Source organism: Melioribacter sulfuriphilus, from assembly GCF_052656625.1.
The window spans coordinates 247122-304792 of sequence record NZ_JBQXXK010000001.1 but is presented as its reverse complement, the minus strand read 5'-3'; the positions used below and the strand labels follow the sequence as shown (position 1 = coordinate 304792).

Annotated in this window: 33 protein-coding genes, 1 other RNA gene and 2 pseudogenes (2 of these 36 cut by a window edge); 1 reads left to right on the top strand and 35 read right to left on the bottom strand. The window is 37.8% G+C overall.

Annotation, left to right across the window (positions count from 1 at the left end):
- Nucleotides 1–2092: the 3' portion of a sensor histidine kinase gene (locus ACUN8G_RS01355; RefSeq protein WP_445480890.1), read on the top strand. Its footprint begins 1241 nt before the window's first position; 2092 of the gene's 3333 nt are visible here — the last part of the coding sequence; its start codon lies off the left edge, out of view; the stop codon is at nt 2090–2092.
- A 1-nt stretch (nt 2093) separates the two neighbouring features.
- On the opposite strand, the gene ACUN8G_RS01350 is transcribed toward ACUN8G_RS01355, so the two are convergent.
- The 35 genes and pseudogenes from ACUN8G_RS01350 to ACUN8G_RS01180 form a co-directional block, all read right to left on the bottom strand.
- Nucleotides 2094–3395 (bottom strand): alpha-L-fucosidase, encoded by a 1302-nt coding sequence (locus tag ACUN8G_RS01350; protein ID WP_437347000.1) that lies wholly within the window; start codon nt 3393–3395, stop codon nt 2094–2096.
- Nucleotides 3396–3770: 375 nt separating this feature from the next.
- Nucleotides 3771–4790 carry a uroporphyrinogen decarboxylase family protein gene (locus tag ACUN8G_RS01345; RefSeq protein ID WP_437346999.1) on the bottom strand — a complete coding sequence of 340 codons (1020 nt, stop codon included), beginning with the start codon at nt 4788–4790 and terminating at the stop codon, nt 3771–3773.
- A gap of 26 nt (nt 4791–4816) precedes the next feature.
- Nucleotides 4817–6124: a polysaccharide deacetylase family protein gene (locus ACUN8G_RS01340; protein WP_437346998.1), complete on the bottom strand. Its 1308-nt coding sequence runs from the start codon at nt 6122–6124 to the stop codon at nt 4817–4819.
- An 82-nt stretch (nt 6125–6206) separates the two neighbouring features.
- A complete protein-coding gene (locus ACUN8G_RS01335) occupies nt 6207–7241 on the bottom strand; it encodes a uroporphyrinogen decarboxylase family protein (protein WP_437346997.1) in 1035 nt (344 codons plus the stop codon).
- A gap of 7 nt (nt 7242–7248) precedes the next feature.
- Entirely contained in the window at nt 7249–7971 is a 723-nt protein-coding gene (locus ACUN8G_RS01330; protein ID WP_445480889.1) for a vitamin B12 dependent-methionine synthase activation domain-containing protein, read from the bottom strand.
- Between the two features lie 5 nt (nt 7972–7976).
- Complete coding sequence (locus tag ACUN8G_RS01325) at nt 7977–8858, bottom strand: homocysteine S-methyltransferase family protein (RefSeq protein ID WP_437346995.1); 882 nt, start codon at nt 8856–8858, stop codon at nt 7977–7979.
- Nucleotide 8859: 1 nt separating this feature from the next.
- A complete protein-coding gene (locus ACUN8G_RS01320; RefSeq protein ID WP_437346994.1) occupies nt 8860–9528 on the bottom strand; it encodes a cobalamin B12-binding domain-containing protein in 669 nt (222 codons plus the stop codon).
- 60 nt (nt 9529–9588) lie between these two features.
- Nucleotides 9589–11265 (bottom strand): glycoside hydrolase family 43 protein, encoded by a 1677-nt coding sequence (locus ACUN8G_RS01315; protein WP_437346993.1) that lies wholly within the window; start codon nt 11263–11265, stop codon nt 9589–9591.
- Between the two features lie 148 nt (nt 11266–11413).
- Nucleotides 11414–14269 carry a glycosyl hydrolase 115 family protein gene (locus ACUN8G_RS01310; protein ID WP_437346992.1) on the bottom strand — a complete coding sequence of 952 codons (2856 nt, stop codon included), beginning with the start codon at nt 14267–14269 and terminating at the stop codon, nt 11414–11416.
- 91 nt (nt 14270–14360) lie between these two features.
- Nucleotides 14361–14654, bottom strand: a complete 294-nt coding sequence (locus ACUN8G_RS01305; protein ID WP_437347127.1) for a T9SS type A sorting domain-containing protein — start codon at nt 14652–14654, stop codon at nt 14361–14363.
- A 12-nt stretch (nt 14655–14666) separates the two neighbouring features.
- Nucleotides 14667–15539 (bottom strand): annotated as a pseudogene (locus ACUN8G_RS01300) (endo-1,4-beta-xylanase); the annotation flags it as partial.
- A gap of 705 nt (nt 15540–16244) precedes the next feature.
- A pseudogene (locus ACUN8G_RS01295) lies at nt 16245–16655 on the bottom strand (carbohydrate binding domain-containing protein); the annotation flags it as partial.
- Between the two features lie 91 nt (nt 16656–16746).
- Nucleotides 16747–18648: a T9SS type A sorting domain-containing protein gene (locus tag ACUN8G_RS01290; protein WP_437346991.1), complete on the bottom strand. Its 1902-nt coding sequence runs from the start codon at nt 18646–18648 to the stop codon at nt 16747–16749.
- 382 nt (nt 18649–19030) lie between these two features.
- Nucleotides 19031–20287: an alpha/beta hydrolase family protein gene (locus ACUN8G_RS01285; RefSeq protein ID WP_437346990.1), complete on the bottom strand. Its 1257-nt coding sequence runs from the start codon at nt 20285–20287 to the stop codon at nt 19031–19033.
- Nucleotides 20288–20311: 24 nt separating this feature from the next.
- Nucleotides 20312–22579: a family 43 glycosylhydrolase gene (locus tag ACUN8G_RS01280; RefSeq protein ID WP_437346989.1), complete on the bottom strand. Its 2268-nt coding sequence runs from the start codon at nt 22577–22579 to the stop codon at nt 20312–20314.
- A gap of 23 nt (nt 22580–22602) precedes the next feature.
- Complete coding sequence (locus ACUN8G_RS01275) at nt 22603–24723, bottom strand: family 43 glycosylhydrolase (protein WP_437346988.1); 2121 nt, start codon at nt 24721–24723, stop codon at nt 22603–22605.
- Nucleotides 24724–24757: 34 nt separating this feature from the next.
- On the bottom strand, nt 24758–26689 hold the full coding sequence (locus ACUN8G_RS01270) for a glycoside hydrolase family 127 protein (protein WP_437346987.1): 1932 nt from the start codon (nt 26687–26689) through the stop codon (nt 24758–24760).
- A gap of 23 nt (nt 26690–26712) precedes the next feature.
- Entirely contained in the window at nt 26713–28707 is a 1995-nt protein-coding gene (locus ACUN8G_RS01265) for a GDSL-type esterase/lipase family protein (protein WP_437346986.1), read from the bottom strand.
- 63 nt (nt 28708–28770) lie between these two features.
- Nucleotides 28771–31539: a beta-glucosidase gene (locus ACUN8G_RS01260; protein ID WP_437346985.1), complete on the bottom strand. Its 2769-nt coding sequence runs from the start codon at nt 31537–31539 to the stop codon at nt 28771–28773.
- A gap of 44 nt (nt 31540–31583) precedes the next feature.
- The gene (locus ACUN8G_RS01255; protein WP_437346984.1) at nt 31584–32774 is read right to left on the bottom strand and encodes an SMP-30/gluconolactonase/LRE family protein; all 1191 of its coding nucleotides are present in this window, start codon (nt 32772–32774) and stop codon (nt 31584–31586) included.
- 19 nt (nt 32775–32793) lie between these two features.
- Entirely contained in the window at nt 32794–34239 is a 1446-nt protein-coding gene (locus ACUN8G_RS01250) for a DUF362 domain-containing protein (RefSeq protein WP_437346983.1), read from the bottom strand.
- Between the two features lie 94 nt (nt 34240–34333).
- Nucleotides 34334–37069 (bottom strand): beta-galactosidase GalB, encoded by a 2736-nt coding sequence (gene galB, locus ACUN8G_RS01245; protein WP_437346982.1) that lies wholly within the window; start codon nt 37067–37069, stop codon nt 34334–34336.
- 153 nt (nt 37070–37222) lie between these two features.
- A complete protein-coding gene (locus ACUN8G_RS01240) occupies nt 37223–41038 on the bottom strand; it encodes a T9SS type A sorting domain-containing protein (RefSeq protein WP_437346981.1) in 3816 nt (1271 codons plus the stop codon).
- A 108-nt stretch (nt 41039–41146) separates the two neighbouring features.
- Nucleotides 41147–42952 carry a T9SS type A sorting domain-containing protein gene (locus ACUN8G_RS01235; RefSeq protein ID WP_437346980.1) on the bottom strand — a complete coding sequence of 602 codons (1806 nt, stop codon included), beginning with the start codon at nt 42950–42952 and terminating at the stop codon, nt 41147–41149.
- Nucleotides 42953–42983: 31 nt separating this feature from the next.
- Entirely contained in the window at nt 42984–46067 is a 3084-nt protein-coding gene (locus tag ACUN8G_RS01230) for a TonB-dependent receptor (protein ID WP_437346979.1), read from the bottom strand.
- Nucleotides 46068–46090: 23 nt separating this feature from the next.
- Nucleotides 46091–47497: an MFS transporter gene (locus tag ACUN8G_RS01225; RefSeq protein WP_437346978.1), complete on the bottom strand. Its 1407-nt coding sequence runs from the start codon at nt 47495–47497 to the stop codon at nt 46091–46093.
- A 223-nt stretch (nt 47498–47720) separates the two neighbouring features.
- Complete coding sequence (locus tag ACUN8G_RS01220) at nt 47721–50030, bottom strand: glycoside hydrolase family 3 N-terminal domain-containing protein (protein WP_437346977.1); 2310 nt, start codon at nt 50028–50030, stop codon at nt 47721–47723.
- Nucleotides 50031–50237: 207 nt separating this feature from the next.
- Nucleotides 50238–50334, bottom strand: an RNA gene (gene ffs, locus ACUN8G_RS01215) — signal recognition particle sRNA small type.
- Nucleotides 50335–50358: 24 nt separating this feature from the next.
- On the bottom strand, nt 50359–51372 hold the full coding sequence (locus tag ACUN8G_RS01210; protein WP_437346976.1) for a glycosyltransferase family 9 protein: 1014 nt from the start codon (nt 51370–51372) through the stop codon (nt 50359–50361).
- Nucleotides 51359–52477, bottom strand: coding sequence for a glycosyltransferase (locus ACUN8G_RS01205; protein ID WP_437346975.1), 1119 nt, complete (start codon nt 52475–52477; stop codon nt 51359–51361). Before ACUN8G_RS01205 ends, ACUN8G_RS01210 begins: the two co-directional genes overlap by 14 nt.
- Before the next feature lie 5 nt (nt 52478–52482).
- Nucleotides 52483–53442, bottom strand: coding sequence for a GNAT family N-acetyltransferase (locus tag ACUN8G_RS01200; RefSeq protein WP_437346974.1), 960 nt, complete (start codon nt 53440–53442; stop codon nt 52483–52485).
- Between the two features lie 14 nt (nt 53443–53456).
- A complete protein-coding gene (locus ACUN8G_RS01195) occupies nt 53457–54347 on the bottom strand; it encodes a PorV/PorQ family protein (protein ID WP_437346973.1) in 891 nt (296 codons plus the stop codon).
- A gap of 1 nt (nt 54348) precedes the next feature.
- Nucleotides 54349–55347 (bottom strand): PorV/PorQ family protein, encoded by a 999-nt coding sequence (locus ACUN8G_RS01190; RefSeq protein WP_437346972.1) that lies wholly within the window; start codon nt 55345–55347, stop codon nt 54349–54351.
- A gap of 17 nt (nt 55348–55364) precedes the next feature.
- Nucleotides 55365–56921 (bottom strand): FlgD immunoglobulin-like domain containing protein, encoded by a 1557-nt coding sequence (locus tag ACUN8G_RS01185; RefSeq protein WP_437346971.1) that lies wholly within the window; start codon nt 56919–56921, stop codon nt 55365–55367.
- Nucleotides 56922–56968: 47 nt separating this feature from the next.
- On the bottom strand, nt 56969–57671 hold the 3' portion of the coding sequence (locus tag ACUN8G_RS01180) for a hypothetical protein (RefSeq protein ID WP_437346970.1). 140 nt of this gene lie beyond the right edge of the window; the window shows 703 of its 843 coding nt (coding positions 141–843); its start codon lies beyond the right edge, outside the window; its stop codon occupies nt 56969–56971.

The window sequence follows — 57671 nt, the reverse complement described above, 5'->3', positions numbered from 1 at the left end:
CTCTCACTCGTTGATCGATAACAGAATAAGGACTATTTATCAGGATCGAGATGGAGAAATATGGATTTCAACAGATCAGGGAGTTTCGAGATACGATCCCTTAAGAAACAATTTCATCAATTACACCACTCCACAATTGAGCAGCTATCTTATGTTCTCTATTACTCAGATAAATACGGGCGAAATTCTTTTTGCTTCATACGGTGGCGGTTTGAATATTTATGATAAAAGGAGAAAATCATTCATATACTTAAAACACAATCCTCGCGATACTAATAGCATTGCAAGCGACAATTTGTGGGTCGCATTCCAGGATAGCAAAGGAAGAATATGGATTGGTACTGATGAAAGCGGACTCGACTTATTCGATTACAAGAATAAGACTTTCAAACATTTTAAACATATACCCAATAATTCCAATAGCATAAGCGACAATAAAGTATTGAGTTTATTTGAGGACAGTAGAGGCAACCTCTGGGTTGCAACTGTACAGGGTATAAACAGAGTTATTACAGATGAAAAAGGAAATATTTCGTTCAAGAGTTATACAAAGAAGGACGGTTTGCCTGACAATAATATTCAGAGCATTCTGGAAGATTTCGAAGGAAATTTGTGGATCGGTACAAATAAAGGAATTTCCAAATTCAATCCATCAAATAACTCATTTATCAATTTCGACAAAAGCAACGGACTGCCGAGCAATGAATACTACGTCCGTTCTGCCGTAAAACTTAAAACTACAGGCGAGTTTATTTTCGGAGGCAATAAAGGAATGGTTATGTTTAAACCTGACGAAATAATAATCGATACAATTCCTCCGAAAGTTGTATTGACCGATTTTGAATTGTTTAACTCACCTGTCAAGATTGGAGATGAAATAGACGGTAATGTTATTTTACCAAAACACATTTCATATCTTAATGAGATACATCTCACATACAAGCAAAATGTATTTACAATCAAATTTGCAGCTATGAATTTCTCGGCGCCCGATAAAAATTCTTATGCGTATAAAATGGAAGGTCTGGATAATAACTGGTATTATATCGGTAATCTGAACTATGCCGTTTTTTCAAGAATACCGCCGGGTAAATATACGCTCTATATCAAAGCTGCTAATTCCTTTGGATACTGGAACGAAAAGGGTGTTAAGATTAATATTATCATTCATCCACCATTTTATCAGACGTGGTGGTTCAGGTTACTTGCAGCGTCTGTTATTCTGCTTGCTATTTTTACGAGCTACAGACTTAAAATAAATTCCGTACGTAAAAGACAAAGCGAACTTGAATCTCTCATCAGAGAAAAAACTACATTGAATGAAAAATTAATCCGTGAAATTAACGAACGAAAAGAAATAGAACAAGAATTACTTAAAGCAAAAGAGAAAGCGGAAAGTTCAGAAAAGTTAAAAAGTGAATTTTTAGCTCAGATGTCGCATGAAATTCGCTCGCCCATAAATACAATTTTGAATTTTGTTGACTTAATCCGGGAATCAGTAGACTCAGAAAAAGACCAGTTGCTCAAAGAAAGTTTTGAATCAATCGATAAAGCCGGCGATAGAATAGTAAGAACAATCGACCTTATTCTTAATATGTCTGAGTTGCAAACTGGAAGTTACGAAACGCACTTTAAAGATATTAATCTTGGAAATCTACTCGATGAATTATTCCTTGAATTTGAACATAAAGCCAGAAAGAAAAACCTCGATTTAGTCTTGAATGTAAAAGACGTTAATTTGACCGTTTACGCGGATGAATATTCTTTAACGCAGATAATTATTAATTTAACAGACAATGCAATTAAATATACCTTCAAGGGTAAAATAGAAATTGCAGCCTACCGTGACGATAAAATGAACGTAACTATCAAAATCTCCGACACTGGAATTGGAATTTCAAAAGAATATTTGCCTTACCTTTTCTCTGCCTTTTCTCAGGAACAAAGGGGTTACACCAGACAATTCGAAGGCAATGGACTGGGTCTCGCTTTAGTTAAAAGATATTGTGAAATAAATAATGCCGATATATCTGTGGAAAGTGAGAAAGGAGTCGGCACAACGTTTACAATCATCTTTAAAAACAAGCACTAAGTCAATCGTTCGTTTCAATCACAAGGATTGTGTCGTAAGGCTGAAAATCATCTTTCGCAATTTTTATTAAAACTCCCAATTTATTTTGAATGTAATCGAGTGACCTGTTTGAATCAAACAACTTTATATGTTTTATATCCCTTCCGCTATATGGCAGAAAGATAACTTCGTCTTCTGGTGCGAGTAGATGAATAAAAATTCTGTTCCCTTTTTGAGTGCTGACTCCCCACGAGTGGGGTTCAATTGGGCCTTTTCTTGTGTCATAGATAGTTTCGCCATATTTCTGGAGCCACTTGCCTACACTGCGCAATGTATCGACAAATTCTTTTTGAATTCTACCATTCGGCATTGGACCGACATTCAATAACAAGTTAGCGTCGTTACCAGCAGCTTTGACAAGATAATCCACAATGGTTTTCACGGATTTATAATTTTTATCCCGCAAATTGAAACCCCAGGAATTATTAATTGTTTCGCATGTTTCGAGAGGAAGTTTGCTTATTTCTGTATCTTTACTGAAGCCCGATTTATTTTGTCCTGGCAAATCTTTTTCGAACATCTGGAAATCCTCTCCTTCATTTGGGGCATGATGATGATTGTTGCCAATCATGCACTGTGGTTGCAGTCTGTGAATCAATTCATAAATTTCGTCGATTTTCCAGTCAGCATCCTCTTTGTCCCATAATCCATCAAACCAGATACCTGCAATTTCACCATAGTTAGTCAGCAATTCGGTTAACTGTGCTTTCATGAATTCGATATACTTATTCCAGTCACCTTTATCGCCTCTGCCACTGTAATGTCCCGTTGCACCCCTCGGATAATAATCTTCATGATACCAGTCGACGAGGGAATAATAAAAGAATATTTTAATTCCTTCTTTATGGCATTCATCAGTAATCATTTTTATGATATCTTTTTTATATGGAGTTTTATCGATGATATTCCAATCGCTCTCTTTTGTATGGAACATCGAGAATCCGTCGTGATGGCGAGTTGTAATAGTGATGTATTTCATACCTGCATCTTTAATCATTTGTACCCATTCTTTCGGGTCGAATTCAACAGGATTGAAAAACGACGCAACTTTTTCGTACGTATGCTTATCAATTCTCTGTTGTTCCATAACCCATTCACCATCTCCGAGCACACTATAAATTCCCCAGTGCACAAACAGGCCAAACTTTGCATTTCTGAACCACTCGCGGTTTTCAAGATTTTCCTCCGTCGGCTTGTAACCTTTCTGCGCCATGACATTAATTGAAATTAATGCCAACAGAACAATTACTAAAATTCTTTTCATTTCTCCTCCACGATCTGAGTATATTTTAATTATTTGATGACAATTGACTATTAAACTTCTGTATAAAAAATTTCGCTCACTATTATACTTACTATATACAAAGCAAAAGATTATTAAATTTAACCAGATTGCCAAATCTACTTAAGAAATCTAAATGTAATGATCTACTTTTGCCATATAAAATAAATGGGAGCTTTTTATACAAATCCAGTCGAAGGTGAACTTGCATTGTTTAAGCTTATTAAGGAAGGATTCAATTTATTTTGCTTCAGCGGATAGAACTATTCAACTTGCGTTCATAAGGAGAAATTTGATTGATAATAATGAAAAAAGTTCTAAGGCTTTTTAATGAACGAGTATATAACTTTGCAACTTTCAAGGCAATTTATAATTTCTTCCTGCATCCATAAATGCCTTTATATTCTCGATAGGTACTGCCTGAGGCAAATCGCAGCCTGTACTCAATACAAAGTTTGGGAATTCTTCCGTTTCTTTTAAGAGCGTTTCTGTTTCTTTGTATACTTCTTCGTATGTTCCGTTTAATATTTTACCTGCAGGATTAATATTGCCAATTACGAGGATATTTTCTCCAGCCAATTTACACACTGTCTTAATGTTCATACCCGCTTCAGGCGAATCGATACTTAATCCATTTACTCCTGACTGACACATCGCTTCAATCAGATGCATTGAATTTCCACATATATGGTATATAATTGCGATGTCAGAATTATCATAAAACTCAGTTATCTTTTTAATATATGTGGCAGAGAATCGAATAAATTGTTCGGGTCCCAACATAACAGCGCTTGGCTCGAGAACACATACCACTTTTGCACCCGAATCAGTTAACATTCTGGAATAAACTTTAATTTTTTCGTAAGCTATCTGGCAAAGGTTATCTAACAGTTCAGGATTTGTTATTGTCATTTCGGCTGCTCTGCTCGCTCCCAATATTAAACCTGCTAAAGTATATGGACCCGTCACATAAGCACAGGTTATCGATTTTTCAAAGCTCTCCGACATTTTTTTTACCGTAGCACAATAACTCAAAACCCTTGAATCTCCTTGAATTTCAATTTTCTTCATAAATTCAAGAGTAGACTCATCAAAATCGGTATGTAAAACTGTTGCAGATTCGTACGGGGGAAAGTGAGTATAACAACCCAAAGCGTTTGCTTCAAGCGATAAATCCATTAACGGAAACATTCCATCAGGATGAAATTGATTGTATAGTGCATACAAAACTTTGAAATGCTCAATGTAATTTTGTTGAGCCACCTTAATTGTTGATTTAACTAAGTTAATTCCCGGAAAACCGAGCAACGGCATAACAAGCCGTCTTCGTTCCGAATTTGCTATCGATACAGCATTCAATAATAATTTACGAGACATGCCATCTCCGGATTAATTGGCAGTTACTATTTCAATAGCGACATTTTACGAACGCCAAGTCTGCCTCTGCTCGTATCCAGTGTGTAGAAGTAGATACCACCTGTTAATTTACTGGCATTATAAACTAAACGATGAAACCCTGAAGAATAATTTTTTGATACAGAATCTACCTGTCTTCCTAAAATATCATAAACTGTAAGTTTTACAATATCGGGTTCACTTAAAGAAAATGAAATGTTTGTTGTAAGATTAAATGGATTCGGATAGTTAGTATTCAACCTACCGGATTTAAATTTATCGTCAATAAGTTCGTCATTAATATTTGTGGTTTCATTTTTAATGAGTAATATTTCTAAACTATCCGGCACTGTATTAAAGACTATATAATTCTGTCCATTTTCATTAATTATTTTTGAAGCGAGTTCATTATTATTTTTCATCAGTGAATATGATTGCCATCCCGCTGGAATTTTACGGCGTATCGTCACCGGGAAATCGTAAATGCTATCGTTCAAAGTATCGGTTACGATAAAGCTAATCGTATCGTTATTATTGTAATTTTCTTTAATCGTAAGACAGTTCCTTTCTCTGATATATTTAACAACATTAATAAAGTTATCGACCCAGAATCTGTCATCATTATTTTTCAGATAATCGAGACTTTTTCTTAAAGTATCAGAGGGCAAAGGCGAATAACCGCCGTCGTTATCTATACCGTGCAAAAGGTAGACACACCATCCTTTCAGTCTTGCTGCTTCTTCAGCTCTGTCATTAAAATCCTTAACAGTTTTAACAGGCCCTTCTGAGCCACATATTATAGAACTTATATTATAGAAATCCAACGGCGTCTTATTTTCGATGTAACCCTGACATCCTCTTGCAGCTACATAATATTTTTTTACTACTGATAATTTGCCCTCGCGGCAATATGGATATGCAATTGTAAGAGGCTCTCCTTTTCTGATATTGGCACCTATTAACTCAGCGGAATTTTTCAATTCGCTTTCGAGTTCATTTTCTGGCATCTGATCGAGAAAAGGATGGCTTACGGTATGACTGGCAATCTCATGTCCATTTGCTGCGGCTTTTCTTAAACCTTCCCAGTCAGGATTCCAATTGGTAACAATAAAAAGAGTTAATTTGTAATTATACTGATCAAACATCGGGACAACTTCTTTAAGTTGATTAGCACAATTGTCGTCAAACGTATATGTTATTGCAGCATCTTTAAAATTGAACCAGTCAGCTACTTTATAATCATTTATTTCTGACTGAGGGAAAATTTTATACGATGATATAAAAATGGATAAGAACAAAATAAGATATTTTTTCATGGCAATAATTCCGTAACAATAATTTACAAAACTCGAGTTGTTGAAGTAATTTTAACGTAAGAGCTTTTTGATTCTTTGTTTGTCATATTTTATAGTTTTTAACGGTGTTGATGAACGCATTGATATTCTCTGTTTTTACACCAGGAGGCATCCCTCCGCCACATGATGCGAACAATCTTGATTTATCTTTCAAATCGTCGAGCATTTTTTTCGTAGCTGCTGCAACTTCTTCTGGAGTAGCGGCGGCAAGTACGTCGCGCGGCGGTAAATTGCCAACAAGTGTAACTTTATTTTGTGTTAATTCTTTCAATTCAGTAAGCGAAACATCAATTCCCATATTAAATAAATTAACTCCCATTTCATTCAAAAAAGGCGCAGAAACTTTACACGGTGCGTCATTATGCAGAAATTTTATCGACACATCCGTATTGAATAATTCTTTATAATATGGCAGAGCAAATTCTTTAAATTCAGGTTCGCCAATAAATCCTATAATATCATCCAGCAAAAATATTCCGTCGATAGATGGGAAAGTTTTTCTCTGTAAATCAAGCCAATCTTTAAGAAAGTCTGTAATTTTTCTCAATAAAACGTGTGCTTTACCTGGCATCATCATCATTGTGGTAAGAAATTCAGTAGTACCCATCAAGTAACTGGCAATATTCAAAGGACCTCGTGCTACAGCAAATCTAATTTTATGGCCATTTTCTTCAATCCTGCTTTGCAATAATTTGAGTCGATTTAACATCAACGGCAGGAGTCCATCTGTTACGGGATTTGGTTGATGCAAAGATTCGATTTCATCTGCTGAATTAATCAATTTATGAGCGTGCGGAAATTCATTTGGCGGAAAAGACGAACGAGCACCAAATGCCGATGGCTCTGTACACATTCCATACTCGGACCAAAAACCTGGCAAAAATATTACGTCAGGAAATTGATTGATTGCTTTTAAATTTGCCGCGAACCAGAGCTCTTCACTTGCAAAGTATTCTACTATCTTAATTCCATACCAATTAGGTAGCCAGGGACTGTCAATTATAAATCCAACTGGCAAGGGTTCTACTTTTTCACCTTTGATTACTTTTTTCAATATTTCCCATTGATTGTCTGTCATAACTTCCTCAACTATTACTTTTTTGTTTATTTTTAATTCTGTAAGTACAGTCTTTTACGTTACACGTATCACATAAATAATCCTTCCACTTGACCTTATTTCCCGCTGCTATAATTCCACTTATCGATTTAATGGGCACCATTAGAGCAGATTCTTTGAGTGTTACACCGCAAAAATTTTTCGGGAATAAAGAAAAAAGCTTATGCTGCTCGCTAACATGCCAAGTGCAATAACCGGGACTATATCTGTTGGAAACTCCCATATTATTTTTTTCCATTTCTCTTGTAATATAATCGTGAATGAAATCGGCAGTTTTTTCGGCAGCGGCAGAAGCAATTATATCGGCAATATAACTATAAGCCAGCTCCCCTTCTTTACGTAATTCTTCTATCCATTTTTCTATTTTATCGCCGATGGTAGCAAGAAAAACGAACATCAATTCGGCATTTTTCAATTGACTGGTAACAATTGGTCCTGTTTGAAAAATCGTATCGTTCAACTGGATACTTTTTTTATCGGGGAAATTAATATTATCAATAATTACATACCCTGCACGGGGATTAATTTTATCAGTTAACAATGAAAGAATTTCATTTACAATATTCGAAAAATGGTGTTCTGCATTTTTATATCCGATTACAGAATCGATTTCTTCTTTTTGAATTGTAATCTGCTGTGGCTCGAGGTCCAATATTATACTTTTGCTCACGTTGTTTTTAATCGTAAACATGCGTACTACTTTTTAATTTTTTTAACAAAGGCTTCTATATGACGAGGAGTAGTACCGCAACATCCGCCGATAATATTGGCACCGCTTTCAATAAGAAGATTTAACTTTTGAGCCATCGATTCGGGGGTCTCAAGATATACAGTCTTTCCATCCTGGAAGATAGGTTTCCCGGCATTTGCATGGACAAGAAGAGGTAATTCTTTTTCCACGGCTCTTATTTCTTTAACGATTTCAATCATCTGGTCGAAGCCGTTGCCGCAGTTAGTGCCAATTACCGAAGCGCCAGCATTTTTCAATTCGACAGCCATTTGTGCAGGAGTTACCCCCATCATTGTTCTGTATTCGTTGTGGACGGTTTTTTCGAAAGTAAAAGTGCAAACTACCGGTAATTCGCACACCGACCTGGCAGCTTTAATTGCAATGAGTGCTTCGTTGATGTCGGACATGGTTTCAATACATACGGCATCGACACCACCATCTACCAATCCTTTAATTTGAAGTCTAAATCCCTCAAAGAGTTCAGCTTCCGTAATATCGCCCATCATTAAAATTGCGCCTGTTGGTCCAACCGAACCGAGAACGTAATGCTCATAGCCGGCAGCTTCTCTGGAAATTTCGGCAGCCGCTTTATTGATTTCGTATGTCCTATCGTCCAGACCATACCTTTTTAATTTATAGGGACTACCGCCAAAGCTGTTAGTAAGAATCATATCTGAACCAGCTTCGATGTAACTTTTGGCAATTTCAAATACTTTCTGGCGGTGAGTTAAATTCCAGAGTTCAGGGCATTCATCCGAAGCAAGTCCTTTTTCGTATAGAAATGTTCCCCAGGCTCCGTCGGATATAAGTATTTTCCCGCTTTTTACAGCTTCAATAAAAGAGTGCATTTTACCCTGCCAAAAATTGTTCGAGAACTTCAACGGCCTGTTGTGGATTGTCGCCGTATGCATCGGCGCCCATTTTAATTGCAGCTTCCTTAGTTACTGGAGCGCCGCCTACAATTACCTTAATATCTGGAAAATTTTTTTTGATTTCTGCAACTGTGGAGGACATGTTTGCCATTGTTGTAGTAAGCAATGCACTCAGCCCAACAGTGCAGTCTCTGTTATTATTTATCACTTCCAGAAATTTATTCGTTTTAACATCAACACCAAGATCTATTACTTCCCAACCATTACCTTCAACAACCATGCTTACCAAATTTTTTCCAATATCGTGCAAATCGCCGGCAACAGTACCGATAACAAATTTACCTTTCTTTTTCACTTCACCCGTTTGAAAATACGGTTTGAGATGATTCATCACTGCTTGCATTGCCCTGGCTGCCATAAGAAGTTCGGGTACAAATACTTCGTTCCTGCTGAATTTTTCACCTATAATTTTCATACCGACATTGCATGCGTCCAGAATTTCAAACGGTTTTATTCCTGAGTCCAGGGCTTTAATAGTAAGTTCGTCGGCGCCTTCTTGATCCTTCAAATCAGGAGGGTATGGAGCAGCCTTGTTTACTTTACCTCGTTCAATACAATAACTGATTTTTTTGATTAAATCATCCATTTTGCTACCGCCATTATTTTATGAAATTTATTTAAAGCAAAAATAAGGAAACCGGAATCACTATTCATTCGAATAATAGACGTCGTCATTTCCCTTATAGATGAAATAATCGTAGAAAGCTTTATTATTCGATTCTTTCCCTGACGAAGTTGCATAAAGTCCGAATACTGCTCCAACAAATCCACCAGCAACTTTGGTACTCAAAAATGAGGCATCCAATTTATTTTTGAAAGAATGCCATTGACCTTCATTCCAGGCATAGTGAAACGAATATTCTTTTCCTTCGGATACAATTTTTAAGAATAGATCATCACTTTGAATTTCTTCGGGAATAATTTTTTCCTCAATCAATTCGATATCATTGTTGCTCGTTGATTTAAATAGTTGTATCGTGCTTCCGACGTCATTTTGAGATTTACACAGATAATAAAAATGCTTCTCGTTCTGAAAAACTACGATACCGGCTTTTTCAAATTTAGATTCTGGACGAAAATTAATTTTAGTTTCTACACTACATTTAATATGCTGTTGTCTGTGACCCACAAAAGATGGATTTCCGGTACCCGAACATGTTTCGGGTCTTAGTTTTATTCTAAGATATCCTGCTTTACCGATCAAACTGTACCATTTTTCTACTGGCGTTCTTAAAAAAATCCAGTCGCCCGACAATAGAGTATCATTAAAATCGTCAACAAACCTGAAGTTGCCGCTATATTTTCGGGTAGCAAAATTTGTTACAGGTTTAATCGGTAAGTGATAGAAATATTGTACTTCTTCATAATCGGGATTAATAACAGGCCAGCCGTCAATCCATTTAACAGGTGCAAGAAAAGTTTCTCTGCCAGTATTATAATAGCCATCATCATAAGGTCTGCACCCCAGAAATACAGCCCACCAGTTGCCTTCATCTGTCATTACAAAATCTGCGTGCCCAGTCGAAGTTATCGGATTATTCCGCTTCGGGTTTAAGTGTCTTTGTGTTAGTATCGGGTTGTTTTTGTACGATTCGTAAGGACCGAATAAACTTTTACTTCTAAAAACAACCTCCGAATGATTATCTCCCGTTCCACCTTCAGCTGCAATTAAATAATAATATCCATCTTTCTTAAAAATATGAGGACCTTCGATCCAGATCGGTTTTTTCGATAAATCGGTTCCCCCATTAATAAGAATTTTTTCTTTCCCCTTTACTTTAAGATTCTTGAGGTCAAACTCAATTATTCTAATTGTTCTGTGACCGTCGTATAATGGTTTATCATCAGGAGCTACACTATTATAAACGATATAAGCTTTGCCGTCGTCGTCAAAGAAAGGAGAGGGATCGATACCATTTATTTCGGGAATCCAAACCGGATTGGACCATGGCCCTGAAGGATCTTTTGCAGTTATAATAAAATTACCGCCCGCATCAACGAGAGTACATGTAATATAAAAAATACCTTTGTGATATCTTATGGAAGGAGCAAAAATACCTCTTGATACACCGAGTCCGTTTGTATTCATTTGCTCCTGCCGATCGAGAGCATGGCCTATTAATTTCCAATTGACCAAATCTTTACTTTGGAAAATTGGGATTCCTGGAAAATATGCAAAAGACGAATTTATTAGGTAATAGTTGTCCTCCACTTTACATATGCTCGGGTCGGGATAAAAACCCATCAAAATTGGATTTGTAAATTTTTCCTGAGCATTAGACATGCATACCATCAAAAGCATTAATGTTAGAATTTTTTTCATTTTTCAACCGACAATTTATAATCGCTTTTATTTACTCTGGTCTTTTTTAAAAAAAATCGATTTAACACAAACCTCAAACTTACCTCTCCTCTACCCCTCCTAATCCCTTATCCCTATTCCCTATTAACTAATCCCTAATCCCTAATCTCTAATCCCTCCTCCCCATTTCTGGAGGCCCCAAATACGAATAGCCAATTTTACCAGTCTCTAAAACAATTTTTTGAATTACAACGCCCGGATCAATTGCCCATATTTTCAAAACATGTTTTCCGGGTTTATCAACAACGTGTGTAGTTGTTTGTATGTTAATGTTTTCTGCGACCCATTTTTCCCACATTTTAAGATTAATGCCTTTATGCATGTTAATAATAACTGGTGAATTATTGTCTATTGATACTGCTAAACGTAGACCAATACTGTCTTCGGCGTGATGGTCGTTAAAATCGAGTGTCGGTGATAAATAGACATGGACATTAACATTTCCTTTACTGAAGAGATAAATGTCATATTCTAAGTGTGGACTATTTTTTGAGATATTGATGCTCTCAGTAACGGGGAAAAATGTTACAGCTGACGATGTTCTTCCGAGATTTGGAATTGTCACCCATTTAATATTTCCCGATTCAATTTTACGTGAATAATCATGAGCTTTAATTGAAATATAATTATTGGTTTCGATAAAATTATTGTCGCAATCAAATGATTCAGGATTTTTAACCACTACTTTCAATGAACAAACTTCATTACCAGGTCCTAAAACTTTAATAAAATATGTATTAATTCCCTTTTTTACTTTTTGCCAGTCTACTGAAATCCATAACCGATTTTCTGTTTCGATAGTAGCTGTTTTGTTTTCGATGATAAAAATATCGTCGGCTATAATTTCATAATCAAACGGTTTATTACCTCTGTTAAAAATTTCAAAATAATGTTTCTGTTTGTAGAACGATTCGAAAGGTGGTAATTCGAGTGTTTTTGAGTTCGGATAAAAATCTTCGGAACCTTCAACAGCGACACCCATTTCAGAGATATGAGGATTATCGATTATTTCATATTTAGGAATAACATTTTTTTCTGGTTGCTGCCAGTAAGTATATCCAATGTGTGTCTGCGACATCATGTGGTTCCACTTTCCATCTGCAATTTGAGTATGATAGTATTCTGTTATTAATGAATCTCTTTCGAAAAGTTCTCTAACTTTTTGAGCCATTTGATTTGTCAATATTCTCTTTTGTTTTGCATACAAACGATTCTTTGCTGCAAAGTAGTAAAGTTCATAAAGATTTGAAGAAGCTTCAACTGGGTGAAGCACAAGTTGATAATATGCGTCGTGATATTCGGCAGGTAATTTTTCATAAATTAATTTAGCGTTTTCATAAAGGATTTTATAGTCGTCGACAACGGTTTCAAATTCTCTGAAATTAACGAGGCTATACGTTTCAGGTGATAATAATTCGGGTTTTCTGCGTGAATTGTACTTTGTATATTTATTCAGAATGTCGGCAATGTCGCCTGCGAATTCTTCGCCGAACTTTTCTTTAGCCCACTGGTAAGAATAAAGGCCGAGTTTTTCAAGTGGAATAAAATCGGGGTTCCATGCGTAATCGAGGAAAAATTCAATCGGGAATTCCATCGGTTTAATATCGCCGACGTTTACTACCCAGATTTTTCTTGCGCCGTATTCAAATGCCAGATGCATCTGTTCCCAAACGCGTTCTATCTGGTTGGTGTTAATCCATTTATAGTTTCTTGGACCACCAACGTAATCGTAGTGATAATAGATTCCGTAGCCTCCTTTCCGCTGTTTTTCATTCAGGTCAGGCAATTTTCTAATATTTCCCCAGTTGTCGTCGCAAAGCAATAAAGTTACATCATCGGGTACACGCATTCCTTTATCGTAGTAGTCTTGCACTTCTTTATATAGAGCCCATACCTGCGGAACTTCTTCAGCTTTTTTACCTGTAACCTCTTCAATAATATTTCTCTGGTCTTTGACAATTCTTTCAAGTAAGGCAATATTAGCTTCCTGGCTCATCGGTTCATCGCCGTCGCCGCGCATTCCAATTGTGATAATGCTTTCATATCCGTTCATTCTTTTAATTCCTTCACGCCAGAATTCTCTCAACACACTATCGTTCTTAGTATAGTTCCACGGACCTTTACCATAACGTGCCCATTCGACGTGAGCTCTCATCATCGGTTCATGATGCGAAGTACTGATTACAATACCATATTCATCTGCCAACTTGTGGTTTAACGAGTCGTCATCAAAAAATGATTTACCCCACATTGCAGGCCACAAAAAATTTCCTTTTAATCGGAGGATCAATTCAAAAACGTGTTGATAAAATTGATGGTTGAAACCTCCAAATTTTTCATAAGCCCAGCCAGTTAAAGCAGGAGCTTCATCGTTTATGAAAATTCCCCGGTATTGAACTGCAGGTTCTCCCATTGTGTATTTAACAGGCTTGACGTATAGGGCTTGTTTTTTCTTGACAGGTACGTCTGCCCACCAATACCACGGCGATACCCCAATTTTCTCTGATAAATCGTAAATTCCAAATATCGTTCCCCTTTTATCGCTTCCAATTATAAGCAAAGCTTTTTTAACACCCGGAAGTATCTCTTCAGCTGTCTGTATATAAAACTGCTCCCATTTCCCTTCGAGATCCTTTAGGTCAATTTTATTGTGCTCAATTAACTTTTTAATCAAGCTGCTTTTATTAAGAGTTCCAACGATGATGGCAAAATCTGTTGGAGGATATTTACTATCATAGATTTCTGGTTTAGTGTTAGTAACAGATTTTATATCAATACTAAGTTGCTTGATAACTCTTATTACGCCTGGATAATCTTCGTTGCTGTAGAAAATTGGTGCGGCTTTCCCGTTTTCTGCAATAGTAAAAGCAGTTCCTTCTTTTTCCGTTGTTATAAAATTCTGGCTATAAATAATACCATTTTGAAAGAGCAGAAAACTTATAACCAAAGCAATTATTTTTTTCATGTTAGACCTATCACTATTCAGGCGTAATCAGTTATTTCAAAAAAAAGGGTTGGTTCACAGATCCACTGCAAACCAACCCCGCGTAATAATTTTATTTCATTAACAACATCTGTTTTGTTTCTGAATAATTCCCGGCTTCAAGACGATAGAAATAGACACCGCTCGAAAGATCAGAGGCATCGAAAGTAACAGTGTAAGAACCTGGATTTTGGATTCCATGTACCAGAGTCTTTACTTCGCGCCCCAGTACATCATAAACTTTCAAGGATACATTTACGGTTTTCGAGAGTGAATAATTAATTTTCGTCGTGGGATTGAATGGATTAGGATAATTGTTCGATAAGTAAAAATCTTTTGGCAAATCGTCCGTCTTTTCAACCGACACTACGACGGTATCAAGATAATTCCGCAACCAGGTCAGAGCGGGTCTTTCATAACCATTGGCATCTACAAGATAAGCCTTTTGATCATTACGCCATAGACCGGGTCGCCAACCCCAGAGAGTGATACCTTCAACTGCCGGATGTTCCCAGAAAACAGGAAAGATTCTTTGATAGTCCTGCAATTGTTTTTCGTCAGTTAATCCGTCAATGTCAAGTTCCGTTACTTGAATTTTCAATCCAGTAGACGCAAGCGAGTCGAGGTTCTTTTTAATAACAGAAACTGCAGTATTCAAGGAGAATGCGTGTCCCTGAACACCGATAACGTCGATCAAATTTTCTGCCTGCAGTAATCGGATCAATTTGAGATATGCGCTTGTGTTTGTAGAACTGTTCACAATATTATAATCGTTAATCATCAGTTTTGTTTTGGCCGGGAATATTTCGCGAGCCATCTTAAAAGCATTGATTACCCAGTCCCATCCAGTTGAGCCTCCACCTCCCAGAGCATCTCTGTATTGTGCTGGAGCATGTCCTGGTAAAGGTTCGTTTACAACCTGTAAATAGTCGATATCAGGATATCTGTCAGCAACTGCCTGGAACCATTCGCGAATTTCTTCGAGTTGTTCGGCTGGTTGAAGATTATTAATCCATGACGGCTGTTGATTGCCCCAAATCAAAACGTGATAAATAAATACAAAGCCATTATCTTTTGCCAGTTTGTAAGCGGCATCAAGTTCGTTCCAATTCATTTGGTCGCGTGATGATTCTACACTACCCCATTTGCCTCCGTTTTCAGGAATGACAGAATTCCAGTAAGCTTCAAAATTCGGGGCCTGAGCAGCACTGTACGCCGAGCCCAAAAATTTTGGTTGCTTGGAAGCAATTGGAGGACCAGCCCACACCTCGCCAGGCAATTTATCCGAGCCAGGCGTTTTGTTTTCGAGGTTATCTACTGTGAAATAAAGATACGACTTTCCAAATGCAATTTTATCGATATCAAGACCATCCTCGCGTGCTGCTATTTGAAATATACGGGTAAGTGTATCTCCTTCAACTTTAAAGACTACAGGCGCTTCACCAAAATTATTATGCGATAAATTTACCCATTTCCACACTCCGTCGCCCAATCCACCTGGATCTTTTACGATATTATCAGGTTCATTAAAACCTGCTACCTGTAACCCATTACCCAGTACCCAATCGTCGTCATTAAGTGTATCTTTAATTCCGAATCCGTTTCCATAAAAAAAGCTATCGTCGTTATATTGATTTGCACCGACACGTACTTTTGCAAATAAATCATACGATCCGGTATCAACAAATGTAACTTCGAATGTAATAACTTTTGATGCACTACCAGGATTGGTGCTGTTAATGAAAGTAGTTTTTGGCGTAACATATGTAATATCGCCATCTTGATGAATTTCCAGGTCGCTGCCTAACTGAGCATTTTCAACTTCAAGCACAATCGGCTTTAACGGTGATGGTAAATCATTCTTATTAATAATTGTTAAATTGTCGATGTAAATTGTATTACCTGTATTTCCAGCTTTGTTAAAATGGATCGGAGCACGGATTATAGTTTGATTGTCCGTTATAGTAAATTCCATTGTGAATTCCTGCCATTCAGTAGTTAATCGGGCAGGTCTGATAGCACCATATTCACTATACGAGTAATTGCCAACGGTAAAATTCGCTTCGGCTCCACTCGTTTCTGCTTTTGCCCAGATTGAATAGATATATGTTTCTCCCGGTTCAACAGGGATGCTATCTGCTACAAGTTGAATGTCCCAGTCATTTTGTCCGAGACTATTAATTACTACCTTAAAAGCATGATTCCCATGCTTGACAGGATTATCAACTATTGCAAAATCGGGAGGTGTTGTAACCGAAGTTCCAACACTCAACACCCAGCCTTCGATATTTCCGGTAATTGGTCCGACCGGGGTATTTTCGAAACTTCCATTAGTTACCAATTGACCTTTTATGATTGACGGGCTCATTACAAAAACTGCAACGATTAACCACGTCATAATACTATAGATTTTCACCTTCATACATTGCCTCCTTAATTTATTAATAAATATTGATCAATTAGTTTGATATAAATGTTGTTATACTTTTCGGCTCCATCTTAAAAATAAATCGCCCATTTAATACTTCTATTGTATTACCTGCCTTACAATTTATAGTTTCTGAAGTAGTGTATGGTATAAATGAGGTTACAGAAATAGGTACTCTAAACACATTTTCTTTATATTCATCGGCATTATTAATTGCCACAATAATTAGCTTTTGAGTATCAGGGTCAATATATGCAGTTGCATATGTACTACTAACTATAGGTGCTATATCGCTCTGAATTCTGTAATAACCTGGACGAATAAAACGAGCGTACTGAGACATAATAAATCCTTTTTTAGTAACGTCTCCTTTTCTTCCGCTACTATATTCACCATCACTTATGAAACTATAAAAACGCACTAAATACCAGTAGATATAAGCGCTCATACCGCTCTTCATTACGTCGTTAATTTCTTTTGCAAGGGGAAAAGCCAGCTTCCAGGAGGTTGGATTTACTGTGCTATCGCTATAAGTTAAATGTTCTGTCATCCAGATTTCTTTCTGTTTTTCTTCTGCCAGAGGATAAGGTGCAAGACCTCCGCCGTAGATATGTCCTGCAACAATATCGAGGTTAGCACATGCAAGCGAATCCATCAGAATTGGATCAGATAGTACATGTCTGAATTGATACGATTCCGGCGCCATTACTTTTGTTCCAATTGCCGGTGCATTTTCTCTAAGGAATTTAATCATTTGCTCTGCATTCCAATCACACGACTCGTAATTTACAGTTATATCCGGTTCATTCTGTACAGAAACAGCATAAATTGGCACTCCCTGTAAAGCCATGTATCCAACAAAGGATTTTAAATGTTGAGCATAATCATCGTATGAATCTTCTCTTAATTCGCCACCGACAAGGTTATTGTTTGTTTTCATTGATGCTGGAGGACTCCAGGGCGAGGCGACAATTTTAACACCCATTTCGTGTGCTTTTTTTGCAGTAGGTACATTAGTACCCCACATATTTTCTTGAGGTTGAATACGTATTCTTAAGATTGACAATCCAAGTTGACCATCTTCTGTACCAAATGCAGTTTTTATTTCTGAATCGGTCATATCGGGTCGCCACTGCACAATATTGGCAGCTCCGAAGCCTCTGATTATCTGATGTTTAATTTCTGGATTAATTGAAACCGTAGGGAGATATGAGACATAAAAATTAATTGTAGTATCATTACTTAAGGCAACTATGCCATACTCATTTTCAATTACATAAGGCATTGTATTGAAATCGTTACTTATACGGACGAAATATTCATTACTCATAAGCGAAGCCGAATTCTTATTCAGTTTCTCGAAAGAAAAATTGCCCTGCAACGGTACCAGTGTACTTCCGTTTTGATTAAAGATCATCTTTTTAACCTGCGATTCGCCGCCTGCCTCCAATTTATAGAAATAGATACCGCTGGCGACTTTCTGACCGATTCCGTTTGTGCCATCCCAGATGATACTGTGTGTACCGACGGTTTGACGCCCAACATTAAATTTTCGCACCACTCTACCGAGCACATCATAGATGGTAACTGTTACATCGTTTTCATTATGCAATCCATAAGGGATAGCAGTACTTGACGAAAACGGATTTGGATAACTCTGTCCCAGTGTAAAACTTGAAGGAATAGTAAAATCATCCTGAACTGATGTTAAAATATCAATTCTGTAATTACCATTATCATCCGATAGAGTTGAAAACTGAATGGTTGTATCGGACTTATTGATAAAAGTAATTTTTGCTTGTTTTACGGGAAAACGTGAGGCTGTTATTTTGCCATTTACCGTTATTGATTGAGCAAAAGAAGTAGAAAAGAATAAAGTTAAGAAAAATATAAACAGATATAATTTGTACGAAGAAAAACAAGTCCTTATCATGAAACTACCTTCTAATGATTATGAATGATTTTTATTTCTCTTAAATGTTTTAACTATAATTGAATCGTTTCAATATTCTTAAGTAAGTTACATAATTTGGATAAATATTTAAAACAAAATCGTACATTTTTTATTATCTGATGAATGGTAGTTTGGTAACTTTCAAACAATCATCTGATCTTAAATCACAAAAGTAATCATCCGATGAAAGCTCGGCATTAGTGGATACTAATTCGTATTTCCCATGATATTGTATACAGACAAAAGAGTCTTAACTTCCTCATCTATTATATTTTAAAGCTAATAAAGCCTCCTGCGTACACTTATTATTCATTTTTCAGGATTAAATAGCTCTGGATAATTTCTATAGTTCACAATATTGTCAATTATTTTTTTCATTGCCATCAGAAGCAGGAACATATTTTAATTGAGGCGTACTCCATGTAATCCATTTTGAAAGGTCTATATTATACGGCGTTGTTTGAATATTCGTATTTACAGTAGAATCACCCAGAAGAAATTTATCGATGAAAGCTTCTATTTCAGGTATTTGAGAAGATGGGACAGTACAATGCTGATGCCCGCTTACAATAGAAAATCCAAATCTATCGGGGACACCAAGCGCTTTCCAGACCTCGCGCGCAGCCAGAGAAGCTACATGCCCCGATTCATCAGCGAGCCATTCGTAATCAGGATTTCCCGTTACGAAAAGAGCATGCGGAGCAATCATAGCCACCAGTTCGTGGTGGTCGTAAGGAAGTTTTGTTACACAATAATTAAATTGATTCAAACTCTGCAAATACCAGGGAGCTCCCTGTGCATTTCTCAAAGTTTCTCTTGAACCTGAAAGAGTTTCGGTAACACGCCAGGCAGTATAGCCACCCCCACCTGATTCCTGAGATATTGTCAATGCTATTCGCTCGTCGAACGCTGCAGAAAAGAGAGCAATTTTACCTGCAAAAGAGCAGCCTGTAATTGCCAGTCGCGACAGGTCAATTTTCAAATCAGGAATCTTTTCCAGACCGTCAATTATACGACTAACTCCCCATGCCCATGCAGTAAAAAATCCAACTTCTGGGTCAGGAAATAATTTATAAAATCCACCTGTGCCACGTTTAACATCAAAACCCCACGGTGCTATTTCACTGAAATTATATTGTACCGTTGCAATATTTCGACTTGTAAAAATAGACGGAGGCAGACTCCCTGTACCGCCCCAAAATCCTACACCTATTACTGCAGGGAAAGGACCTTCACCTTCTGGTATTGTAATTCGTGAAGTTAGAACAAGTGTATCACCATTTTCGATTATTGTTACTGTTAACAAACTATCCTCATATTTTGCATACAAAGAATCTGGTGGTGGTGGCTTAATTCCAGTTTCGTAATACTGGATTTCTCTCCCTATTTCACAACGCCTACATTTCCAGTCCTGTATAGTTTTAATTCGGCCTAGCGTTGTATCCGACCACATAAATGGATCGGGTAAAGATTTTATTACAGGCAATTCATTAATTGAAGGTAATTGTGGGACAGGACAATCAAGGCAGCTATTTTCAACTTTATATGAAATTGGTAATTGTTGAGCACGACTGATACCAAAAAGACTAATTAGAAAAACAAGAATGTACTTTTTCATTTTTCCTGCCCCTGCAATTATTACTTATTTCGATAATATTAATTTTATTGCCCTGCTTCCAAGGTTGTTGGTTACCTGACAGAAATATATACCTGAGGCAACTTCGTTGTTATTTTTATCCTTTCCATTCCACTCAATTGTATGTGTTCCTGCCTGATGGTACTTATTATTTGCAAGTACTGCTATCTCTTTACCCATTAAATCAAATATCTTTATCGTCACTTCACTATTTACTGGTATAGTGTATTTAATAGTTGTAGATGGATTAAAAGGATTCGGATAATTTTGATATAGTTCAAATGTAGCTGGTTTACTTCTATTTGATTTATCATTCATTGATGTGGGAGTTGAGTTTGTAATAAACCGTAGAGATTTTAATCTGAAGAGTTCTTGATTTTCATTTCCTTTAAAAATCAAAAAAAGATCGTGCATTCCACTAAATTCTTCAAGAACATTTGTTTTGAATTCCTTATATGAAGACCAGCTACCAGTATTCACAATTTCACATTCTGCTATTTTAGTGCCGTTAAGTGAATCGATAACAACTTCAATTTTACCACCCGACGTGTTTGAAGAAGCCACTATTATTAGTGAATCCGGTTTTTTAGGATAATCGTTATTTCCAAATTCTACGCCAGCATACATTGCCCAATCATTATTATGAATACTATTGAGTGTATTGCTTACGGTAGAAGGGGTTGTGCCGTATTGGTCTGCGGGATTTAAAGCCGATATTTCAGTATAAGCATCTCTATAAATATAGAGATCAAAAAAGGCTGGGCTACCAATTGTATAGAGACCCTGATAATTGCCTGTAAAGTTATTGAACTGCGTTACCTCTTTATCAATTTCTGACGCATCAATTTCATTACCTACCTGAAACCAGTAAAAGCCATCACTGCTGTAGTAACCCGACATTTTGTGTTCATTTCTAACTAATTTAAGCCAGAGAGTAGAGCCTATTGTATTTTCAACCTGATAAATTGTGTTCTTAAAGCTAAATGAAATAACTTTATTACCATTTTGATCTAATGTCGAACATAGTTTTACTTGATGAGTTTCGGGACCATTAATTATCCACAAGCCTGCTTCGTCTGAAGTGGATTCGGGTTCAAAATCGACGCGTGTAATTAATGAATAACTATGTTCACCGTCATTTTTAATTACAGTATTTCTTCCACCTTTATTAATGTTTACGAGTTTCAGCCAGCCTGGTCTTTCTGTGAGTGAATAAGTATTATCCGGTGTATAGCCAAGAAACGACCATTCAGGATGAAGCTTAACTGAATTGAAATTATCTGAATGAGGGACTGCCCAGGGGATGCCATTGCTTGGCAGGTTAGGAGCCACAGCTGCACTGCTGGATGGTCTTAGAATTTTTGGAAAATCATTTTCGTCGTAAACTACCTGGCATAACAAACCCTGACGACCCTGTGCATACCAATTACTACTATGATAGCTATGAGCAATAACCCAGCTTGTACCATCATCTAATTTTACTGCAGGAGAAATATGATTTGGCGTAGTAAAAAGTGTACTGCTACCTGTAAATATGTTTGTTCCAATTATTGTCCATTTTGATTTATCGTCTGTTAAGGTATCACTTCGCATTACATATTGACTGCCGACTAAATGTTGTGCAAAGCTATAATAATAATAACCATTATGTTTCCACATCACGGGCCCTTCAGCCCAACCATAAGGATATGATGGAGCTGGATTAAGCCATGTCAGGTTATATACTTTCCCTGTCGGTTGTCCATCGTCACCAAGTTCGACAATATGATTATTAGGCTGACCTGCTTTTGTTAGTAAGTACCATTTACCGGTATCTTCATCGATAAAAATTGAATTGTCAACGCCCAGTCCTGCTGGCATACTTGATGGTACTCTCATTCGAGTAGGTGTGCTCCAGGGTCCTTCCGGTTTATCTGCTGTTACAAAATACATACTACCCCCGCCACGTCCAAAGAAATGCCAGTATTTTCCTTTGTAATAGACCATATGTCCGCCCCAGATTCCACCGCCGGGGCTATTTCCATATTCTGTCCATGATGGGGAGACGGGTTGTGCAATTACTTCCCAATGCACTAAGTCAGTTGAATGGTATATCTTCGGTGTTGGATTAAATGACGACCCTGAGGTATAAAAGTCTTTTCCGACTTTTGTTAATGTAGGATCTGGGTGGTCACCAGGGATAACAGGATTCATGTAAGTCTTTTGTTGAGTTATCTGGGCGAAACTGAAACTGCAAAAAAGAAAAACAAAAAGAATTATAGTTATTTTTTTCATTTCCCCCTCCAATTATTGAAAATTTATTTCACTTCAATCCAGGTGAAACATTCGCCTCCTTTACGATCAGGTCTCGCTCCTTTTGAATTTGCAGAGCAAAGACTTCCGGCATACGGTGCAGCGTACAAATACTTATGAGTATATAAAGACATAAGCATTATATCTCCTTTTAACATATCGACCCATTGGAAAACAGAGGCTAAGCCCTGCTCTTCTTTTTCAATACGCACCTCTGCCATATCTCCATAATTTTTTACAGTAACAAATCCACCCGATTCAACTGATTGCAAAGCAATACGACCATTGCCTCTGTCGAGTAGGCGAAATAATGCTTTGTTGCCCTGGCTCAACTTACTATCAAAAGGTACAGGTCTTAAAAAATTTTTCCAGTTAACCAGGACAGTGCTATCAGCTATGGAAATCAATTTAATAATTTTGTTGTATGGAATTGGTTTGGTCAAACCTTTACAACGAGGTTCAATTATTTCAAAGCTATCAAAATCTGCGTAGCCCCCTTCTTTACCCTCAATATTAAAATTGAATAGAGCATACCTTACTCCCTGGAAAGTTTTTAATTGATATGGTAAAATTATTTTATCCTCAATGGTTATGTAGTCCCTGCCATTTAAGCTATAACTTAGATAAGCAAAATCATCGTCAAAGTTACAGTAAGCCCTCAACCATACTGTATTAGAATCTAACGGTAGCGACCACTTTTCGTTCTTTTGCTGATTATAATACTGAAGTAAATTTCCTTCTTTTGTTTTAACAACTCCAATCCATGCATACGGTAAGTTAAGCAGAGCAAGGCCAGCATTATCACCAATTTCAAGATTAGTAAATTCCATCTTTGTAATTGCATACGATTCAGGACCAATTGCTCGCTGTGTTAAAGAATTTCGAGCATGCCAGAATGACTCCGCTGGTAAAGAGTGTAGGCGTAAGAATCCTTTTCTTTCATTTAAAGACCATTTGCTATTATTCGGTAGATGATTCCATTGCCATACATTTTTTAATTGAGGACCGCTAAAATCGTCATCCCTTTCAAATGGCGAAGTTGGAACTGAAGAAGATACGGTTTTGGGTTTAATCCAGACTCGGGGTGAGCGTTTCAAGTTTCCCGGCAGTCCCATATAAGGCCAGCCATCTTTCCATGTTACAGGACTTAGCACAGTAACTCGTCCTAAAGAATTATAATCCATCATCGAGAAGCCCCACCATTCGCCTTTATCAGTTTCAACAATGCCACCTTGATGCATTGGAATGCAACCGATGTAATTTTCATCATACTTCACAAGATTAAAAGGCGGTCCATTCTGTGTGTCCCACAAACGCCAGGTTGTCCCGACACCCATATTTTCTTCCGAACTAATTACATTGATTTCGTATGGACCATAAGGATTGTCAGCTCTTGCACATACATGATAGCAAGTTGGATCCCAGTTTGTAATTGTTATATAATATTTCCCATTAATTTTATAAAAGTGGCTTCCTTCGCCGGCTCCGCTTCCAGCAGGAATAATTACTTTTTCTGTACCTGGAACTAAATCGGTCAAATCCTCATTCAATTCGGCCAATTTAATTTCATCATAACCCCATACTACATAGACTTTACCGTCATCATCGAATAAAACAGATAAATCATGCAGCGACACGTTCATTTGAAAATGTTCCCACGGACCGGCAGGATTGACTGCCTTAAATACTTGTGTATTATAACGATTTACATTGCTAAAAATATAAAACACACCATTGTTATATCTTAAACACGGCGCCCAGAAGCCCTGACCGTATATCTCTTTTCCGTTTTCCATTCTAAATTCTGGACCCAAATCGAGTTGTTCGCATGCGTAACTTAAAAGCTCCCAGTTAATTAAATCTTTCGAATGAAGTACGGGTAAACCTGGCATTGCATGCATTGTTGTACCTGTCATATAATAATCACTCCCTACACGAATTAAGTCGGGGTCCGAAAATTCTTCGTAAAAAATTGGATTTGTAAATGTTCCATTTCCATTATCGGCATGCCAGGTACAACTCGTCGAGTCGTTCTGCCGTGGAATAACTACCTGTGAATTCAATATACTATTAACTGTGAAAAATAGTATAAGTGTCGATAGATTTATTAAATTGATTGTTCTCAAGTTCTGCCTCGAAAAAATTCTCTTATTGATTTTATTATTGCAGTGGCAACCATACCTTCATTTTTCCGACCCCCCTGTTAGACCAGAGATAGTATGGAATCATCTTAATTTGAATGTCCCCTTTTTCTATTATAACGATCGGCACTCTTTCCGATAATACATTATCTTCCTTAATAGTAATCTTTGCATCTCTACTAATAAAAATATCATTTATATTTTCATTGTCGATTTCTTCGGCGCAATAAACAAAAGGACCCAGCTCAAGAGCTACTTTATTTTGGTCTTCCTTTACATTTTCGTTAGCCAAAACCTTTTTTACTTCTTCTGGCAGTATTAATTCTACAGTGTCACCTTTCTGCCAAAGTCTATTAACAACAGCGTATCCTCTGTCTAATATCAAATTTTGTTTTTTGCCGTTTACAAGTAAAGTGATTGATGAATTCTGATTATCGAGATAACGATACAAATTGCCAGGTAAAGGTGTGTTTTTCGACCATCCGGGTATTCTAATTTTTAAAGTAAATTGTGTGGCATTGTGCGGTTCAATATTGATTGTAATTTTATAATCTAAAGGGTAAGAAGTCTTTTGCACTAAATTAACATCAGCGTTTTTCAATTTTATTTCTGCCCTGCTATCGACAAACAGATTTACAAATAAAGTGTCGTTATCATAAGAATAGACCAAACCAGGCAATGAAGGGATAAAGCGAATTAGATTTGTGGGACAACACGAACAATCGAACCACGGTTGGCGGGTACAGGCGCCCATATTAAATTTAAATTCTCCGTCTGATTCCAGAGGATTTGGATAGAAAAAATTTTTACCGTCGAGAGAAATTCCGGAAATCAATCCATTGTAAAGCGTTCGTTCAATGACGTCAAAAAATTTTGTATCACCTGTCATTCTGAATAATCTGTAATTCCAGTAAACGCTTCCAATCGAAGCGCAGGTTTCGCAGTAAGCTGTCAGATTGGGTAATTCATAATCTTCACCGAAAGATTCTCCTTCATGACGCGAACCAAGCCCACCTGTTAGATAAGTCTTTTTATTAACTACGTTATCCCATAATGTAAATACAGCATTTTTATAGGCTTCGTCATTAAGTAAGGCTGCAATATCAGTCATTGCAGCATACATATAAAGAGCACGCACTGCATGACCTACTGCCTCTTTTTGCTCGTAAACAGGTTTGTGGTCCTGAGCATATTCTCCGTAAAGTTTATGCGTGGAAGAATCTCCTCGGACATCCAGAAAAAACTTTGCTAATTTCATATATTCTTCGTTACCGGTAATCTGATAGAGCTTGATCAACCCGGTTTCCACAATTTGATGACCTGGTGGTGTTCTTAGTTTATTTGGTCCAAAATTCTCAACGAGCAGGTTGGCATTTTTAATTGCTATATCGAGGAAATTTCTTTTGCCGGTTGCATAGTAGTGAGCAGCAGCTGCCTCGAATAGATGACCGCTGTTGTAAAGTTCATGGCTGCTTTCGAGATGTTCCCACCTTCGACTGGATGGTTTGACCCACCATGCCGGTGGCTTTTGAGGATTAATTGTAAACCAGGTGGTTATATAGCCGTCTTCTTCCTGACCCGTTTTGATAATTGCAATTACTGAATCGATGTACGCCTCTAACTCACTATTCGGATTACTAACCAATGAATAAGCGGCACCTTCAATAATTTTGTATAAGTCGGTGTCGTCAAACGGCATTTTACCACGATATTCACCTTTCTTTTTCCCTCCAGCAACGAGGAAATTATCCATTCGACCTTCTTCCTCGCATTTTTTGAAAGCATATTTGATTGTGGTTTCCTGAATTGTTTTGATTTTTGGCAACCAGAAGTTATCCGTCAATCTAACGTTGCGGATATCGACTGGATTAATCCTGTAAGCATTCCGCTCAATTTTATTTTGCGGAAATATCATTGCGGTGAAAAGTAAAATGTTAATAATTAGTTTCATTAATTACTCCCCTGAAGTAATTGCTATTTCATCAAAACAATTTTTTTAGAGTCGGTATTTTTTCCGACGTGTAATTTACAAATATAGATTCCGCTCGATAACTTATTTGCGTCGAAGTCAACTGCATATTCTCCCGCTTGCTTATAACCTTCAACAAGGGTAACAATTTCTTTTCCTAACAAATCATAAATTTTTAACGATACCTCGTTGGCTTTATTAATCTTAAAAGTTATCCTTGTTCGTGGATTAAAGGGATTTGGATAGTTTTGTTGAAGAATAAATCCCACATTTTTTTCGAATGAATCTTTTATATCAGTAGTGCTGCATAAATTGATGGCAGAATCGCCTTTGCCTATTGGGAAGAACTCCACGTTCGATAAGACCAACTTATCCAAGGCTGCACCGTCTTCTCTATATGAAATTTTGATAAAATGTTCTCCTTTCTGCAATTGATAATTATCCAGTAATTTCCATTCCCACCCGCTTGAAGTAAGTCCATTGTACATTCGAAAATCAGTGTCGTCAATTCCTATCCAGAACGAATCGTCGTTATATGTGGCGCAATTGACACGTGCCATCAGATAATATAGACCTGTCGAATCGATAGTAAAAGCAAGAGTAATAACATCATCTTCTCCAGATGGTGCCTGATTTAAACTCTGGAGTCCGTTTTTAATCGTAACATATTTATTATTTGATGCTTCATTGTCAGTAATAATTTGCCAGTTACTTCCTCCTGTTCCACATTCGGGCTCAAGAAAAATCGAATGTAATTCTGTATCTATAGTAACAGGTTCTGTTCTGGTAAAGAGAGATAAATCGACAGCTTCTGCCATCATCCTGTGACCGGTTTCATTAGGATGAAGATGATCGCCCGTATCGGCTTCGGGTAAAAGGCTTAATGTATCCTCTGGATTTCTCAGTGCTTTGTCCATGTCGATGACTGCGTCGAAGTATCCACTATTTCGGATCCAGTCGTTAACTTTTTGTCTTGCTGATTCGCGCAATTCAGAATAGTAAGAATGACCTTTCATTGGTAAAAGCGTTGCTCCATAGACGTAAATCCCTTTAGAGTGGGCATTAAAAATCATCTGCTTGTAGGCCTCGATTAAATCGTCTGCCACCTCAATGCTATTAGAGCCCCCAATATCATTAATTCCTTCAAGAATAATTAACCATCTTACTCCATTCTGATTGAGCACGTCCCTTTCAAATCTACTAAGTGCTGTTGGTCCAAGACCAAGTTTTAATACGCGATTACCACCAATGCCAGCATTCAACACAGCTACATGTTGAGTAGCTTGATTGTTCTGCAGTCGTTTGGAAAGTTCATCTGGCCAGCGATTTTGTTTGTTCGTACCGGAACCACGGCCATCTGTAATTGAATTTCCAAGTATAACTACAGCAAAAGCTGAATCGGAAGTTAGAACATCAATCGTATTTATTACATACCAGTGGTCAGTTGTAATTGCATTTGTAAAATCCTCTTTATCGACGTTATTACCCGTTAGAATATATGACGTTGTTCGGGAACCTGGATGTCCGGTAATATCAGACGGCGTATTTCCGAAATAAATTGTAATGGCTAAGTCAGTCAATGGCATCAAATTAAATTCAAGTGGATCAGATGTAATAGCCGCACTGGCTGGAATTATAACTTCAGGTTTACCGTTAAAAGTAAGAGATTTATCTGTCGATTTATCAATTACACCATTTCCTTTTGATACTGCAATGTGAACAGCGTTAATTGTGATGGGCGATTTACTAAATTCGTTGGATAGACGTAATCTCAATATATTACCACCAATAGAAACTCTAACGATTTGTCGAATAGTATTATTACTCAATCCAGGCGGAACAGGAGGATTGTTTTGAGGTTCAACCAGTTGTGGCGAAGTCGTCCACGTACCAACCCATTTCTGATTTTCAGTTTGCCCGTTAATTACCATACTTGAAATAAGAATTAGCAAAATGTAATACTTCTTCACAATGAAAAGAATATTAAATGAATTCTTCATCTGATTTTTTCCTTTTGTATGTTATTTAACACAATTTATTCGATTGCTAATACACACGAACTTTTATTTTATAATTATTTCATCACTTAGACGAATATCTTCGGAAGAGCTCCCAATAAGTATTTTCCAGAAGCCTTTTTGAACCACAAAATTGTTTTCGTAAGTACTGTAAAATGAAAATTCCGAGACAGGAATACTAAAATGTAACTTTTGACATTCTCCAGGCTTAAGTGTAATTCGCTGAAATCTTTTCAATTGTTTACGAGGTGTCTTAAACTTTGCATCTGTAGAACGGACATAGACCTGCACTACTTCATCTCCTTCATATACGCCAGTGTTCTTTAGAGAGAATTCGATTGTAAGAGTGTCACTTTCGCTTAGATTTTTGTGAAAAATATTAAGACTATCATACTCAAATGTAGTATACGACAGACCGTGCCCAAATGGAAATAAAACCGGTTCTTCCAGGTACATATAGGTTCTGGGATTATTAATTATATCATAGTCAGACATCGGTGGTAATTGTTCTGTGGAAGCATAAAAAGTTTGAGGTAATTTTCCCCCAGGATTATAATCTCCGAAAAGAACATCGGCAAGCGCCTGTCCTCCGAATTCTCCATTATACCAGTTTTCGACAATAGCTCTGGCATATTTTTCCGTTCCTGCCAGAGCAATCGGTCCTCCGTTTACAAGCACTAAAACAATGTTTGGATTGACTTCGGCCACTTGTTTAATTAATTCCTGTTGGACGGATGGCAGTTCAATTGTTTTTCTGTCGAGTTCTTCCTGTGATATACCGGGAGTTATTCCCACAACTAATACAACTAAATCGCTTCTGGCAGCTATTTTCTTGGCACTTTCAAAATCTTTCTGTCCAAGATCCCAGGTTAATCTGGCAGTTGCTCCCAGTGAATTATCGAAGTATTCTAATACTACATCATATTTTTTACCAGGCAGTAATTTTACTTTTGCTGCAATTGGTTTTTCACCGTGTTCTTTCCAGTCATCTATGATTAATTTATTATCGATAAATAATCTAACGCCATCGTCACAGCTCGTTCCAATATAGTTGATCGTGTCCGGTGGAATTATAGTACCTCTCCATCTTACTGAAAATTTATCGGAAGGTACGCCATCTGCAGGTGAGTTTATTCCGAATGAAAAATTAACCATGGAATCGACTCTTGTAAAAACAGGCTTACCTTCCAGATTCATATTGTCGTAATATTCGCCAAGCAAACCTTTACTACCATTTTTTTCAATTATACCGAAATATTGAGACTCAATTGGTCTCAGTAAACCACCGCCGATGTCGCATCCCTGAACATAGTTGACTTTAATATTCATAGAATCCGCTTTGTTTTTAATTCCTTCTAATGGACTTACCAGGATATTAGGGAACCCGCTATAGATGCCTAATTGAGCTTCGCTAGCGTTAGGTCCAATTACGGCAATCGATTTTATTTTGTTTTTATTAATTGGTAATATACCATTGTTTTTAAGGAGGACAATCGATTTGTGTGCAGCTTTTAGAGCCAGTGCTCTGTTTTCTTCGCTGTCTAAATAATCTTTCCCGATCGATGAATAAGGAACAATTTCCGGTGGGTCAAATTCACCCAATCTGAAACGGGCAGAGAGCACTCTATATAATGCTTTATCGATATCTTTTTCATATAGAAGACCTTCGTCGATTGCATCTTTGATAAATTCACGATATGCCTGACCACAGTTTAAATCGCATCCTGCAAGGATACTGCGAGCAACTGCTTCAGCGCCTGTTTTAAAAAATTTATGTCCATAAATCATATCATAAATAGCACCGCAATCGGATACAACATATCCCTCAAATCCCCAGTCACGTCTTAAAAGGTCGGTCATCAAAAATATATTGGCATTACTCGGTACTTGATTCAATTCGTTGTAGGCACCCATTATAGAGAAAGCTTTTCCTTCAGTGATTGCATTTTTAAAGGCGGGCAAATAATATTCGTAAAGGCTTCTCATGTCAACGTCCGACGAGCCGGTGTGCCTTCTTTCTTCTTCATTATTTGCAATGAAATGTTTTGGAGTTGCAACGGTTTTTAAGTAATAGGGATGGCTTCCTTGCATGCCTCTAATAAATGCCACTCCCATTCTGGATAATAAATATGGATCCTCGCTGTAGGATTCTTCATTTCTGCCCCATCTTGGATCCCTTGCTATGTTGATTGTAGGGCTCCAATACGTCAAGCCTTTTCCGTATAAACGATTCAAAGCTCGGGCTTCGTCGGATATTGCCGATGCTACACTGTAAACAAGTTCAGGATCCCACGTTGCCCCCATTGCAATTGATTGAGGAAACGATGTAGCACCTTTTGCCAGTACACCGTGTAATGCTTCATTCCAGTAGTTATAGGCTCTTAAACCGAGTCGGGGAATTGAATCTGCTTGATTTGTCAATTGCTTGATCTTTTCATCTAAGGTCATTAACGCTATCAGGTCATTCAGTCTTTCCGTGTACGAGCCGTACTTGTAAACATTAACAATCACATAATTGCTGTCAATTAATTCGTTCTTCTTTAATGTATAGTTAAATAGGTAATATCCAGGGCGGGGTAATTCAACTTCAGTTTTATAATCAGAAGGATTCTTTATTATAACTCCATTATTATTGACACATTTCCAATTTACAAATTCTTCATCCGTAGAATTTTTACAGCTTAATGTTACCGATTTCCTTTCTTCCCAATTAACAAAATAATAATTATTAGATTCGTTATTCTGCGCAAATAAATAATTGTGAAATAATATGTAAAAGAGAGTCATAGAAAGAGTAAAGCTAAGTTTTTTCATAGGGCGAGTCTCCCCTTTAGATGATTGAAGCCTTTGCATACAAATCATTTTAGTAAAAGTAATTTTTTTGAAGCCGTGTAATCTTCTGCGATTAGTTTGTAATAATAAACTCCGCTGGGCAATCTTTTTGCGTTAAAAATTAACGTATGAGTACCAGCAGGTTTTTTCGAATTTTCCAGTGTAACTACTTCTCTTCCCATGTCGTCATATAATTTTATTGTAACATGAGAATCGACAGGGATTACATACGATATCTTTGTAGATGGATTAAAAGGATTTGGAAAATTCTGAAACAATTCATATTCCTTAGGAATCGATTGTCCGTTGTTTTCATTTGAAGTAATGATTGGTCGTACCTTGAATACCGAATGTCCAGCGGTTATAAATAAAGTTTTATTATCATCTTCGCCCCAGGTACAATTTGACGCTGAGATATTTGAGGGTAAATGAATTTTTCCGATTAGTTCTGCCCCAGGAGAAATTATCCAGACAAAAGATGAACAGGTAACATAAAGATTACCATTTTCATCGACTTTCATTCCATCAGCATATCCATTGACAGGAATTGTAAAAAAAAGTTTTTTATTTGTAATAATCGAATCATCTACAACATCCCATACATAAATCTTATGTACTCTCGAATCATTTACATATAATTTTTTTTCATCTGGAGAAAAACAGATGCCGTTGGGAAGTTCGAGTTTATCCAGAAGCCGAACGTTGCCTTGAGGACTAATCCTGTAAATACCATTAAATGTCAATTCTTTATTTCGGAGCCCTCCAGGAATATTGAAATCGGGATCGGTAAAAAATATCGAACCGTCGGATCTTACTACCAGATCATTTGGACTATTGAAACGTTTCCCCTCATATCTGTCTGCCAGCGGAGTTTGAGTACCATCATTTTCAAAACGCACTATTCTCCTTTTTCCCATCTGTCCTGCTACCAGTCTGCCTTCAAGGTCATAAGTCAATCCGTTTGTACTATCCGATGGGTCCAGATAAATCTCCTTGCCATTTTCTGGGGTCCATCTGTAGATTTTATTCCCTTTAATATCAGAAAAAAGCAAACCAATGCCTTCCTTCCAGACGGGACCTTCAGGCTGTTCAATATCTGTTACAATTTCTTCAACCGTTGCATTTGTATCAATTATGATTTGTGGCACGACATGGTTTGCTGTCGTTATCAGAAAGATAAAAATCAGGACAATATTTGTAAGCATAAAGTTTTTCATATTTCTCTTCATGTTAAAGTTATTTTTGATAGATCATTTTAATTGATTGACTGTAACCATTAGTTTCCAGTCGACTGATATAAACACCGCTTGCCAGTCCTGTTGCGTTCCATTGCAGTCGGTGTTCGCCTGCAGGTACCTCACCTTCAATTATAGTTTCGATTTCTCTGCCGGTTATGTCGTATACTTTTAATTTTATATACTCATTCCGCGGCAAGTAAAATACAATCATAGTAGAAGGATTGAATGGATTTGGATAATTTGCGCATAATTTAAAATCGGAAGGCTTTTCCAGATTCTTATTTTTCTCCACGCTTGTAATTAAATCTTTCCCGTCGCCAACTAAATTAATTTCGCTCAGGCGGTTGGTCCCAATTCCCTTTTTGTAGAGAAGATCAAGATAATTATCGCATTCAGTATCGCCATAGCTGTTTTTTGCCGGCAACTTAAGTTTTGCAGCTTCTGGATTAAGTCCCATCAAATGAGCAGCTATCGTGTCGGTAGCCACTGGATCCTTTCCTGCAAATAATACATGGCTGGCGTAGGGTGCAAAATTCGGATTCCAGACGCCTTCTCCGCCTATTGCATTTTTAATTCCATCACCAATAGAAAAGTCGACAGGCCGCGCTGAATATAAATCGCACACTGCGCGGGGTAAAAATACTGCTGAGGAACCATTCGTAGGGCTATGGATCGCCTGTCGCCTGTACTGGATCTGTGGCGTTGTATAATCCACCTGCGGTACCGAACCAATCTGGTTCTTAATTGCTAATGTAATTCCTGCTTCTGCATGCTGCTTTAGCTTTCCAATCGATACATATACATCGTTATTAATAACTATTTCATTCATCTTGAAACTCGGGAAATTATAATAGCCGTCACCCGTAGAAACGTCGATAAAATTTCCCTTGCTAATATCAACCAATCGACAGCCTAAGTCTTTTTCTATAGATCGATATCCCTCAAATACCGGGTTATCAAATGAATCGTAGCTCCCGAGACTTTCAACTATAAAAATGTTACTGGGTGATACTCCCGAATCAATAATTAATTCTGTTGCAGCTCTCACTACAGTTGAATGGCTCCACATTGCTTCTTCGATTGATGCGCCTTTTAATTTGTCGTTGGTGGCACTTCCAGAACCGCCTGTAAGGTTAATCTTAATTACAACCTTTTTATCGGTGCTGAATAAATCTGAAACACCACCTAATTGTTCAAACAAGTATTGCATTTTCTGTTTAACTCCACCATTGACATCATCATATACATAATTGTCAGCTGGAGTATTCAATGTATTTGTGATTGCAACAGTTGATAAAGTGGTACGTTTATTCAAATCATATGCAAAAATACCTGACGGTTTCAAATAAGGAATTGTAAACAAACCTGCAAAAGCAATACTACTTTTTTTAATAAACTCTCGTCTTGAAGAGCTTAAGCCCTCGTTAATGTTGGATTTTTTCATTACCCCTCCTTTAATTATTCATATAAATGTTTGCTTACTGAATTGTTACAAGAATGTAAGCTTTCAAATTATCATTATTATTTAGCATAAAATTTTATTCGATACTTATAACAGTACTTCCTGCTTGCAACCCTTCGGAATAAGCTTTCAAAATTGCATTGCCTTTGGTTCCTTCAATCGATCTGACTATAACCAGCAGAAGTCCATTAAAAGCGTTCCTGCTTTTTGATGGAAATGGAATCATACAGGTCGGGTCGCCATTATCGGTAGCAATAATTTCAGCAGGTCCTTCGATCTCTAAGTTAATTGTATTAGCAGCGTCAGGTACAAGCAGTCCGTTTTCGTCTGTAATTTTAACTGTTACAAACGAAAGGTCTTTACCGTCGGCTTTGATTATTCGTCGATCCGGGATCAATTCCACTTTCGCAGGTTGAAGTGTAGTTTTTACGCTATCGGTTGCCCACGGTTTGCCGTTTTTATAAGTCAAAACTTTTAATTCACCCGGTTCATAAATAACTTCGTCCCATCGTAATCGATATTCAAATTTTCCTTTTTTCTTTTTTCCTAAGGATTTTCCATTTAAGAATAGTTCTGCTTCGTCACCCGATGTAAAAATGTGGACAGGTGTTACTTTACCAACTCTATCGTGCCAGTTCCAGTGAGGTAGAATGTGAGCCATCGGATAATCAGGGCGCCAGTAAGATTGATATAAATAGAAGCGATCTTTTTTGAAACCGGCAAGGTCGATCACGCCAAAGTATGAGCTACGAGCCTTGTAATAAGGAGTGGGTTCACCGAGATAGTCCCATCCGCTCCATACGAAGCCACCTGCAACAAATGGATGCCTGTCGAGTGTAGCAAATACTTTATCTGCCGACGATCCGAAATCAGCCGTATAAAGTTCATAAGCGCTGACATATTTTTTGTCTGGATCGCCTCCCTGCGAGTCGCTTACAGGCGAACTAATACCATCGTATACAGGAAATAAATATGTGCCCCGACTGCTTAAAGCTGCTGCATTCTCGCTGCTAAGAATTACTTTGTCTGGAAATTTTTTATGAAATTCTTCATACAAAGGTTCAGTCTTAATCCCCTGCAAATGTGCATAAGCCGGTGCATTACGGATTCCTTCTCCTTGATAATTTAGACTAATTACATCCATCACTTCCGGAAATGGCATGTACGGTTTGGCATAATTCATCGAAGCAGTTGCCGGTCTTGTGGAGTCTTCCTGTTTAATAATATCATACAAATGTTTTGCAAGGGCGGCACCTTCTTTGTCGGTATATTGTTCACCTACTTCATTACCGAAACTCCACATAATAATTGAGGGATGATTTCTATCCCTGCGAACAAAAGCTCGCAAATCCTGTTCATGCCATTCTGGAAAAATCAAGTGGAAATCGAGAGGTGTTTTCTTGCGTTCCCACACATCAAATATTTCATCTACAACTAAGAATCCCATTCTATCCGTTAAATCGAGAAATTCTGGCGCAGGAGGATTATGAGCAAATCGAATTGCATTACATCCCATTTCTCTCAGTAATTCTAATTGACGCTCGGCAGCTCTTATGTTAAATGCTGCTCCTAAAGGACCTAAATCGTGATGCAGATTGGCACCTTTAATTTTAATTAATTCATCATTGAGAAGTATCCCTTTTTCGGGATTAAATTCAAGTTTGCGAATTCCAAATTTTGTCGAGTAATTATCTATCAGTTTTCCATCCTTTAGTAATTTAATTTCCGACAGATAGAGATTGGGCGTTTGTGTCGGCGGTACACCCCACAATTTGGGATTATTAATTTTAATGCTACTTTTATCTATATGACTGGTATTCGGTTCGATTTCTACCTTTCTAATTACTGAACTGGCAATAAGGCTGTCAATTTTATATCCCGAGCGATTTACTGCATAAATTTCATGGATAATATCGATATAAACTTTTTCATTCGAGTTATTGTCGATTTTCGTTCTGATATCTACTTCAGCTCTGTTTTTATTGATATAGTTGGTTGTAATAAATGTGCCCCAGTGTGCAATATGGATGCGATTAGTTTTAACCAGCCAGACATTACGATAGATACCAGCGCCTGGATACCAACGAGACGATTTTGGTGGGTTATCCAGTCGAATTGCTATAATATTATCTTTGCCAAAATCGATGTATGGGGTCACGTTGATTCTGAATGAATTGTAACCGTAAGGCCAGCCTCCAGCAAGATAACCATTAATCCAGACCATTGCATACGACATCGCACCGTCGATATCGAGATAAATTTGCTTGGCCGAATCGGAATGGGGAATGAAAATTTTTTTTCTGTACCATGCCACACCATGAATTGGCAAACGCCCCATGCCGCCTCCAACTTCGGCGTCCTCCCCTTCCAGAAATGGCCCTTTAATTGCCCAATCGTGGGGTAAATTTATTTTTTCCCAATTACTATCGTCATAATTTAACTGTACAAAGGGGAAATCTTTACCTGGATTACCGTCTGGTCTTTTATAATGTTTCGAATTGTCATAAAGGAATTCATTTCCCGTAGGTAATATCCAGAACTTCAAGACTGACTTAGGCGATTCAATCTTAGCTGCTTCGGTTGGAATCGCATCTGCAGGATTATCATCTTTGTATTCTTTAATAGCAGGTCGTATATCATATATCAAACTATCTGCATTTTCAATCGCTTCATACTTATAAAATCTCCAATCGTTATTGAGCAATATTTTTTCTCTTACATATTTTAAATTTTCTGTCTCGCTTTCAGAAAAAATAAAATTACTTACCAACAGCAATGCCAATAATGCTATCTTGTATACACTTGATTTCATAATAAATTAGAGCCCGCTCGTCTTTAAGTAGAAGCCTATAAGTAATGTGTAGTTTACTAGTATGATCAATTGCTTATCGACTAATAAATTCAGCAGAAAATAATAATAAACAGCCCGCTCATGGCGGGCTGTTTAGGACCCCAAATGGAGCAATTATTTAATTAGCATCAACTTCTTCACGCTATAGAAATCGCCAGCTTTGATTGTGTAGAAGTAGACGCCTGATGCGAGATTCGAAGCATTGAAAGTAACTCTGTGATAACCAGCATTCATGTGTCCGTTAACAAGTTGAGCTACTTCTTTGCCCAAAGCGTCATAAACAACCAATTTAACATCGCTACTTTGTGGCAATGCAAATTCGATGTTGGTTGTTGGGTTGAAAGGATTCGGGTAATTTTGTCCGAGTGAATAATCTGTCGGAATTGTAGAAGAGAATGTTTCTACGGAGACGACGGAATCAGGAATTTCAATTGGAGCACCCAGATCGACCAAAACATCATAGAGATTTAATTTTGTTGCACTTGCCAGATTATTTAGTGCAATATTAAAGCTATTGATCTTTGAAATCGGCGTTTTGTCGTCCACTACAATTCCACCGAATTTATATGAACCATCTTCCTTGTAGATATAATAACGGAATTCAACATTTCCATTTTCTTTAGGTGCAATTGAGAATGCAAAATTGTACATACCTTCTGTAGCGACAGCACCTGCAGGTTTTTGACGTGTATCTGCCAGAACATAATCTCCTGCTTCGTTAGTATTGAGCCATGTACCGTTAATAATTGCACCTACTGTGCCCATTTGATCGTTTCCTTCACCCCATGCTGTTAAATCGTTGCCACCACTGTGTGGAATAACCAGATAGCCCGATGCACCAGATTCAGAGCCATTCCATTCCATTCCGTTTTCTGTAGTAACAAGTTTTCCAGCATTCTGATAGAACAATCCCATTCTTAGTGAGGACCAACCTTCGAAACCGCCACCTACAAGTTCCATCTTTCCTGTAACTACTAAAGCTTTGTCGACTTTAGCCTGTACATCTATCGGGAATTTACCTCTTAGGGCAGCCCATCCAAATGGCTTTCTTGCTCCAGACATAGTTGCATTACCAATTAATTCTACCGGTTCTAATGTCCAGCCGCCGGTTCTCTTGCCGATGAATCCCCAATCGCCTACATAGAATTTCTGCCATGGTGCTTCCGGAACAGTAATTGGATTTCCTTTATCAACTTTTACTGCAATTAATCTGAACTCTTTCATTGCAGTTTGTATTCCATCACCAATGCCAAAGCAGATACCATTGAATTTAGTAGTAACCTGAGCAGTGTCAATTACAGTACCACCGAACCAATATTTTTTATCTTTATGGTACATGTACCAGCGAATTTCATTTGTACCGTCTGGTAATGGTTGCACAGAAATAGCAAAGTCATAAACACCACCTACAATAACAGCTCGTGCCGGAGCCTGTTCAATGGCAGCGATTGGACCCCCATTATTGCTCCAGGTGCTGTTCCATCCTGTACCACCATTAATTGTCCAGATAGTACCAGCACCACCAGCTCCATTTGCCATATCGGTAGTTCCAGAACGAGGAGTAAATTCATAGCCGTAATGGACGCCAGTACCTGTCCATTCAGCTTGAGGTGTAAAACGATTTATTAATTGGCCTTCATTATCCCAATATGTCAATGCATAACGTAATCCTACGTAACTTTCACCCGGTCCATCGCCTACATATTCAAATTGTCCTGATACGATAATTGCTTTGCTTGTCGTGGCTTCAATTGTTGTCCCGAATCCACCTCTAATCGTTGCCCAGGTTGCAGGTGGCCCATCTGCACCCATAGCTGCATCGCCAACGATAGTATTTGAGTCAACGAGGATTGGCCAACCTTTACCACGATTTGTAGTTCCCCAGTACTCAACGTAGAACGGTTGCCACGGAGCTTCTGGAACAACTATCGGTTCACCATAATCTACTTTTGCTGCAAGGACTTTAAATTCAGTCCAATCACCAGTATTGACACCGAAACAGATACTATTAAATTTATCTGTTGTGGCTGTGTCTATAATATTACCACCGAACCAATATTTATTGTTCTTTTCTATAAGATACCATCTAATTTCATTATGGGTGGCATCAACTTTTCTTAATGAGAAAGCAAATTTATAAATACCCGGGATAATTTCTGCATTTCGAGGAGCCTGTTCAATAGCTGCAATTGTTTTACCATTATTGCTCCACGTACTATTCCAGTTACCATTATTTATTGTCCATACAGTTCCACTACCACCGGCTCCATTTGACATAGTTCCTACACCGGTACGTGGATGGAAACCGTAACCCCAATACTTACCGCCAACCCAAGCGGCTGAATCTGTTAATGGATTTTCGAGTTGAGCGTTTTCCATATATGTAATTGCATAACGTATTGGAGTATAACTGCTTCCGCCCCCCTCTGTTCCTACGAATTCCAGTTCACCGGTTACAATTAAAGCTTTGTCTGTTTTAAGTTCGAGATCCTGCCCGAAACCACCCTGCACGGTTGCCCAACCTGCTCCATTGATTGGAGAGCCATCACCGGAAATTAATGCATCACCTACTAAAGTATTTTCATCGTTTCTAATCTTCCAATATTTTCCTTGAGCTGTTGTACCCCAGTCCTGAAGATAATAAGCCTGCCATGGTGCTTCGGGAACTTCTATGGGTGAGCCTAATCTTGCTTTTACGCCAGTTAATTTAAAGGCGGTCATATTTGTTGTAATTCCATCTCCAATACCAAAACAAATTCCATTGAACTTAGTACTTACCTTAGCAGAATCGATAACAGTGCCGCCGAACCAGTATTTTTTATCGACATGATACATATACCAGCGGATTTCGTTTGTGCCGTCTGCCAAAGGTCGTACAGAAATAGCAAAGTCATAGACTCCGCCTTCAATAATGGCACGAAGAGGCTTCTGTTCAACGGCTGCAATCGGTTTCCCGTTGTTACTCCAGGTACTGTTCCACCCACTGCCGCCATTAACTGTCCATACAGTTCCTGCTCCTCCTGCACCGTTAGCCATATCGGTGGTTCCTGAACGAGGAGTAAATTCGTATCCGTAATGAACACCGGTTCCAGTCCATCTTGCTGAATCGGTAAATCGATTAGCTAATTCACCTTCGTTGTCCCAATATGTTAATGCATATCGCAAACCGATGTAGCTCGCACCGGGTCCATCTCCAACATATTCAAACTTACCTGTTACAACTACAGCTTGATCTAAACTTGCTTCGAGTACTTTTCCAAATCCGCCTCTAATTGTTGCCCATGTTGGTGGTGGGCCGTCAGCTCCCATAGCACCTTCTCCTGCAGGGGTATCTTCTCTATTGAGAATTGGCCAACCTGCTCCACGGCTGGGAGTTGAACCCCAGAGTGTTACTAAATCGGGATCGGCTGTACGGGTAACAACTATATTGTCAATCCAGATAGTACTGTTGTTATTTTGTGCACCTCCGAACATAAACTTAACTTGATTAGTGGGTACACTTTCATTTGAAACCATTGTAAAGGTAAAAGTTTGAGGAGTAGTAGTTACATAAGCAGTATCATCAAGGCGCTTAGTATAAGGAGATCCTTGAATTTCGAAGAGAGCATTAATTGCGGTATTCTTAGTGGCAACAGCCATAAAAGATAGAGTATATTGATAACCGGGTAGCAATGGCAAATTAGCCACACGCTGAATGCGCCACATTTCTACACCGCCTTTAACAATTTCAGCTTTGTAGGAATTTGCACCGGAAAGTTTTCCGGTATTGTCGATTGAAAACGTTACGGTAGCAGAAGCCTGATCGATCCAGCCACTGTTCCACATACCGTCGCCATTATCAAATTCGTCTGAGAGGACAACTTCCTGAGCCATCAGCCCGGACGTTATCCATACAACCAATAATAAAACAAGTTTTAGATTTTTTAACACGACTCCACCTCCCTATTTTGTGTTGAATTTATTTGTAACCAATTAACAATCACCCCATTCATTAAAACCGTATTCGTCAGAAATTTACCTGACGAATACGGTAATTAATTATTTCATTAACATTAATTTTTTAGTCAATGTAATATTATCAGTTTCTAAGCTATACAGATAAACACCGCTGGGCAAATTTGATGCATCGAATGTTATTACGTAATTGCCAGCTTTCTGATTACCTTCGAATAAAGTTGCAATTTGCTGACCAAGCACATTAAATATCTTGATCGATACATATCCTTCTTTAGGAACAGAGTATTCGATATTTGTAGTTGGATTAAATGGATTGGGATAATTTTGTTTCAGTCTATATTCAGTAGGAACTTTGCCATTAAGTTCACGAACACTAACTGGATTGGGTGAACCATAATTTAACCAATTATTAATTATCTTCCATTCCTGATCGCGTTGAGCTTCCCATGCAGGTTTTATATCCGGGAACCAGTTCAGATCGCCTAAGGGGAAACCACCCATTGCAGCAGTTTTATATTTTTCGTTTGTATAAGCTAAGTTTTCTGGCAGCGGCCATGTCTGATTGAAACCTGCATCAGGTCGATATGACCAGTCAATATCTGCATTATTGCTCCATTTGTAATCCATGAATGTAAGCAGTGCTTCCTGGTTTGTAGCTGGTTCAATAAACTGTGGATCCTCAGAATAAATTGTTTCCCAATCTACATTCATTGTTTTGAAAACTTTATTACCTTCGGCATCAACAGAGTCGATAAAATCAATTTCATCCTGTCCCAGCATTGGTGAAGGATTATAAATCAGATCGGACTCTCTATTTCGAATTCTTTCTTTAGCAGATGGAGCTTCTGTAAACCATTTTAGATAAAAATCCTGATACAAGTATGCAACGTTCCCGATAAATAATTTCCTGTCGAAGTCGGTAAAATCAACTGCAAATCCGAACGAATCAACAGGAGTAAGACCGTTAATTAAACCACCACCCGGGGAATTACACAATCCGTTTTTAAAGTCATCATATGTCATTCCTTCCGGACAAACGTCGACTGCTCTGTATCCAATCATCATGGGATTAACAAACAACGAATTTGTAATAGCTGCATTTCTTAACCAGCCAGCAGATTGGAAAACCCATTCAACTGAATTTAGAAGTGTACAGTGGTTAATGTAAACATTGTCACTGTATTCATTCCCTTCCTGCATAATAATTCGGCTCAGGTTTGTAAACGAACAGTTTTCAAACAACAACGTATCATAATGCCAGCCCGAGCTCTGATATGGGAATGAAATTGCACGGCCATAATATCTGAAGTGGTTATCTGAATTATTTCTCCAGTATGAGTTGTAAAATTTCCCCACGAAATGGTTAGCCTTAACAGTTATAGCACCTCCAGCTTCTGCGCCAATACCGGCATAGTCAAAGATACAACCATCGAATATTCCAACTTCTGGGTCGTTCGCATCTTCCTGGTTTTCAAATACAATCGAACTGCTTACTTTATTACCAAGAAAGTCTGCATACCTTACCCAGACATTTTTCATTACTATATCCCCATAACTCTGAATAAGGTAAGCTCTGTCGATTCCCTCCTCTGTCCATACAATCTGGGGAGGAGCAGATTCCTGAGTATTCCCCGGTTTGGGAGCAACTATCTCGAGGTTTTGTCCCTTATCCAAAAAAATACTACGGCTTAGAACATATACCTCGTATGGATTCAATTTGAAGACCGTATTGTTGATGGTTCCTTCGTTAATTGCCTTCTCAATTGCATCATTTAAAGTACCGTATTGCTGCGCTTCGTAATATCCTGGGACAACAACGGTATCTTTTTGAGCAAAGAGTGCAGCACTAAAAAACACCAACAATGAAAGTATAATTATTTTCTTCATAGCTTCTCCTTTTTTATGATAAAGTTATTTACTAATATCTCAGCCTTATACCGACATTAGCCGTAAGACCATAATTCTGAATATTTCTGAAACCGCCGGTTGATTTATGCAATGATTGTGTATTCGCATTATTGAGGTTGCTGAAATCGAGGAATAACTCAGAATTGAAGAATGGAAGTTTTTGTCGTGCAGACAAATCGACCCTGAAATAATCGTCAGAATAAGAATCGTTTTCTGGATATCTTCCACCGTTACCAGTTGCAATTTGATCCTGGTATACAAATGAAAGTCGGATTGAAAAATCTTTGTAGTCATAACCAATATAAGCATTCAAAACATGATTAGGTTGATCCAGTAATCTTCCTGTCGATGAACTATCAACCAATACAGGAATTCTCTCTCTTCCCACAACCTTAACTTTCACATCAAAGAACGGATAGCGGGTTTCAGACGATATGCGAGCATAATTAATACCAAATACAATATTGTTAAATGGCGAAGGAAGGTACCAGAAATTATGCTGTAAATCGAATTCAAGTCCTTTAACAGTAGCATCAAAGGGATTATTCAATGGTCTGAAAACTGTCGCATTCGATTTCCCCGTAGTAGGATTAACTACAGGTGTAACTACATAAGCTCCATCTCGTACAATTTGATAACGTGGTAAAGAGTCGATGCCAGCTCCTTCGGCAGCATCGAGCTGATAACTTGCGTTATAAACGAAGTTTTCAATTGTTTTATAAAAAGCTCCAATTGATAAAAGACCAATTTCATTTGCATGGAAAGTAAAACTGAGATCATGATTATAAGCCTGTGCAGGCTTGAGTTCAGGATTTCCTGTATAGATAGTATTATTTTGTGTAATTGTAAATTTAGGACTAATTAAATGATAATCCGGTCTCGATAATGTTTGAGTATATGCGTATCGAATGTCGAGCCATTTTGTGGGCGAGAATTTAATTTGTCCCATCGGTAGTAAAAATTCATTTGATTTGTGGTCTGTTGTATCATACATAATCTGCGCCTGAGCATTGCGTACGTCTCTTGCATTGTAAGCAAAATATTTGGTGTTAACTTTTTCATAACGGGCACCTGCGATAACCATAAATTTCCAGAAATTAACTTTAAACATACCGTATGTTGCATAATAATCTTCATTATATCTGTAATCGTTCGTAAGCTGCTGGAATGGTCCATCATACCATCCACCTTGTGCACCAGTGCTGTACTCCTTATTTGAAGCATCGAATTGAGGATTGCCAATAATATAATTCAAAATATCGATGAGTATGCCTGGATTTGCTACATAGTAGATGGAACCATATTTATTGTCGAGGAAAGGATCATAAAGTTTGCTGTCATTATTTATAAACGAAGTACCAACCAGTTCACCTCTGTCGTTAGTTGAAATGCCGAATTGGTCTTTAATGGTTCGCATTAATTTTGACTGGATATCATTGTCAGTAGAATTTGCGCTGCCATTGAATCCAAGGTAAGGTGCTTCCTGATCTGTACGGTTGTATTGATTGTTAATCTGTCCACCAAACTTAAAGAAACCGCTGAGTGATTTTCCAAAACTAAATGGAATTTCAAAATCGGCTTTATACGAGAATTTTTCTTCAAGATAATTATTACTGAAAAGATTTGCACTTCTCAATACAACTTCATCTGAACCCTTGTAAGCTGTAAGCAAGTATGTCAAGTCTTCTGGTTTTACATTGTCCCTTTTAATACCTCCTTGAAGCGCATCGGTCTGGTTAAAATTGATTACAGGAGATTTATCTAACACATTGTTTGCCGAAGTATAATTGGCTGATAGATCAGCTGTCATAAAGCCGAAATCGTAATCGAGTTTGATAGAGTGCATGCGCTGGTCGACAGTATTGTCGCCTAATCTTAACTGCCATTCCATTCTGCCATTGTCGTAATTAATTGTTTGCCTGTTGTCGGTATAATCTGAATTTAAGCGAGCAAACATATTAACAAATTTTATCGATCCACCTGGCAGGGTATAATCCATTATTAAATTAGCTCCAAAACGTTTTCTCGTTTCAATATGACGGTTAAATGTAACTGAAGTAACTTTTACGGGACGATAGCCTGTAGTTGGGTCAATTTGAACTTCTTCGGCGGCAAGTGCGTAACCAGCATCCATATTGTCAGCATCCCGATCATAGGATTCTGCGTTAACCAATGCATAAACTCCAAGCTTGTCGTTGAAGAATCGATTGCTTGCCGATGCTACAGCGCGGAAATTTCCATACGTATTACTTTTTGCAGTATAGCCCTGCTGATAAAGTAAATTCCAATGCAAACCGGCCGGTGCCTCTCTCAATTCCATATTGACAGTACCACCGATTGAATTAGCATTCATATCGGGTGTTAAAGATTTATAAACTGCAATCATTCTGATCATATAAGGTGAAATCATAGTCAGGTCAACGCTGCGGTCGTTGTTTAATCCGCCCGTTGCTACGTATGGATCTGATGTGATACCGATTGACGAACTACCTGTGGCAGATAATTTCACACCTTCCACTTCTATCGAGTTGTACTTCGGTGAAAGTCCACGAATAACTATTTTGCTATCCTCACCCGAGCTTTTTTGAGTTGAGATACCAGGGAGTCGACTGAGTGCAGCTGCAGCATTAAAGTCGGGCAATTCCTGAATCCTTGCTTCTGAGACAATATTTGCAATTTTATCAGAAGTTAATTGCTGGTTGATAGCTTCTAATTGTCCCTGTGCCTGAGCAGTAATAATTATGTCCTGCCCTTCGATAGCAGTTATTTCGAGATAAAAATTTTGCGCAAGAGTCTTGCCAACGGGAATATCTACAACAACACTATCGGGTTCGTATCCTATATAACTGACAATAATTGTATGACGACCCGCGGGAATATTTCTTATTAGGTATTCTCCGTCCAAATTGCAAGCAGCGCCCAGAGTTGTCCCTTTAACGAGGACATTTGCACCAGGTAAAGTTTCATTTGTTTCTTTATCGTAAACCGTGCCTCTCAAACTACCTTTTCCCTGGGCATTGAGAGGAATACTAATTGTAAAGATGAGTAGAACCAGAGTTATAAAAATCTTTTTAATTGGTATATCGAGAGTCATACCCGCCTCCAATATTTATTTAATTAATTAGTTGCCAATTCATTAGAACGTCTGCCCTCTAATTCCACTTCTATTTCAGACATCATTTTATTATTCAGAGGATATTTAATCATCAGTAAACTTCCAATTACGCCCGCAATTGCAGGATAGACTGTCATTAACAGTTTAATTCCTGTAATTGTCTCGGCTGTTTGTACCTGATTTGCTACAAATCCGTAATATGCAAGTAGCCATCCTACAATTGCTCCTCCCAGAGTTAATCCAAGCTTCAACGAAAAAAGGGAAGCTGCCATTATTAATCCAGTGGCTCTTCGTTTATTTTTCCATTCAGAATAATCAGCAGTGTCTGTATAAAGCGCCCATTGAAGTACAGACACCGGACCGAAGAAAAACGATAAGATCAAGTTCAGCAGAAAGAGCAATATAATTGCATCTGGTGGAACCAGAAATATTGCGGCGCTGAAAATTGCACTGCCTAAAAGGAAAAATGTATAGGTATTTTTCTTGTCGAATTTTTTGGCAAACCATTTCGTCAATATTGCGCCAATAATCGTTACAATTGTACCTGAAAGCATAAACGATGACGATAATAATTCGTAAGAAAGTTCATAAGTAGTACCAAGTAAATTTAGCTTCCGGTCGAGAATATAATATTTGAAGTAGTACATAATGGTAGAATTTCTGACGACAATAAAAATCAATTGGAAAACTGTGGCGCCTGCTATCAATAACCATGGCCTGTTAGAAATCAGATCCTTTAAATCCTGTTTGAAATCACTCTTTTGTTCTTTCGGTGGGTAAACGCGTTCTTTTGTAGTAATGAAAGTAGTAAAGAATAACAAAATGGCAAGGATAGAAAGCACTCCCATTGTCCATTGCCAACCTAAAGCTTCGTTATTGCCACCAAAGTATTTGACGAGGGCAAGAACAGAAGCCTGTACAATAAGTCCTCCGACGAAAGCAGCGACAAATCGGAAAGACGATAGCTCGGTTCTTTCCATCGAATTTGGAGTTATGACTGCCATTAACGCCGAATATGGAACATTGACCGCCGTATATGCCATCATCAACAGGTTATAAGTAACAAAAGCATAAACGAGTTTTCCAGTAGGATCAAAATTTGGAGTTGTAAATGTAAGTACACCTAAAATTCCAAAAGGAATTGAAGCCCAAATTAGATAAGGTCTGAACTTGCCCCAGCGCGTATTCGTACGGTCTGCTATAGTACCCATAATCGGATCATTAATTGTATCCCAAATTCGCGTAATTAAAAATATTGTGCCCACAGTAGCGGCAGGTAATCCATATACGTCAGTATAGAAATACATCAAAAACAACATAAAAGTCTGGAAATAGAGGTTGGAAGCGGTATCTCCGAGACTATAACCAATTTTTTCCTTTAGAGACAAATATTTCTTATTGTTTTCCACAGCTACCTCTTAAGTGATTTTATTAAGGAAAGAATATTATTCTGGATTGGATTAAGTTCTAAGATGGTCATATTTAAAAAATTGGGAGACATGCGACAATTTTCCTCCCTGTTGTATGTCCCCCCACAACAGTTATATAATATAGTATTTATTGTCATACTCTGCGTCCAATCACTTTACCGAAATAAACCGGCTAAAGTTTAGGACAAAACTCTTTTTATTTTCATTTGACCGTTAAAATTGTTTTTATTAAATCTTCGTTACGCGAAGAATTGCCTACCATTATTTCGAATTCTCCGGGCTCAACTACAAATTTCATATCAACATTTGTAAACGCCAGATTTTCAGGTAATAATTCAAATATTACAGTAGTAGTATGACCAGGGTCGAGTTTAATTTTTTTGAATCCTTTTAATTCTTTTACAGGTCGGGTAACGGAGCTGACTTTATCTCTTATATAAAGTTGAACTACTTCTTCTCCTGGTAATTGTCCTTCATTCTTAACATCAACTGACACGTTTACTTTTTCATCAGCTGATATAACATCTTTGCTCAGTTTCAGGTTAGCGAAACTAAATTTTGTATAACTCAAGCCGTAACCGAATGCAAAGAGTGGAGAAACATCGTCGAAAAGGTAACCTCTTCTTGCCGAAGGCTTATGACTATAATGTGCTGGAATATGACCAGCAGATCTCGGAATTGAAACTGGTAATTTACCACTTGGATTATACTCTCCGAACAATACATCAGCCACGGCATTGCCGGTCTCCTGTCCAAGATACCAGCATTCCAGGATTGCAGGGACATTATCCTTGATAAATCCGATCGAATTCGGTCTGCCATTAAAGAGGAGTACGACAACAGGCTTACCGGTTTTCAAAATTTCTTCAACCAATTTATTTTGGCTGCCAACCAGTTCAAGCGAAGGGCGGTCGCCAAGATGATTTTTATTCCATGCTTCGCGTGATGTCTGTTCGTTTCCCCCCAGAACCAGCACAGCGACATCGGATTTTTGAGCAACGGCAACCGCCTGATTAATTAACTGTTCATTTTCAGCCGGATCTGGCAATAATACCTCGTCTTCGTTCCATGATCCACCGACCGTAATTTTGCAACCTTCGCTGTAAAAGACTTCCCCTTTGTTGCCGACTTTTTCTTTGATACCCTGATAAACCGAAGTATAATATTTCGGAGTACCATGATATCCCCCCAAAAGCATTCTATCGGCATTTGGACCAATAACAGCTATTTTTTTGAAATTCCTTAAAGGAAGAAGATTACCTTCATTTTTTAGAAGAGTAATTGTCTCTCTTGCAGCTTGCAAAGCAAGTTCTCTGTCGGCTTCCAGTTTTTTTTCAAATTGACCTGGTTCAACTTCAATGTATGGATTATCAAACAAGCCCAGCTTAAATTTATACTTGAGCATCGGTAAAACCAGCGCGTCGATGTCCGATTCATACACTAATCCTTTGTTCACCATCTCCGTTAAATTTGGATAGCAATCTGGATTTGGAAACTCGATATTTACCCCAGCTTCAACTGCTAATTTTGCAGCTTCAACTTTATTGGCAGCCACACCATGACTAACGGTTTCTTCTCTATGAAACAATTCGGTTATTGCATAATAATCCGATACAACAAATCCTTTGAATCCCCATTCGTCACGTAATACTTTCCTTAACAACCATTTATTTGCATGTGAGGGAATACCGTCAATTTCATTATAAGAAGCCATAACACTGATTACACCAGCTTTGTTGATTGCTTCTTTAAACGGCATAAGAAAAGTATCCCTAAGAAAACGTTCGGAAAAGTTTGCAGGCGCACAGTTGGTACCAGATTCCGGTTGGCCATGAGCTGCAAAATGCTTGAGAGTGGCAATAACTTTATTGTTATTCTTTAATGAACCATCGCCCTGTAAACCTTTAACCGAAGCAATCCCCATTTGTGAAACAAGGTAAGTATCCTCACCAAATGTTTCTTCAACTCTTCCCCAACGTGGATCTCTGACAACGTCAACAACCGGGGTTAAGGCCTGATGAGCTCCACGTGTACGAGCATCTTCTGCTATTGCAGAAAATATTTTTTCAATTAATTCAACATTGAAAGTTGCAGCAAGCCCAATTGGAACTGGATAGCTTGTGGCATCTTTTGCTGCAAGTCCGTGCAAACATTCTTCGTGGAATATTACAGGTATGCCCAGTCGTGTTTCTTCTACTAAAAATTTCTGTATAGCATTTGCATATTCGACCATTTGATACGGGTTGAGCCCCCCGTCTGTATCGCTCAACCGTGCAATTTGACCTATGCCATTTTTTAGATTCTCTCTTAACTTATCTAAGCTAAAATTACCCTCCTGGTCAAAAAGGATCGTCTTTTTATCTTCCCAGATACATAACATCTGCGCCACTTTTTCTTCGAGAGTCATTCTCTTTAATAAATCTTCGGCTCTTTCATCTGGGGATAATTCAGGATTTTTGTAGTCGTATAAGACTTCAGATTCTGGTTTGGCGGTGTGAGCTGACTTTTCCATTCCTAACTTCCTGTATTAGTATTAAGTGTTTTAGAACCTGATTACTAAACGAAAAAGTTGTACTAACAAATTATTTCGATGACAAATAACCCTATTTGGTAGAAAGTCTTATCATTTCAAACATAATTAAACCGTTTCAATATTACGAAGAATTATTTTAATTAGCAACAATAAGAAAATGAAATTCGACAAAAAATTTAAAATAAAAAAAGCCAAGCCGCTGACCACCCAGGTTAGATACTTACCGTTGCTTCCTTCCGGACCTGGCGGGGTTGGGTATTAACCTGCCAATCAGGGCCTGGCAAAATTGGAGCACAAATATAAAAAATTATTCTCTATTTAGCATTTCTATTATCTCTCTGTAAATCCTCTCGGGCCTCACAAATTCAGAATCTTTATATTCACATTTTTTTGGATCACCCGGGCATTGCTGCTGACAGTAACTTTTTTCTGGCAAGATTATTTTATGAATATTTCCCAAAGGGCCCCAAAGTTGAGGCGAACAAGCAGTCATGGGACAAAATAACGATAATGTTTTTACTTTTAATGCTGCACATAAATGCATCGGACCAGTGCTTGCAGACACAAGCAAATCGAGCGTACTGAAGTTGATTATTGAATTACGCAAACTGCTATTGAGATTCGGGTAAACTACATCTTCAAAGCCAGATAAAATTTCAGGAGGTTTCAAATCCGTTACTACCACTCTTATTTCATCGTTAGTCCTCAATAATTCAATTAGACTAAAATATTGCTCACTTCGCCAATTAGGTGCCGAACCCCCACTTGTAGAGTTAATCCCTACTAAAAATTTTTTTTGATTTAAAAATTCAGTACGTCTCCTCGCCGATATTTTCAGCTCTTTTTCTGTTAAATAAATTTCCGGAGTATAATCGGTGCTTTCGACTCCAATTTTACGTGCTAAATCAAGCGAATAGTCGGCTTCGTGCCTGAGTGGATTATATTTTTTTCTGTCTACAAAACGAGTAAATGTCAGTAACTGGAATAATTTATGCCCGACTCCAACTCTATAAGGTATTCCTGCAAGAAATAATAAGTAATTAATCCTTTCATCTGGCAAAAGCATTAGAGCGTCAGTAAACCGGTATCTCCTAATTTCCTTAATTGTATTAAAAAATGAATTTGCTGGATTATAGGTAATTATTTCATCTACGAAGGGATTATTCAGGTAAACATCTTTCGCATAATCCCGAATCATAACTGCAACAAAACTGTTCCGGTATTTTTTTTTAATTTCACGCGGCAGAGACGTCGATAATACTACATCACCGATTCTATCGGGTCGAACAATAAGAATCCGTTTATTTTTATTTTTCTTCACCGAATAGCTTTCCACGAACTTGTTCGTACTCTCTTTGCCAATTTAATTCTTCGGCTGCCCTCAGGCAATTTTTTCTGTAATCATGGAGAAGCGGCGGATTATCGAGCCATTTATAAATAATATCTGCTACCGATTCACCTTTCTCAATATAGACAATTTCTCCAACACGATATTGAGTAACAATTTTTTTCATCTGCGGTAGATTGCTGCAAATCACTGGCAGTGCTGCCATAATATATTCAAACAATTTGTTTGGCAAAGCATGATAATAGCTGATACTAATATTCTCAATCAAACAAAGTCCAGCATCGGCTGCAGCTGTGTAATTAATTAAATCAGTTTGTTCTATAAAACCACCCCAGATAATTTTATTCTCAACGGAGTATTCTTCAGCAAGTCTTTTAAAATATGCTTTCTTTTCCCCCTCACCCAGAATAAGTAGTGTTACTCGATCAAGTTTACTCAGCTCTTTTATAAAATAACCGAGTCCTCTGCCGTCCAAAAGCATGCCCTGGTACAAAATAATCATGTTTTCTTTAGGGATGTTATATAATTTTTTAATCTCTATTTTCCTGTCGGGTTTTTTGTAGAGAGGGATGTTTCTAATTACAAGCGTATTTGAAATCCCATAATAATTATGAAGGAATTCCGAATCGAGTTCTCCCGTGGTCAGTACAAGGTCAACTTTTTTGATGAAAAATTTTTCTATTTGTCTTATGATCCATTGAAGGATGGGACGTTTTGTCAATCCTCCAATAAAAGGATAGAGTTCCCTGCTGTTATAATAGACCTTTGAGTTTCTCAAACGTGCAGCCCAATAAACAAAGGGTAACGTGTAAATATCTTCAGCAAAATAAATATCTGCGTGTGTGGAAAAAAGTTTGCTTAATAATTTGATTGCAAAATCGAAATAAAAGAGAAGACGGTTTTCGCCTCTGTGCAATTTAAATATGACAGCATCATTTCTGATAATATCGCTTTCAATTCCGAACCAATCAAATGAAATAATATCGACATGATGCCCTTCAGATCTGAGTGAGCTGGAGAGATTGGTGATTCTCGAGTCATGTTTGTAATTGCCCAGAAATGCAATACATATTTTCATGTCGTTTAGAGCTTAATGTAGAGAGTGTTGCGCATAATGGCTTTGGCATCGAACTTTTCTTTGAATTCAATCAAACTCATGCTGGGTGTCATTGGATTGTCTGCCTTTGTATCCTGCGAAACGCCGATGTCGACATATTTAAATCCTCTTTCGGTAGCATCTTTAACCACTTCATACATAACTCTCTGTATTGGTTTTAAGTGTGCGTATTCATATTTCAACATATTGTAAAAACAGAGAGCCACATTTTTGTTGGGATAAAACATCAACGATCCACCGATTGGGTTATCGCCGTCGTAAACCATGAAAAGTTTCAAATAATCGGGCAGTAATTCCTTTAGCCTGTACAAATCCCTAAGAGAATGTGTCGGTTTAACACCATGCCGGGCTTTGTTTTCCAGCAGAATTGGGTAAAATTCGTCGTAATTGTCGTTAACTTCCACGCGCAATTTGAAATCGCGAAAAGTTTTTCTGATGTTCCTTCTGATCGTGGGCGAAAACCTTTCAATTATGTCCCTATTAGGGTCAAGTTTAATAGCGCTCGAGATGTAATGAAGTTTATACGAAAAACCCTGCCATAACATAGCATAGTCCAGGCTTTGATTTGGATATTCTTCATAAATCATAGGAGCAGCGGTTAGCATAAATTCTTTAATACCGTTTTTTCTACCATAATTGATCAAAGTTTCTACTATTTCCATCGCTTTAGCAAAAGTAATATCTTTTGTAACAATCGAGCCGTAACTTGCACCAATAGGCGATTCAAATAAGCCGTCGATAATCGATCCTGGAAGAAGAGCGATGATATTCCCCTTTTCAACAAAAATAAGATGATCGAATTTAAATTTGCCGGCTTCGTGATAGTCGAGAAATTTTTGCATATGGAACATCGTACCGTTATTCGATTCCAGTACGAAATTGTCCCATTCTTCTTTCCATTCTTCTGTATAACGGATAATTTCCATAAGCGACCATTTTTTTATCTGAATGAATATGATATACTAAAGGAATGTGAATCACCCAGGTTATATTGATACGGTTGAAATGCGTAGTCGAGATTTATATTTTTCCATTTAACACCAAAACCTGCTGATAATGTTTTTGAATAATATCCCGACATATAACCTGCTCTCAAAAAAAGTGTGTTCGAGTAATCAATTTCAAACCCGCCGTGCAGATGTAAATTATCTCCGTAAAAATATTTCTGCGTGCCGGCGCTAAATAGAATATTTATGTTATTGAAAAATAATTTATAAGAAGCTCCAATTCTGACTTCAGAAGGCAGGTCGGAAGCTTCGTACCTTAGATTATTCATTTTACCGAGATTTCTAATTGAAAGTCCAACTAATAAATTATCTGCGAAACCGGAATAAGAAAAGCCAAGATCGTAAGCCAAGCCAGAAGCGTCGTCGGTATAAAGATTTTCATAAACAAATTTTACCGTGGCTCCTGCAAAGAACGAACTGTATATTTTGCCCGAGAATGAAACACCGCCATAAAAATAGTTGGCATTGAATGTCGCATCCGCTTCACCTGGACGCGTTCTTATTTCAATATCATCGATTGAAGTAGATGCAAATGTCAGTCCAACAGGTATACCCCATAAATTAAGTTTCGATAGGAAATATTGAGTACCGATATCATTGAACCTTGTATTATGTGTAAATGAAAAAGAAGTAGATTTATCGAGACTGAGCAATGATGGATTATACACAAAATCATAAATATCAGTCTGGGCAACTCCCAATTCACCCATTGCAATAATTCTCGAACCGACGCCGTTCTTTAAAATTGAAAGTCCTGTCGATTGTGAAGACTGCCCTGAGATAATTCCCCATGCAACGAATAATAAAAAAATTATTTTTTTCATATTAGAAAAGTATATTAATTCCTATAATGTGTTGGTCTGAAGTTGAGTACGGTTCAACGACAAATGCATAATTGATACCCAGATTTAGATTTTTCATGCCGTAAAGATACGAAAAACCCAATGAAGGACGCACAGGAATATCATCTTCGGAAATTTCAAATCTGTCGAGACCTCCTCTTAAGTGCAAATTGTCAATTGGTTCATATTCGATACCGCCACGTAAAATGTTCGAACCGACATTGCTACCCTGCCATTCAACTGCAAGCAGCAAATTGGGTTTGTCAAGTTTATAGGATAATCCCATTTTTTTAATTAGCGGAAATTTATCGGTAGTATTTCTACCACTCTCTCCATAAATGTTTGACGAGTCCCATTTATATGAAGCGTTCAAATCGGAAATAACAAGCGACAAATTCATTTCTTTTGTTAAAGAATAAATAGCGCCTACGTCAATTCCAACTGATGTAGCAGTCATGTTTTCATATAAACTAAAGTAATAGAATTTAAATGCGACGCCCAAAGCTAATTTTTCCGAGAATCTATTCGCAACTGCAACAAAGAATTGATTTTCGGATGTTGAAATGCTTTTGATTTTCTCACCGGCATCGTCCCTCACATCTATATCTGAAACTCCAGCGTTTATAAGGCCAATACTAAGGCCGGCATAAGATCTGAATTTTTCTTTTCCTTCGGGTGATACAATTTTTCCCAAACCGAATTTTTTAGTAAATCCGATAAAATTTAACGAGCGATCTAAAGAAAGGAATGAGTATGAAGCCTGAAATAAACTGCTTTCCTGAAAAACCGAAACAGCAGGATTATAATAAGCAGTTAAATTACCAGTTGTTACAGAAGACATTGCATTTCCCATCCCCATACCTCTTGCGCCAAATCCAAGACGGCTAAAGCTACCCGCTTTGCTGTTAAGCGCCGAGTATTGAGCAGATAGACTTGTAGTTAGAAAAAGAATTGCAACCAAGATTAATTTATTTTTTTTCATTTTTCTCTCTTAACTTTTTATCTGAGTACCATAATTTTTCCAAAGAGAGGTTCGCTATCATCTCCTTTATCAATCCTGTAAAAATAGACGCCGTTGGGTACAAAGTTTCCCGCTTCATCTCTTCCATTCCAGACTTCAAATTGATCGCCCTGCAAATTTCTGTGAGCGTTTTGAATTACCGTTTTGACTAAATTCATTCCGAAATCAAAAATCCGAATTGTAACTTCGGCAGGTTTGGTCAAGTTATATTTGATTCGGACGATTTCATTGTCAGGCGAAAAAGGATTCGGGAATGCATAGGACGAGTTGTTGGATTCAAGCTTTTCTGAAGCCAGAAAAACCTTCCAATTGCCTTCCCAATTATTATTGATATCGTTAAATCTGATTAATCCATCGAGAGAACCAATCCATACATCGGTATAATTACTCTTTTGATAAACCTTGACACAGCGGAAACGGCGAGTTACATAATTCGTACCGACGCCAGAATTGCTATCATAAATTCTCGGCGCTGCTATCCAGTAATTAAGTCGGTCATTCGATCTGAATAATCCATCTTCTGTGGCTGCGAATACGTCGTAGGTGCCGTCGTCATAATACTTAAAATCAATTCCAAGGACTTTCTGATCTACGAGATAAGTCTCCCAATTTTTCTGTCCATCGAAGGAGACGCTCAGTCCGTAATATTCTGAACTACCTTCAGCACGCCATGTGGCAGCCCAAATTGAATTATCTGCAGTATTGTGTGACAATTCGAGAATGAAATTCCCACTAATTGGATTGTTCTGATTAGTATGGTTAAATTTTTTCCAGCTTACACCGCCGTCTGTAGTTTTGTTTATTCCTCCAGCAGTACCGACAAATAGTGTCGAATCGTCAATTGCAAGTAACGAAAAAACTCTATGATTCAGATACGACTCGCTGCCGAATTTACCTGCCACTGGCTGTAACGAAAAATTGAGCTGGTCAGTTGGTTTAATTGAATCGAGATAATCCGGTGGAAGAACCACTCGCGTCCAGGTTTTTCCCATATCTTCGGATTTACGCAGGCCTCCGGCAAAACATGCTATCCAAATAATATCACCAGTAAAAGCAATATCATACACAAAATTATTGTGTGCTACAGTTACTGGCAGCGCTCTCAAAGTATTAATTCCATAGATAATCGACGAATCGCTCGGGGCATCAACAGGTTGTTCTACAGTAACCCACGATTTGCCTCCATCTTGTGAATATCTAAGCCCTGTACCATAAGGTACGGATGAACCAGCAGCATCTTCGAGATGCCACGTGGCGGCCCAGATTGTACCATTATGATATGCTATGGCTGAGATCCCTTCTTCCCCGAAAGATTCATGACGATAGTAATTAATCCATGTTTTACCATAATCTTCCGACTTACTCAATCCTTTTGAAGTGGCGAGCCATATTGTATCGTTAATAATCAATATCTTTTCCACTTCATTGCTGCCCTGCGCTTGTGATATAATATTCTCAAGTTTATATGTAAATGAAAACTGTTGAGCCTCGATAATTTTACTCATGCACACCATAATAATTAATAATATCACCATACTATATTTCTTACTTCTTAGATTAAAAAACATTTTGCACCTAAAGCTTAATTGAGAATGAAATAGAATTCAACAGGTTTACTAATTGCACCAGACCTATCGCGTGCACTAAATACAAACCTCCACTTACCTAAAGGTTGTCCTTCCGGGAAACGAATAAAAACCGTATAAACACCGTCCCCTGCGTTTGCATCTCCGTTTTTGCTGCTGTTCCCGTCGTCGAACATCGGAAATTTTGAAATACCCTGACTGTTTTTTACTTGAGTTTCATCCGGACGATACAACTCGTAGTAAACTTCAATAATATCATTCAATCCATTCGGATCGGAAACCTTTACAGATAAAGTGATACGTTGATTCACGCTTCCAGATGAAGGGACAATAACTTCGGTAATCTCAGGAGAATAATTTTCGCTTTCACTGTTATAGTCGAGGTAGAAGGCAAAGACTTTTTTTGCATCAAGAGACGCCTCGTTTTTCTCTAATACAAATCCTTCAATAACATATTTCCCTGAGGGAAACTGTTTACTCATGGGCAATAATACCGAAAAAATATTGTCACCCGCAGAAATATCTCCTGAACCTGTAAGGTCGCCATCGTCTTTTAAAGCCATATACTCAATTAAGGTTTCTGAACCGTCAGCCAACCTTAATTGCACCCAGAATTCTTTTATAAAATCCGAATTGTTAATTTCGACTTGAAATTTAAAAAGCGAATCGTTTGGCGAGTAGGCAAACCAGTCAGATACT

Excerpts from the sequence above, each read along its gene's own strand:
- ACUN8G_RS01205 (WP_437346975.1), bottom strand. The coding sequence starts at position 52,477 with ATGAAAATATGTATTGCATTTCTGGGCAATTACAAACATGACTCGAGA.
- ACUN8G_RS01200 (WP_437346974.1), bottom strand. The coding sequence starts at position 53,442 with ATGGAAATTATCCGTTATACAGAAGAATGGAAAGAAGAATGGGACAAT.
- ACUN8G_RS01290 (WP_437346991.1), bottom strand. The coding sequence starts at position 18,648 with ATGATAAGGACTTGTTTTTCTTCGTACAAATTATATCTGTTTATATTT.
- ACUN8G_RS01325 (WP_437346995.1), bottom strand. The coding sequence starts at position 8,858 with ATGCACTCTTTTATTGAAGCTGTAAAAAGCGGGAAAATACTTATATCC.
- ACUN8G_RS01230 (WP_437346979.1), bottom strand. The coding sequence starts at position 46,067 with ATGACTCTCGATATACCAATTAAAAAGATTTTTATAACTCTGGTTCTA.
- ACUN8G_RS01335 (WP_437346997.1), bottom strand. The coding sequence starts at position 7,241 with ATGACAGACAATCAATGGGAAATATTGAAAAAAGTAATCAAAGGTGAA.
- ACUN8G_RS01285 (WP_437346990.1), bottom strand. The coding sequence starts at position 20,287 with ATGAAAAAGTACATTCTTGTTTTTCTAATTAGTCTTTTTGGTATCAGT.
- ACUN8G_RS01320 (WP_437346994.1), bottom strand. The coding sequence starts at position 9,528 with ATGGATGATTTAATCAAAAAAATCAGTTATTGTATTGAACGAGGTAAA.
- ACUN8G_RS01185 (WP_437346971.1), bottom strand. The coding sequence starts at position 56,921 with ATGGTGATATTATTAATTATTATGGTGTGCATGAGTAAAATTATCGAG.
- ACUN8G_RS01255 (WP_437346984.1), bottom strand. The coding sequence starts at position 32,774 with ATGAAAAACTTTATGCTTACAAATATTGTCCTGATTTTTATCTTTCTG.
- ACUN8G_RS01330 (WP_445480889.1), bottom strand. The coding sequence starts at position 7,971 with ATGTTTACGATTAAAAACAACGTGAGCAAAAGTATAATATTGGACCTC.
- ACUN8G_RS01265 (WP_437346986.1), bottom strand. The coding sequence starts at position 28,707 with ATGAAGAATTCATTTAATATTCTTTTCATTGTGAAGAAGTATTACATT.
- ACUN8G_RS01220 (WP_437346977.1), bottom strand. The coding sequence starts at position 50,030 with ATGGAAAAGTCAGCTCACACCGCCAAACCAGAATCTGAAGTCTTATAC.
- ACUN8G_RS01315 (WP_437346993.1), bottom strand. The coding sequence starts at position 11,265 with ATGAAAAAAATTCTAACATTAATGCTTTTGATGGTATGCATGTCTAAT.
- ACUN8G_RS01310 (WP_437346992.1), bottom strand. The coding sequence starts at position 14,269 with ATGAAAAAAATAATTGCTTTGGTTATAAGTTTTCTGCTCTTTCAAAAT.
- ACUN8G_RS01340 (WP_437346998.1), bottom strand. The coding sequence starts at position 6,124 with ATGAAAAAATATCTTATTTTGTTCTTATCCATTTTTATATCATCGTAT.
- ACUN8G_RS01345 (WP_437346999.1), bottom strand. The coding sequence starts at position 4,790 with ATGTCTCGTAAATTATTATTGAATGCTGTATCGATAGCAAATTCGGAA.
- ACUN8G_RS01195 (WP_437346973.1), bottom strand. The coding sequence starts at position 54,347 with ATGAAAAAAATAATTTTTTTATTATTCGTTGCATGGGGAATTATCTCA.
- ACUN8G_RS01260 (WP_437346985.1), bottom strand. The coding sequence starts at position 31,539 with ATGAAAAAACTTAGCTTTACTCTTTCTATGACTCTCTTTTACATATTA.
- ACUN8G_RS01235 (WP_437346980.1), bottom strand. The coding sequence starts at position 42,952 with ATGAAGAAAATAATTATACTTTCATTGTTGGTGTTTTTTAGTGCTGCA.
- galB (WP_437346982.1), bottom strand. The coding sequence starts at position 37,069 with ATGAAATCAAGTGTATACAAGATAGCATTATTGGCATTGCTGTTGGTA.
- ACUN8G_RS01250 (WP_437346983.1), bottom strand. The coding sequence starts at position 34,239 with ATGAAAAAATCCAACATTAACGAGGGCTTAAGCTCTTCAAGACGAGAG.
- ACUN8G_RS01270 (WP_437346987.1), bottom strand. The coding sequence starts at position 26,689 with ATGAAACTAATTATTAACATTTTACTTTTCACCGCAATGATATTTCCG.
- ACUN8G_RS01190 (WP_437346972.1), bottom strand. The coding sequence starts at position 55,347 with ATGAAAAAAAATAAATTAATCTTGGTTGCAATTCTTTTTCTAACTACA.
- ACUN8G_RS01280 (WP_437346989.1), bottom strand. The coding sequence starts at position 22,579 with ATGAAAAAAATAACTATAATTCTTTTTGTTTTTCTTTTTTGCAGTTTC.
- ACUN8G_RS01350 (WP_437347000.1), bottom strand. The coding sequence starts at position 3,395 with ATGAAAAGAATTTTAGTAATTGTTCTGTTGGCATTAATTTCAATTAAT.